This window comes from Mucilaginibacter sp. NFR10 (genome assembly GCF_900100445.1).
GTDB classification, from domain to species: Bacteria; Bacteroidota; Bacteroidia; order Sphingobacteriales; family Sphingobacteriaceae; genus Mucilaginibacter; species Mucilaginibacter rubeus.
Map to the genome: position 1 here is coordinate 402,725 of NZ_FMTV01000006.1, position 46,477 is coordinate 449,201.

General features: G+C 42.2%; 46 protein-coding genes and 1 tRNA gene (1 of these 47 only partly in view). 26 read left to right on the forward strand and 21 right to left on the reverse strand.

Translation table 11 applies throughout. The annotated features are described in order from the left end of the window. Together BLP33_RS20855 and BLP33_RS20860 are read right to left on the reverse strand one after the other, a co-directional pair. Positions 1–229, reverse strand: partial view of an ABC-F family ATP-binding cassette domain-containing protein gene (locus BLP33_RS20855; protein ID WP_090532744.1) — the beginning only. Its footprint begins 1,637 nt before the window's first position; the window shows 229 of its 1,866 coding nt (coding positions 1–229); it begins with the start codon at positions 227–229; its stop codon lies beyond the left edge, outside the window. After that, complete coding sequence (locus tag BLP33_RS20860; protein WP_090532746.1) at positions 226–882, reverse strand: NAD(P)H-binding protein; 657 nt, start codon at positions 880–882, stop codon at positions 226–228. The genes BLP33_RS20855 and BLP33_RS20860 overlap by 4 nt, the downstream gene beginning before the upstream one ends. An 83-nt stretch (positions 883–965) precedes the next feature. Between BLP33_RS20860 and BLP33_RS20865 the strand changes: the two genes are divergently transcribed. The 5 genes from BLP33_RS20865 to BLP33_RS20885 all read left to right on the forward strand — a co-directional run bounded on the left by BLP33_RS20865 (position 966) and on the right by BLP33_RS20885 (position 6,250). Then, a complete protein-coding gene (locus BLP33_RS20865; protein WP_090532748.1) occupies positions 966–1,676 on the forward strand; it encodes a pirin family protein in 711 nt (236 codons plus the stop codon). Between the two features lie 98 nt (positions 1,677–1,774). Then, the gene (locus tag BLP33_RS20870; protein ID WP_090532750.1) at positions 1,775–2,554 is read left to right on the forward strand and encodes an MlaE family ABC transporter permease; all 780 of its coding nucleotides are present in this window, start codon (positions 1,775–1,777) and stop codon (positions 2,552–2,554) included. A gap of 1 nt (position 2,555) precedes the next feature. Next, entirely contained in the window at positions 2,556–3,347 is a 792-nt protein-coding gene (locus BLP33_RS20875; RefSeq protein WP_090532752.1) for an ABC transporter ATP-binding protein, read from the forward strand. After that, positions 3,344–4,174 carry an MlaD family protein gene (locus BLP33_RS20880; protein ID WP_090532754.1) on the forward strand — a complete coding sequence of 277 codons (831 nt, stop codon included), beginning with the start codon at positions 3,344–3,346 and terminating at the stop codon, positions 4,172–4,174. Before BLP33_RS20875 ends, BLP33_RS20880 begins: the two co-directional genes overlap by 4 nt. Positions 4,175–4,324: 150 nt before the next feature. Next, positions 4,325–6,250, forward strand: coding sequence for a glycosyltransferase family 39 protein (locus BLP33_RS20885; RefSeq protein ID WP_090532756.1), 1,926 nt, complete (start codon positions 4,325–4,327; stop codon positions 6,248–6,250). Positions 6,251–6,444: 194 nt separating this feature from the next. On the opposite strand, the gene BLP33_RS20890 is transcribed toward BLP33_RS20885, so the two are convergent. The 4 genes from BLP33_RS20890 to BLP33_RS20905 form a co-directional block, all read right to left on the reverse strand. After that, a complete protein-coding gene (locus tag BLP33_RS20890; protein ID WP_090532757.1) occupies positions 6,445–7,338 on the reverse strand; it encodes a hypothetical protein in 894 nt (297 codons plus the stop codon). 64 nt (positions 7,339–7,402) lie between these two features. Beyond that, positions 7,403–8,632, reverse strand: a complete 1,230-nt coding sequence (locus BLP33_RS20895; RefSeq protein WP_090532759.1) for a family 16 glycosylhydrolase — start codon at positions 8,630–8,632, stop codon at positions 7,403–7,405. A gap of 41 nt (positions 8,633–8,673) precedes the next feature. Then, the gene (locus tag BLP33_RS20900) at positions 8,674–10,551 is read right to left on the reverse strand and encodes a glycoside hydrolase family 30 beta sandwich domain-containing protein (RefSeq protein WP_090532761.1); all 1,878 of its coding nucleotides are present in this window, start codon (positions 10,549–10,551) and stop codon (positions 8,674–8,676) included. 627 nt (positions 10,552–11,178) lie between these two features. After that, entirely contained in the window at positions 11,179–13,431 is a 2,253-nt protein-coding gene (locus BLP33_RS20905) for a biosynthetic peptidoglycan transglycosylase (protein ID WP_090532763.1), read from the reverse strand. Positions 13,432–13,546: 115 nt separating this feature from the next. On the opposite strand from BLP33_RS20905, the gene BLP33_RS20910 reads away from it, so the two are divergent. The 3 genes from BLP33_RS20910 to BLP33_RS20920 all read left to right on the forward strand — a co-directional run bounded on the left by BLP33_RS20910 (position 13,547) and on the right by BLP33_RS20920 (position 15,698). Continuing rightward, entirely contained in the window at positions 13,547–14,635 is a 1,089-nt protein-coding gene (locus tag BLP33_RS20910) for an Mrp/NBP35 family ATP-binding protein (protein ID WP_090532765.1), read from the forward strand. Between the two features lie 31 nt (positions 14,636–14,666). Further along, on the forward strand, positions 14,667–14,945 hold the full coding sequence (locus tag BLP33_RS20915; RefSeq protein WP_090532767.1) for a NifU family protein: 279 nt from the start codon (positions 14,667–14,669) through the stop codon (positions 14,943–14,945). A gap of 120 nt (positions 14,946–15,065) precedes the next feature. Continuing rightward, positions 15,066–15,698 (forward strand): hypothetical protein, encoded by a 633-nt coding sequence (locus BLP33_RS20920; protein ID WP_090532768.1) that lies wholly within the window; start codon positions 15,066–15,068, stop codon positions 15,696–15,698. A gap of 166 nt (positions 15,699–15,864) precedes the next feature. Here the strand turns inward: BLP33_RS20920 and BLP33_RS20925 are convergent, their stop codons facing one another. Genes BLP33_RS20925 through modA form a run of 3 tightly spaced genes read right to left on the reverse strand, consistent with a single transcriptional unit; the run spans position 15,865 to position 17,951 of the window. Further along, positions 15,865–16,491, reverse strand: a complete 627-nt coding sequence (locus BLP33_RS20925; protein WP_090532770.1) for an ATP-binding cassette domain-containing protein — start codon at positions 16,489–16,491, stop codon at positions 15,865–15,867. Continuing rightward, complete coding sequence (gene modB, locus BLP33_RS20930; protein ID WP_090532772.1) at positions 16,488–17,159, reverse strand: molybdate ABC transporter permease subunit; 672 nt, start codon at positions 17,157–17,159, stop codon at positions 16,488–16,490. The genes BLP33_RS20925 and modB overlap by 4 nt, the downstream gene beginning before the upstream one ends. 15 nt (positions 17,160–17,174) lie before the next feature. After that, positions 17,175–17,951, reverse strand: a complete 777-nt coding sequence (modA, locus tag BLP33_RS20935; RefSeq protein ID WP_090532774.1) for a molybdate ABC transporter substrate-binding protein — start codon at positions 17,949–17,951, stop codon at positions 17,175–17,177. A 522-nt stretch (positions 17,952–18,473) separates the two neighbouring features. On the opposite strand from modA, the gene BLP33_RS20940 reads away from it, so the two are divergent. Then, positions 18,474–20,375 carry a 7TM diverse intracellular signaling domain-containing protein gene (locus BLP33_RS20940; protein ID WP_217633200.1) on the forward strand — a complete coding sequence of 634 codons (1,902 nt, stop codon included), beginning with the start codon at positions 18,474–18,476 and terminating at the stop codon, positions 20,373–20,375. Positions 20,376–20,538: 163 nt separating this feature from the next. Next, positions 20,539–21,168: an NAD(P)H-dependent oxidoreductase gene (locus tag BLP33_RS20945; RefSeq protein ID WP_090532874.1), complete on the forward strand. Its 630-nt coding sequence runs from the start codon at positions 20,539–20,541 to the stop codon at positions 21,166–21,168. A 116-nt stretch (positions 21,169–21,284) separates the two neighbouring features. Here the strand turns inward: BLP33_RS20945 and BLP33_RS20950 are convergent, their stop codons facing one another. Next, a complete protein-coding gene (locus tag BLP33_RS20950; protein WP_090532776.1) occupies positions 21,285–22,295 on the reverse strand; it encodes a LacI family DNA-binding transcriptional regulator in 1,011 nt (336 codons plus the stop codon). Between the two features lie 208 nt (positions 22,296–22,503). Between BLP33_RS20950 and BLP33_RS20955 the strand changes: the two genes are divergently transcribed. Continuing rightward, positions 22,504–22,869, forward strand: coding sequence for a response regulator (locus BLP33_RS20955; protein ID WP_090532778.1), 366 nt, complete (start codon positions 22,504–22,506; stop codon positions 22,867–22,869). 120 nt (positions 22,870–22,989) lie between these two features. Beyond that, positions 22,990–23,220 (forward strand): hypothetical protein, encoded by a 231-nt coding sequence (locus BLP33_RS20960; protein WP_090532876.1) that lies wholly within the window; start codon positions 22,990–22,992, stop codon positions 23,218–23,220. A 5-nt stretch (positions 23,221–23,225) separates the two neighbouring features. Here BLP33_RS20960 and BLP33_RS20965 read toward each other — a convergent pair whose 3' ends face one another. The 4 genes from BLP33_RS20965 to BLP33_RS20980 all read right to left on the reverse strand — a co-directional run bounded on the left by BLP33_RS20965 (position 23,226) and on the right by BLP33_RS20980 (position 26,283). Continuing rightward, the gene (locus BLP33_RS20965; RefSeq protein ID WP_090532780.1) at positions 23,226–23,510 is read right to left on the reverse strand and encodes a hypothetical protein; all 285 of its coding nucleotides are present in this window, start codon (positions 23,508–23,510) and stop codon (positions 23,226–23,228) included. Between the two features lie 89 nt (positions 23,511–23,599). Next, the gene (locus BLP33_RS20970) at positions 23,600–24,334 is read right to left on the reverse strand and encodes a heavy metal translocating P-type ATPase (RefSeq protein WP_090532782.1); all 735 of its coding nucleotides are present in this window, start codon (positions 24,332–24,334) and stop codon (positions 23,600–23,602) included. A gap of 304 nt (positions 24,335–24,638) precedes the next feature. Then, on the reverse strand, positions 24,639–25,199 hold the full coding sequence (locus BLP33_RS20975; RefSeq protein ID WP_090532784.1) for an AraC family transcriptional regulator: 561 nt from the start codon (positions 25,197–25,199) through the stop codon (positions 24,639–24,641). 13 nt (positions 25,200–25,212) lie between these two features. Further along, entirely contained in the window at positions 25,213–26,283 is a 1,071-nt protein-coding gene (locus BLP33_RS20980; protein WP_090532786.1) for a serine hydrolase domain-containing protein, read from the reverse strand. Positions 26,284–26,499: 216 nt separating this feature from the next. Here BLP33_RS20980 and BLP33_RS20985 point away from each other — a divergent pair, with 216 nt between their 5' ends. Further along, the gene (locus BLP33_RS20985) at positions 26,500–27,462 is read left to right on the forward strand and encodes a heme-binding domain-containing protein (protein WP_090532877.1); all 963 of its coding nucleotides are present in this window, start codon (positions 26,500–26,502) and stop codon (positions 27,460–27,462) included. A gap of 4 nt (positions 27,463–27,466) precedes the next feature. Continuing rightward, positions 27,467–27,943 carry a hypothetical protein gene (locus BLP33_RS20990; RefSeq protein WP_090532788.1) on the forward strand — a complete coding sequence of 159 codons (477 nt, stop codon included), beginning with the start codon at positions 27,467–27,469 and terminating at the stop codon, positions 27,941–27,943. A gap of 164 nt (positions 27,944–28,107) precedes the next feature. Here BLP33_RS20990 and BLP33_RS20995 read toward each other — a convergent pair whose 3' ends face one another. After that, on the reverse strand, positions 28,108–29,601 hold the full coding sequence (locus tag BLP33_RS20995; RefSeq protein WP_090532790.1) for a nicotinate-nucleotide adenylyltransferase: 1,494 nt from the start codon (positions 29,599–29,601) through the stop codon (positions 28,108–28,110). Positions 29,602–29,876: 275 nt separating this feature from the next. Here BLP33_RS20995 and BLP33_RS21000 point away from each other — a divergent pair, with 275 nt between their 5' ends. From BLP33_RS21000 to BLP33_RS21020, 5 genes are all read left to right on the forward strand, one after another. After that, on the forward strand, positions 29,877–30,197 hold the full coding sequence (locus BLP33_RS21000) for an ArsR/SmtB family transcription factor (protein ID WP_090532792.1): 321 nt from the start codon (positions 29,877–29,879) through the stop codon (positions 30,195–30,197). Position 30,198: 1 nt separating this feature from the next. Next, positions 30,199–30,678, forward strand: a complete 480-nt coding sequence (locus BLP33_RS21005) for an SRPBCC family protein (RefSeq protein ID WP_090532794.1) — start codon at positions 30,199–30,201, stop codon at positions 30,676–30,678. Then, entirely contained in the window at positions 30,675–31,064 is a 390-nt protein-coding gene (locus BLP33_RS21010) for a DoxX family protein (protein ID WP_217633201.1), read from the forward strand. The genes BLP33_RS21005 and BLP33_RS21010 overlap by 4 nt, the downstream gene beginning before the upstream one ends. Continuing rightward, positions 31,065–31,655, forward strand: a complete 591-nt coding sequence (locus BLP33_RS21015; protein ID WP_090532797.1) for a YdeI/OmpD-associated family protein — start codon at positions 31,065–31,067, stop codon at positions 31,653–31,655. Between the two features lie 191 nt (positions 31,656–31,846). Then, positions 31,847–32,398 carry a DUF4256 domain-containing protein gene (locus BLP33_RS21020; protein WP_090532800.1) on the forward strand — a complete coding sequence of 184 codons (552 nt, stop codon included), beginning with the start codon at positions 31,847–31,849 and terminating at the stop codon, positions 32,396–32,398. A gap of 49 nt (positions 32,399–32,447) precedes the next feature. On the opposite strand, the gene BLP33_RS21025 is transcribed toward BLP33_RS21020, so the two are convergent. Beyond that, positions 32,448–32,891 (reverse strand): hypothetical protein, encoded by a 444-nt coding sequence (locus BLP33_RS21025; protein WP_090532802.1) that lies wholly within the window; start codon positions 32,889–32,891, stop codon positions 32,448–32,450. 335 nt (positions 32,892–33,226) lie between these two features. Here BLP33_RS21025 and BLP33_RS21030 point away from each other — a divergent pair, with 335 nt between their 5' ends. Further along, on the forward strand, positions 33,227–34,315 hold the full coding sequence (locus tag BLP33_RS21030) for an acyltransferase family protein (protein WP_090532804.1): 1,089 nt from the start codon (positions 33,227–33,229) through the stop codon (positions 34,313–34,315). Positions 34,316–34,806: 491 nt separating this feature from the next. Here BLP33_RS21030 and BLP33_RS21035 read toward each other — a convergent pair whose 3' ends face one another. Both BLP33_RS21035 and BLP33_RS21040 read right to left on the reverse strand, forming a co-directional pair. Beyond that, positions 34,807–36,063, reverse strand: a complete 1,257-nt coding sequence (locus BLP33_RS21035) for a TonB-dependent receptor domain-containing protein (RefSeq protein ID WP_090532806.1) — start codon at positions 36,061–36,063, stop codon at positions 34,807–34,809. Beyond that, positions 36,039–37,229, reverse strand: a complete 1,191-nt coding sequence (locus tag BLP33_RS21040; RefSeq protein WP_090532808.1) for a TonB-dependent receptor — start codon at positions 37,227–37,229, stop codon at positions 36,039–36,041. Before BLP33_RS21040 ends, BLP33_RS21035 begins: the two co-directional genes overlap by 25 nt. 429 nt (positions 37,230–37,658) lie before the next feature. On the opposite strand from BLP33_RS21040, the gene BLP33_RS21045 reads away from it, so the two are divergent. Next, positions 37,659–38,351, forward strand: coding sequence for an FISUMP domain-containing protein (locus BLP33_RS21045; RefSeq protein WP_175490075.1), 693 nt, complete (start codon positions 37,659–37,661; stop codon positions 38,349–38,351). Positions 38,352–38,605: 254 nt separating this feature from the next. On the opposite strand, the gene BLP33_RS21050 is transcribed toward BLP33_RS21045, so the two are convergent. Together BLP33_RS21050 and BLP33_RS21060 are read right to left on the reverse strand one after the other, a co-directional pair. Further along, positions 38,606–38,679: transfer RNA gene (locus tag BLP33_RS21050), tRNA-Pro, on the reverse strand. A 688-nt stretch (positions 38,680–39,367) separates the two neighbouring features. Further along, positions 39,368–40,081, reverse strand: a complete 714-nt coding sequence (locus tag BLP33_RS21060) for a hypothetical protein (protein ID WP_090532815.1) — start codon at positions 40,079–40,081, stop codon at positions 39,368–39,370. A 488-nt stretch (positions 40,082–40,569) separates the two neighbouring features. Between BLP33_RS21060 and BLP33_RS21065 the strand changes: the two genes are divergently transcribed. The 5 genes from BLP33_RS21065 (at position 40,570) to BLP33_RS21085 (ending at position 45,945) form a co-directional block, all read left to right on the forward strand. Next, positions 40,570–41,007 (forward strand): hypothetical protein, encoded by a 438-nt coding sequence (locus BLP33_RS21065; protein ID WP_090532817.1) that lies wholly within the window; start codon positions 40,570–40,572, stop codon positions 41,005–41,007. A gap of 201 nt (positions 41,008–41,208) precedes the next feature. Then, positions 41,209–44,538, forward strand: a complete 3,330-nt coding sequence (locus tag BLP33_RS21070; RefSeq protein ID WP_090532818.1) for a DUF4175 family protein — start codon at positions 41,209–41,211, stop codon at positions 44,536–44,538. A 1-nt stretch (position 44,539) separates the two neighbouring features. After that, a complete protein-coding gene (locus BLP33_RS21075; protein WP_090532819.1) occupies positions 44,540–44,962 on the forward strand; it encodes an ATP-binding protein in 423 nt (140 codons plus the stop codon). Further along, positions 44,962–45,387, forward strand: coding sequence for an rRNA maturation RNase YbeY (ybeY, locus tag BLP33_RS21080; protein WP_090532822.1), 426 nt, complete (start codon positions 44,962–44,964; stop codon positions 45,385–45,387). The genes BLP33_RS21075 and ybeY overlap by 1 nt, the downstream gene beginning before the upstream one ends. Before the next feature lie 42 nt (positions 45,388–45,429). Continuing rightward, complete coding sequence (locus BLP33_RS21085) at positions 45,430–45,945, forward strand: glutathione peroxidase (RefSeq protein ID WP_090532824.1); 516 nt, start codon at positions 45,430–45,432, stop codon at positions 45,943–45,945. Between the two features lie 224 nt (positions 45,946–46,169). Here BLP33_RS21085 and BLP33_RS21090 read toward each other — a convergent pair. After that, positions 46,170–46,477, reverse strand: a 308-nt coding sequence (locus tag BLP33_RS21090; RefSeq protein WP_254780208.1) for a sensor histidine kinase, incomplete at its 5' end; no start/stop codon positions are given.

Consider the following 46,477-nt stretch of genomic DNA (forward strand, 5'->3'; position numbering starts at 1 on the left):
TTGGGTCCTGCTCCAGGTAACCCATATTAAGGTCGCGGGCTTGCACTACTTTGCCTTCGGTAGGTTTTATGGTACCTCCCAATATTTTTAGAAGGGTAGATTTGCCGGCACCATTAACGCCTACAAGCGCAACCTTACGGCCACGGTTAATACCTATGGTTACATTTTTAAATAACCAGTTGTCATGAAATTGATGGCCAAGGTTCTCGGCAGAAAGATAAGTACTCACGATAGTTGTTTTATTTTATCCGACTCGTATATAAATACACCAGTCGTTTGTTTTGTTGATTGTAGATACATGGCCATAGCAACGGTTGAGGCATCAATGCTTTGGTATTTTTTCCAGCTTCCAAAAAGCAATGGATTTATAACTTTCATTAAGCCGTTTAAAAACTTTTCCATTGGTCGGCTTTCCTGCCTGTCGCCGGCTAGAAAAGATGGCCTGTAAATATGAATAGCGGGGATACCCGTAGCTGTGATATCAGCTTCAGTTTCCCCTTTAGTTTTGGTATAGAAGTTAATACCATTTATATCGGCTCCAATGGAGGATACCAAATGATATTGTTCAAGCCCATTTTGCTTAGCCAATTGTGCCAGTAATAACGGATAATCATGATCTATCTTACGATAGACAGCTAAATCAGGCGTTTTCTTTTTAGTTGATCCTAAACAGCAGAACAAAGCGTACCCATTCAGCTCGTTTTTGTATGTCTCGGGCTGTTCAAAGTCAATAACAAGCTGCTTTAATTTATGATGTTGAAGGGGTAATTTTTTTCTTACCAGGATCAACACTTCATCATAATAGGCTTGTTCCAATAAAATTTGCAGGAGATGACTGCCAATAAGTCCGCTTGAGCCTGCAATAACAGCTTTTTTTGCCATTACTTATTGATTTTTCGCAAAAATACGCATAATTAAATTGTGGAATAAACATTGTGTGTTTAAACATATAATTAAATAGTAACATGAAAACAATATTTTATCCCGAATCAGAACGGGGACATAACGATATAGGCTGGTTAAAAGCAAACTTCTCATTCAGCTTTGCATCATATTATAATCCCGAAAAAATGAATTTCGGAGCGCTGCGCGTTTTGAATGATGATATTATTGCTGCGGGCCGCGGTTTTGGAAGCCATCCGCATGATAATATGGAAATTATCACCATTCCTTTAAAAGGAGGGTTACAACATAAAGATAGTATGGGCAATGCCGGGGTAGTTAATGCGGGTGAGGTACAGGTAATGTCGGCAGGTACCGGTGTATACCACTCAGAGTATAATGCCTCGCATACAGAGGAAGCAAATACCCTGCAGATCTGGCTTTTTCCTAAAGCAAGAAATATCCAGCCCCGTTACGATCAGATGAGTTTTAAAGACCGTTTTAAATTGAATGAGCTCACTACGCTGATCTCGCCGGAAAAAAGCGAAAACACCCTTTGGATAAACCAGGATGCCACATTTTCGCTGGGTGAGTTTGAGGCAGGGCAAACAATAAATTATGATATTAAAACAAAAGGCAATGGCGCTTACATTTTTGTGTTGGATGGAGCGGCTAAAATAAACAGCCAGGTTTTAAACAAAAAAGATGCGCTGGGCGTTTATGATACAAGTTCACTTACAATTATAACCGAAGAGCCCTCCCGTTTCCTGATCATTGATGTACCGATGTCATAATCAGTATTTAGCCTGAATCCATAAAGTGAATATTATTGAAAGTTCAAAAACAATTGAGCATTGCTTTGTTGTTGTTTACAATTATTTAAGATTCACTGATGGAAGCACAGCAGGAACTAAGCGGATGGAGAAAATGGCTGGAAGGCATAGGCGACTATGTGGTGTTCTTCTCACGTTTTTTCCGCAATATATTTACCGGCGGCTTTGAATGGTCGGAGTTTGTAAGGCAATGCTATGAAATAGGCTACCGGTCTATGATGCTGGTGGGCATTACCTCCTTTATTATGGGCCTGGTGCTTATTTTGCAGCTCAGACCGTCGCTGGTAGATCTCGGCGCCGAAAGCATGTTGCCTAAAACCCTTTCGGTAGCCCTTGTGCGCGAAATTGGGCCTGTTATTACGGCTATTATCTGTGCCGGCAAAATAGCATCGAGTATTGGCGCCGAGCTGGGCAGTATGAAAGTTACCGAACAGATTGATGCTATGGAAGTATCAGGTGCAAACCCCGTCCAATACCTGGTAGTAACGCGCATACTGGCAACCAGCTTTATGATTCCGCTATTAACCGTTATAGGCGATGCTATTGGGCTTTTTGGTGGTTTCCTGGCGCTCAACTTCACCGATAGCATTAGTTTTTCCCTCTATTTCAATAAATGTATAGCCTCGCTCGATTTTTCGGATCTGCTGCCTGCAGTTGCCAAAACGGTGCTTTTTGGGTTTGCGGTTGGTTTTGTGGGATGTTATAAAGGTTATCACTCTGATAAAGGCACTGAAAGTGTAGGCATAGCTGCAAACTCGGCCGTGGTAACTGCCTCGTTGTGGATTTTTATTATTGATGCGATAGCCGTTCAGATCACCAGTTTGTTATTTTATAAATGAGATGAAAGAAACAAACCAACATACTGAAGACGAAAAGGAACTATCAGCTCAAAAAAAAGAAGTGGTGATCCGCGCTAAGGGGATCAAAAAATCCTTTGGTAAAAAGCAGGTGCTTAAGGATATCAGTTTTGACTTAAAAAAGGGTGAAAATATCGTTGTACTGGGGAAATCAGGGCAGGGAAAATCGGTTACTATTCAGTGCGTTGTAGGTATGTTACAGCCCGATGGCGGCAGCCTGGAAGTATTTGGTGAAGATATTACCACGATGGACGATGATGAGCTTAAACAGCTTAGGATAAAGATAGGCTTCCTTTTTCAGGGCGGTGCCTTGTATGATTCCATGACGGTAAGGGATAACCTGGAGTTTCCGCTTACCAGGGTATTGAAGCTCAAAGACCAGAAAGAAATTAATAAAAAGGTTGAAGGTGTACTGGATGCAGTTGGTTTGCTCGATGCCATAGATAAAATGCCGTCAGATCTGTCGGGCGGGATGCGGAAAAGGGTAGGACTGGCCCGTACACTGATCGTTAACCCCGAAATTATGTTGTATGACGAGCCCACTACCGGGCTTGATCCCATAACATCCCGCGAGATCAGTGAACTGATTAACCGGCTGCAACGGAAGTATGAAATATCATCTGTCATCATTACCCACGACATGGAATGTGCCCGCATTACGGCCGACCGGATCCTGGTAATGGATGATGGTAAATATATAGCCGAGGGCTCGTACAAAGAGCTCGAAAAATCAGACAACGAAATGGTCAGATCATTTTTTAACGTATCAGCATGAAAACCACATCATCTCAAAAAATAAAAATAGGCCTGTTCACCTTTTTAGGATTGGCAGTGCTGTTGGTAGCTATTTTTTTAATAGGTAACCAAAAAAGCCTGTTCAATTCTACCTTTCATGTTTATGGACGGTTTAAAAATGTGAGCGGCCTGCAGGTAGGTAATAATGTACGCTTCGCGGGTATTAATGTGGGAGTGGTACAATCTATTAATATCGTGACCGATAGCTCGGTACGGGTGGACCTTACACTGAATAAAAGCGTTAAAAAGTTTATAAAAAAAGATTCGAAGCTGAGCATAGGCAGTGATGGTTTGATGGGGGATAAGCTGGTGGTAATTGCACCCGGCGGTATTGTTAGCCACGAGGAGATTGAAGATGGCGGCCGTTTAAGTTCGATAAACCCGGTCGACGTAGACAAGATCATTAATAAACTTACCCGCGTGGCCGATAACGCCGAATCATTAACCGAAAATTTAACCGGCATAGTCGCCAAGATTAATAATGGGCAGGGCAGTATTGGCCGCCTGTTGAACAGCGACAAAATGGCGCGCGACCTGGAAGGCACTGTTAAACAGGCCCGTACTACTATCAAAACAGTCCATACTACAACCAATACGCTTAATGAGGACCTTACCGCGGCCCAGCATAACTTTTTGTTAAGAGGTTTCTTTAACAAGAAGAAGAAGCGTGAACAACAAAGGCAGGACAGCATTAAAAAAGCCCAGGAGAAGATTAAAGAGGATAAGGAAAAAGCAGCGAAAGAAGCCCAAAAGCAAAAGGAAAAAGCAGCTAAGGAAGCTGCTGATAAGCAGAAGGATAATAATTGATGATTTGCCAGGTAGTTAAGTTAAAAGCATTTTAATTGGCACCGAGCAGTTTTCAAAGGTTATATTTTTCAAAGGCATTCGTTAATTTAAAAACCTATTATTGTTGCAGAATAATAAGCCGGGTACAACCCGGTAGTTAATTACAATGCTATGCCTGTATTACTCCTTTTTGCCGGTTTTATATTGATATTTTTTAGCCTGGGTATTTATTATAAACCAGGCAATAGCAGAAAAGAGATCCTACTGACCAGTATAATATTGTTTTCTGTGTTAATAGTATTCATTACCGAATTGTTAAGTAGCCTGCACCGGTTAAACTTTTTAGGCATATTAATTTCATGGGGCTTGTTTGGTGTTATCAATGCAGTTTATTTGTATTTGAATAAAAACAGGTTGTTTAGTTTCATCAATAATATAAAGCTTGACACAGGTAAAAAACTAAAAACATTAACTAAACTTCAACTTACGTTAATGGCTGGGATTGCGCTTATACTGATATTGATTTTTATCCAGGGCATAATATATCCTCCAAATAATTGGGATTCCATGACTTATCACCTCGCAAGGATCACCAGTTGGGTAAGTCATCAATCGGTAGATCATTATGCAACTGATATTACACGCCAGCTTTATCAGCCCCCCTTTGCCGAATATGTAATAATGCATATCAATTTGCTATCGGGGGGAGATTATCTTTCAAATGCTGTGCAGTTTTTTTATTTTTTATTTGTGGTGTTAGCTATAGTACTAATCATTGAAAAACTTGGCCTTGGGCGCGAATATAAAATAGCCGGAATATTGTTAACCTGCACTGTTCCTGAAGTTATTTTGCAGGCTTCAAGTACCCAAAATGATGTTGTGATATCGCTATTCGTAATATCAGCTTTGTATTTTGCCATAGAGGCTGCAAAAACCTGTAAATTCAAACATTTTATTTTTTTTGGTTTTTTAATCGGCTTAAGTGTTTTTACTAAAGGCACCGGTTATTTATACCTTACCCCGATTATTCTCTTCGCAATTATTACCGTTGTAATAAATTTTAGTAAAACATTTAAATACAATTACTTGTGGTTTTCGCTTGTTGCTGTAATGTGCTTTTTGTCGGTAAATGCAGGGCATTATAGCCGCAATTATAAGTTGTGGGGCAATATATTAGGCCTTGATAAACAGGAATCAAAAGAGTATTCGAACCAAAAAATGAACGCCGGGTTCTTTTTATCAAACTGCATAAAAAATGCGGGTTTACATTTATGCCTGATGTATGTTGGTGACGTTGCACAAGTATCAGATAGTGTTATTTATAAATTCCATCGTATAGTAGGTATTGATATCAATGATCCTGCCGTTAATTATCGTAATAATAAATTCAGCACAAAAAGCCCGGTTACCAACGAGGATACTGCACCTAATATGCTTCATTTTATTTTTTCGTTTGCCGCCTTTATGATGTTAGTGATTCAAGGGGTTTTCAGTAAGGGAAAAAAGATGAACCAATATGTTATATGGTTAATGGCGATAATTATGCTCCAGGTTTCGTTGTTCTGCTTATATTTAAAATGGCAGCCCTGGCATTCAAGACTTCATATTCCGTTTTTCCTGCTCTCGATACCGTTAATTTGTTCTGCTCTGAACAAATTCAGGTTATTTAAGAAATTATTTAATGGTATAGTCCCCCTATTTTTGGTGTATGCGTTGTTGGTTGTGCTTCATAACAGTCTCAGGCCTTATACCAATATTATAAACCAACCTCGTTACCAGCAGTACTTTGTAAACAAACCCGAATCATACAAGGAATATAATGCAGTATATCAATCTATTAAAAACTCAAACTACAGTAATATAGGCATTAACCTGGGGATAGATGACTGGCAATACCCTTTGTTTAAAGACTGTTTTAGCAGGCCAATAAACCCCATCTATGTTAACGTAGCTAATGTGTCAAATAAGCTGTATGTCACACCCGAAAAACTTGATTGTATAGTTTCTACTATTATTAATAAGCCTTATATGGATTTTAATGGAAGACGCTTCTACAACCAATCGGTAAAGAATAAAATTGTTTTTTTATATAAATAACTTTAGATCAGTTTGTTGTATTTTAAATATACAGATGATGCCAGCTTATAATGGGCCTTATTTCTGTCGGCATTTAAGCTATCTTCAAAAATACTGCTTTATAAGCACCTGATAATAAGAATGAGAGAATAGTGTTTAATTAGCGCGCGTCCGAGTTTGTCATGGCCCCAGTGTGCCACGTGGAACCTTTTCACCTACAACGAAATAATAACTCCTCCAAATACCCTAAAGCCATTTCTATACGCACCGTTCATCTGTGTTTTATCCACCTCGCCGCTGTTGAGATAAAGCTCATCAGTGCCATTACCTGTTTGCCAGTGCAGGTATCCACCACCAGCCTGGATAGCTATATGATATGTGATGGCATAAACCAGAGCTCCGTTGGTATTTAAGCCATATCCGTTGGCATGGTGACGGTAGCTAACCGGGTGCTGAAAAGTGGTGATGAGGTTCCAGTTGCCCCGGGCATTATAACCTACCTGGTTGTAGGTGATATCGGCATTAACCTTCAGCTTTTCAGTAAGTTTTAAAGATGCAAGGGCTTTAATGAATACGCCTTTCCATTTAGTTTGGTAGCTGCTGTTCAAGTTCGGAAAGCGGTTACCATTACCATATAAATAAAGGGACTGCCGGTTATCGCTGTATCCTGCGTAAGGTATAAAGCTAAATTGTTCATTATCAACTAATTTGTAACCTGCACCAAGCGCCCAACCCTGTGTGCTCCCCTTGCCAGCATCAAATGTTTCATTATAGGTATTACCGGTACGGTTATCGGTGCTATAGTCCGAATCATTTACCGAGCCCGAGGTGATAAACTGCCGGGCGTAATCTGCATAAATGTTAAATCGTTGATATACATTATATTGTAAAGAAGCAGCAATGCTTTGCCCGCTCAGCTTTGTCCATTTCAGTTCCGAAAAAACATTGGGGCTTTGACCATTGCTATTGCCGGCTATCGACCAGTGAAAATTCTCTTTCTGATAGCCATCGGTAAGATTAAACTCCAATTTGTTTCTGCCCGATTGGGCATATAATGTACGCAGGCCTATTATTAACCACAGAAAGCAAAAGCCGGTAAATTTTTTCATGGCAGGTTTATATAGCAAGTAAGCCTGCCCTTTTAAAAAGGCAGGCTAAATATATCATTTTAAATTATTGGTTTACGCCAAAAGCTTCCCAGCCCGATGCCGTTGCACGGTTACAGGTCATAGGTTGCGTACCATTTTCGCTGGAGATAAACTTGCCGTTGTTGCCCCTGAATGTAATTTTACCATCGGTGGTAGGCACCCAGTCAAATTTTTCCCAGTCGCCTATAGTAGTACGGTTACAGGTAATGGCTTGTGTACCGTTTTCGCTTGATACGTATTTACCCATCGCCTGAAGAGCAACTTTACCGCCCCCGGCATCAACTACAGTAAATTGCTCCCATGCTGATGCAGTAGCACGGTTACAATTCATGGCTTGTGTGCCATTTTCGCTGCTAACATATTGGTTATTAAAACCTTTTAAAGTGATAGTTTGACCAATAGGAGGGTTTGTACTGCTGCCCGACAGGTCATAAACCCGTACATAATCAATCACCATGTTGCAAGGTAAGGCGCCATCGTTAATGGTATTACCGGGCAAATCGCCGCCGATGGCCAGGTTAAGGATAATAAAGAACGGATTATGAAATGCGCCGGTATTGTTGATATTATTGGCAATATTACCGGTTACATACAGCGTATTGTCCACATACCAGCGAATAGAATTGGTATCCCACTCAACCGCGTAGGTATGGAAACCTGTTGGCGTTGTGGTGGTACTGCCGCCATATTGTACGTGGCCGCCGTTGTTGTACCAGTGCATAGTGCCCAAGATGGTATTGGAGGTGTTTACCTGCTCCATAATGTCAATTTCGCCGCATTGCGGCCAGTTTACAGTACCGATGTTTGCGCCCAGCATCCAGAAGGCGGGCCATGTACCTTGTACTGCCGGCAGCTTAATGCTTGCCTCAATACGACCATAGGTAGGCTGGAATTTACCGGCTGTAGTCAATTTGGCCGATGTATAAGGCTGGCCTCCAACGGATTGCTTGCGGGCAGTAATGATAAGGAAACCGCCTGATACCGTGGCGTTTGCCGACTGGTAATATTCTTTTTCATTATTGACATTGGGGTTGCCGTTATCAATATTCCAGTTGTTGGTGTTAACGCTGGTGCCGTTAAACTCATCGCTCCATACCAGTGTGCCTGCCCTTGGCGTGGTTGTTGATCCTGCCGTTTCATCGGCTGTTTTAATGGTAGGTGAGGTTTTGTTCAGGTCCTTGCTGCAGGACGAAATTAAAAGCATTAATGCCGATGCAGTAGCGGCACTCTTCGCAAAATTTAAAAGTTGTTTCATAATGATAGTATTGGTGAATAATTAATTGGTTTTGCAGGTAATTACTGGTTTACACCAAAAGCCTCCCAGCCTGACGCCGTTGCACGGGTGCAGGTCATGGGTTGTGTACCGTTCTCGCTGGATATAAATTTGCCGTTATTGCCGCGGAGGGTAACCTTGCCATCGGTTGTGGGGATCCAGTCAAATTTTTCCCAGTCGCCAAAAGTTGTGCGGTTGCAGGTTATGGCCTGTGTCCCGTTTTCTGAGGATACGTATTTATTCATGGCCATCAAGGCTATTTTGCCTCCACCGGCATCAACCACGGTAAATTGTTCCCATGCTGAGGCGGTAGACCGGTTGCAATTCATGGCCTGCGTGCCGTTTTCGCTGCTTACGTACAGGTTATTAAAGCCTTTAAGGGTGATGACTGAACCTATGGGCGGGCCTGATGCTGAACTTTGGGTGCCGGTCCATTTAAAGGTTGCTACAGCGCCGGCGGCTAACGTGTAAGTAAAAGATTCCGCGCCCCATTTAACTTTAAAGCTTACGCTTGATGAGCCATTATTAAGGGCGATGAGTACTTTGCTGCCGTCAGAATTTTTGAAGGCCACGTTTTGGATACTGCCCGATAAATTGGAAGAAATCCGCACAGCGCCCGGGCGTACAAACCGCGATGCATGACCGATAATGTAATAACCAACATTTCGGGTAATAGAAGTACCGCTAACAGTGATACCTCCCAAACAGGTACTGCAGCCGCCCGGTGTATGCGGATTGTTGTTTGGGTCGGAGGCCAGGTTCCATTCCAAAACATTGCGGCTCCAGTTGCGGGTAGCACCAATAATGAGCGTGTTAACATGCCATGACAGATCGCCGCCAAAATTGCTTGGTGCGCCAACCCATTGCTCGGTGAAATAAACGTTTTTGTTGGGATAGGCGTTGTGTACATCAGTTAGTGAGCTGATATTGCCCGCATACAGGTGAAACGCTGATCCGTCAACATAGGGATTGGCACCGCCATCAGCTAACACGGTTTCGGGATAATCAATCCTGTCGGTGTTGTGGTCATAGGCAATGATCTTGGTTTGAAAGCCTGCCGCCCTGATTTGCGGGCCGAGGTTGTTTTTAATAAAATTGGCCTGCTCATCCGGCTGCATTACCATACTTGGGTTGTTGTATGGGTTAAGCGGTTCATTTTGAGGGGTAATGGCATCAATGGTAATTCCCTGGGCCTGCATGGCCTGCAGGTATTTTACAAAATAGCGGGCATAGGCGTCATAATAACCTGCTGCTGTATTGAGGCTGCCGCCGGTATAGCCGTTATTGCCGGTGGTGTTTACCTTCATCCAGGTAGGGGCTGTCCATGGGGTAGCTATAATTTTGATAGATGGGTTTATGGCGATGATCTTTTTCAGGATCGGTAGCAGGTCCTGGTTTTCGGCGCTGATACTGAAGTTGTTCATGTTAAAATCGCCGGCGGTTTGGTTGTAGGTGAAATCGCTTGAGCTAAGATCGGAGGCACCGATGCTGATCCGGATATAGCTGATCCCGATCTGGCCGTTAGCTGTGCCGAAAAGCTCGTTAAGCACATTGGTTTGGTTGGCGCCAAGGCCGTTAAGTAGTCCGGCACTGCCCCCGGTTAAAGTAAAGCCGAAACCGTCTATTCCCTGGTAGGTTTGGTTTTCGTCTACTGTAATAGTTGTTGCATTAGTACCGGCATCGGCACTAAAATTAAAGCTGGCTTGTGCCTGTAAAAGCTTTGATTGATCGGCAGTAGTAACCCAGGCATTCACTACTTCGTTAGCGGCCCGTGCTACGGTGCCGCTTGTTTTTTGATTGGGTGCTTCGTTGTTGTTCACATTCTTTTTACAAGAGTAAAAAGCAGCGGTGGAGAGCAGGGTGAGGACTGCGAACCGCTTTAACTGGTAATTGATTTTCATTGAGTTGTTTATTTAGTTGATTGATATTCAAAAAAATATCACATAAGCCCCTATGCAACAATTCAATATTTGTAACAATATTTAACTGTTGCTTAAGAATATCAAAGCATTGGTCAGGGTAAATACGCCCGACCGTTACTGTTTTCCATGAAGCAGGTTTATGCGTAGCTTAAAATTGGCATTACAAATCTACAGTAATTTAAACGGATCAATCAAGAAAAATGTTCATAATTAATTGATTTATAGTGTATTATGTATAATTTAATACGCTTGCATCACAGTGTTAAAAAGGGCAAAAATTAGTTTAAATAGCCTGTGCAACGTTTCTGTTGCGATGAGATTTTTTTTGTGATACGCTTACTTCGCAATTAATTTTAAGTAAAAAAGAGAGGGAAGGGTAGCCTCAGACTATATATGCGCGGATATATTTAGATATGAATTAATCTGCAAACCTTTTAGGACTGTACCGTTGCTGGTTGAGGTATCATATTAATTTAACTTTTTCCAGAAAGCGCAAGTCATCGTCCCTCATGCCAGCCGCACAAGACTTGCTTCAAAAAGGGGAAGACGCAAAAACGGACATTCTGCTTGGCAGAATGTCCGTTTTTGCGTCTCGTTTACGCTCACTTATGGCATCTTATCTTTCAATTCTTTTTCCTTTTCCCGTTCTTCGTCCTTCAGCCGCCGTTTTTCCTGCCGTACTTCTTTTCGTGTCCGGCCGCCGGTGGTGTCCACAGCGTCAATCTTGAGTTTATATTCGGCTTTCAGTGCTTCTATCTGAGCTTTGAGCTGCTCCTTTATCGTTTGTTCTTTTTGTTTCAATTTTTCCTCGGCTTTTTCTTCGGTGGTATCTTTTTTACCAAAAAGGCGCTGGAAAAAGTTAGGCCTTTTTACAGGCTCTTCAACAACTGGTAAAATACCATCGTCATCTGCTCCGCCTTGTTTCATAAGGCTATCGGCAGTAGCAGTATCAACAGGGGCAATCTGACGGCGCAGGCCTTCCCTTAACCGCACTTCGTAAAATCCGTAAGCATTGGTATCCCGGGCGGTATAACCCTTCATAGCCATCAGTTTACCAATCAGGTTAAAGTAGCCATGCAGTCCCGGTCGTAAGGTGCCATCAGGCTGAAAGGCGTATAAACCGCCTTTAGGATAGGGGACAATGCTGGCCAGGTAAATGCTTTCTCCCAAACTAAGCTCAGACGGCGATTTGCCAAAGTAATAATGCGAGGCCTCGCCAATACCGTAAATGTTACGGCCCCATTCAATAATGTTAAAGTAAACCTCCAGCATCCTGTCTTTGGTCATGATGCGGTTATTTTCAATAAGCCATACAATCAGGATCTCTTCTATTTTGCGCGACAGGGTTTTCTCCCGGCTCAGGTAGGCGTTTTTAACCAGCTGCTGTGATATACCACTGCCGCCGCGTTTATATTTCTTTGTTTTAAAATCGGTAGCTATTGATTTACGGATGGCCTCCATTACAAAGCCATGATTGGTGTAAAAAGATGGATCTTCAGCTGTCATTACCGCGTTTCTCAAATTGGGTGAGATCTGCTGCAGCGGCGTAAACTCCGGGTTTTCGGGGCCTATCAGGTGCGGGGCCATTGGTTTGCCCTTTTCATATGGTGTATATACAAAGGGGCTGTTAAGCTTGGTTAAATCGGTACGTCCAAACTTCAGGATCCGGAAGTTATCTTTATCCATGCCCGAGTCAAATATCAAATCGTCGGGCTTTGAAGAATCCATGTAAAAATTCATGTGGTAATTCAGCTTGCCGGCAACCTGGATCCCGTCAAGGGCATCAAACATCCCCGTAGGAAACGAATCGAAAATATCAGCCGCATTAAGCCAGCCGGTATTGAGCTTAAGCTCATAAATTTTTACCGGATTAAGTGTGTACTTAACGTATGGGTGCGCCGTTAATTTTTTAATATGGATAAGCGAAGTACTATCAATAGATATATAATTAGTGCCTACTTTAACATCGGCATCAATAGCAGCCGCGGGTAATACAATATCAGTAGACGAAATGCCCGGATGGCGAATTAGCAGGTTTTTAACCGACCATGAACCCGAGATCCTGGTTTCACCGCTGCTGTGGTCTTCCTCGGTCAGTTTTGTTTGCAGCGTATCAAAATTAAGCTTCAGGTTAAATTTCTTTTCTATGATAGGCAGCTCTACTTTTTTGCCATCGGCATAAAGCATTACGTCGATATCCTTGTCCGATGGATGCATTTTGCCGGCGAAATGCCAGGTGGCTTCCCCGTCATTAACCTTTATGGTTGAGCTCAGTTGCCCGTCTTTGATTAGGGCTGTTTGCGCTAAAAGTTTAAGTTGATCGCTGTCGCTCTTAAAACTGATCCTGAAATTATGGAGCGATAAGTTATCCGGGATCTTATAAAGCAGCTGGTTGATCAGGTTATCGGCAAGGTGGCTCAAATCGGCTTTGGTATCGGTGGCTGTTGAGTCCTTTTTCTTTTTGAAAAGAAAATCGAAATTCTTGACCCCGTTTTTATTAACAAGGCTAATGAAGCCATCCTGCAATACCACATCTGATAGTTTTACCTCACCAAGCACCAGGGGCATTATCCGTACACTTACCACAAAATTTTTGATGTTCAGCAAACTATCGCGGCCATCCGGTACGATACTGATATCCGAGAATGAAACGGTGCTGAGGCCCGTAAACTTTGCCGATCCTATTTTTACATCTAAATTATAATCCCTCTTTGCTTTTAATTTAGCTTTGTCAATGGCTTTTTCGAGCAGGGCTCCACGTTTTGAGTAGGCAACATATCCGCCGATAAGCAGAATAAGAATTAAGGGAACGAGAATGTATGCAGCTATGCGTATATATTTAGGATTAAGGCGCTTCATTTGTTAATTTTATCCAAAACTAAACTAAATCTTATCCCCTGCAAACGGTTGTTTTTGCAAATTGTTTCCTGATAAACTTAATCAACCACCTGTTTTCATAAATTTGCCTCATATTATGACAATTACTAAAGAACAAGTTTTACAGGCACTGGGCAACGTTGAAGAGCCGGATCTGAAAAAAGACCTGGTAACGCTTAACATGATCCAGGATATTCATATTGATGGCAACAACGTTAGCTTCTCGGTGATCCTGACTACGCCGGCCTGCCCGCTTAAAGCCATGATTGAGAATGCCTGCCGTAATGCTATCCTGCATTTTGTAAGCAAAGAGGCCGTTATCAATATCAACATGACCTCGCGCGTAACCACTCAAAAAAACACCGGGGTTCCGGGTGTAAAAAATATTATTGCTGTTGCTTCTGGCAAAGGCGGGGTTGGTAAATCAACGGTAGCGGCAAACCTTGCCTTGGGTCTGGCAAAATCGGGCGCAAAGGTGGGGATGATCGATGCCGATATTTACGGTCCTTCGGTACCCATTATGTTTGGACTGGAAGGCGCACGCCCAATGGCCAGCCAGGTTGATGGCAAAACCCGAATTGAGCCGATTGAAAAATACGGCATTAAATTGCTGTCGATAGGTTTCTTTACCGATCCTAATCAACCGGTGCCATGGCGCGGGCCGATGGTATCTACCGCCGTAAAACAACTGTTCAATGATGCCGACTGGGGCGAGCTGGATTACCTGGTGATCGACCTGCCTCCGGGTACCGGCGATATCCACATTACAGTAACGCAAAGCTTCCCGGTAACGGGTGCTGTAATTGTTACCACGCCGCAAAATGTTGCGCTTGCCGATGCGAAGAAAGGTATTGGTATGTTTATGATGCCAGCTATTAATGTGCCTATATTGGGGGTGGTTGAAAACATGTCGTACTTTACACCTGCCGAACTGCCCGAAAACAAGTATTACATATTTGGTAAAGGAGGGGGCCAAAAACTGGCGGCACAGCTTGATGTTCCGTTCCTGGGCGAGATCCCGCTGATTAAAGGCATCAGTGATTCGGGTGATGCCGGCAAGCCGACAGTGCTTGAAGAAGATGGCCCGATGACCGCTGCTTTTGTGAAAATGGCCGAGCGTGTTGCCCAGCAGGTGGCCATATCAAATGCCAAAGCATTGAGTGCAGAAAATATTGTAAATAATTAATAACTTTACATAACGTTATAAATTAATAAAAATGAGTTTATTAAATCAGGTTGAAGCAGCTTTAGATACTATCCGTCCGTATTTGGAGGCTGATGGGGGGAATGTTTCTGTTGAGGAGATAACTCCTGAAAATGTCGTTAAATTAAAGCTGTTGGGTTCATGCGGATCATGCCCAATGAGTATCATGACCCTTAAAGCAGGTATTGAACAGGCTATTAAAAAAGCTGTGCCCGAAATTACCGCCATTGAGGCCATAAACCTAACGGACATTGATGACCCCAATGCCGTGCTTCCCGAAAATTTAAGGTAGTTGTTAAGATTTGTTAAATCCCCGGTTCAATTGGGGGATATGACTTATTTTTGATGAAGTTTAAAAACTATTTTGGCGCTCGCAGCGTAATATATGTTGAGCTAAGTAGTTAATGGTTTTATGAAATATTTATTTGGTTTACTGCTGTTATTTGTTTCAATGGGCGCTTTTGCACAAAGCAAAGACCGCCCCGTTGTGCAGTTTACCGGTATTACACATAATGCCGACAGCGTAAAGATCACGATCCCTTATGTAACCATTACCAATACTTCGGCACATAACGTTATCAACGTATCAAATTATAAGGGATACTTTTCATTTGTAGTACATGAGCGCGATACCCTCCGCTTCACCTGCGTTGGTTATGCCCCGGTTACTGTAGTTATCCCATCCAATCTGCCAAACGAAAGTTATACTACCCAGGTATCCCTGAAAGCGCAGATCATCAACCTGCCTACATTTCACGTGTTTCCATGGGCCACTACCGATGAGTTTAAAAAAGATTTCCTGGCTATAAAGCTTGCTGATGACGATTTGGAGATTGCCCGCAAAAATATCAGCAAGGCAACCCTATCGGCCCTGTACAATACTTTGCCCCGCGATGCCCAGGAAATACAATCGGCCAATGCGCAGGCTATGCACACCAGCATCCTGAATTCGCACTCGCTTACACCCAATCCACTATTAAATCCGCTGGCATGGGGTAGCCTCATCAAGTCGATATCTGATGGGGATAAGAGTAGTAGTAAATAATCATTAAGATTTTGGTTGTTAATCCTACAACTTGCGCTTATCTGTGATGAGTGCTTAAAATGGGCTTACGTTTGTAAAGTAAGCGCCGGAAATGGCGTTGCAAACGCCAAACCACATTAAGTACTCGTTAAAAACGAGCGCAAGTCGAAAAATATTTATAAGAGATTTAAACCTCATCATCAAAATCCATCACTTCCCCTTCAAAATCTTCCAGCTCCTGCAAATTATGACTTACTACAATAGTAGTAATCCCTAATTGCTTAAGTAAAAGCTTAAGTTCAGCAATCAGCAAAGTTTTCATCTTGCTATCCAGTGCCGAAAACGGTTCATCCATTAAAAGCAGCTTTGGTTTGGTAGCCAATGCCCTCAAAATCGCCAGCCGCTGTTGTTGCCCGCCGGATAAGTGATCGGGCTTGTGGGTGGTAAAGTTATCCAGTTGTCCCAATTGCAGCAGGCGCTTTATCCAGCCGGTATCATTGCTGGCATACTCCAGGTGTTGCTGCACCGTCATGTTTGGGAACAGGGCGTAGTTTTGAAATACGAAGCCGATATGCCTTTTTTGCGGCGATAAGTTGATCGGTTGGTCATCATCAAACCAGGTAATTCCGTCCGCTATGATCTTCCCTTTTCGGGGCGATGACAGACCGGCTATCATTTTAAGCAATGTAGTTTTTCCGGACCCCGAAGGCCCCCAAATTTTGGTAATGCTCCCGGAAACAAACTGCCGTTTTATCTTCAGCAATTGCCCGCCATGATAGGCTTTCAGTTTTATTTCAATATCTACGCTGATCATGCTAAAGGACCTTTCGCCTGGTATTTATTGAATATAAAAACAGCTATCACCAAAACGAACGTAATGGAGAATAAAATCAACGAATAATTATTGGCCGAGGCATAGTCCATCTTCTCTACCGAATCGTACACCGCAATAGAAGCTACACGGGTAACACCGGGGATATTGCCGCCAATCATCAGCACAACACCAAACTCGCCCAGCGTATGGGCAAAGGTTAAAACCGCGGCGGTTACTAATGATGGTTTGATATTGGGCAGCAGCACATACCTGAACGTTTGCCATTCGGTTTTACCCAATGTGTATGACGCTTCGGCTAATGAAACCGGCAATTGCTGCAGAGCAGATTTTACCGGCCCCACCATAAAAGGCATACTGTAAATTACCGAAGCCAGGACCAAGCCCGGAAAGGAAAAAACCAGTTGTACATCAAAAGTATCGTGCAGCCATTTCCCTAAACCATGCTGCGGACTAAAAGCCAGCAGTAGATAAAAGCCCAGTACCGATGGCGGCAACACCAAAGGCATAGTAATAATTGCCTCGAAAATGATCTTGATAAACGATCTTCCCCTTGAAAGCCACCAGGCAAATGGCAACCCGATAAGCAGTAGCAAAAGCGTGGTGATGCCTGCTAATTTTAATGTGAGCCATATGGGCGATAGGTCCATCGATAAAAATACAAATTATTGCACCCTATAACCATACGCTTTAAAAATACTTTTAGCCGCCGGGCTTAAAATGTACCGGTAAAATTTTCCGGCCGCAGGATTAGTCGCTCCGTGTTTCAGGATCACGATGCCCTGCAGTATGGGGTCGTAAGTTTTGGGATCGACGACCGTATAAAACAGCGGTGTTTTATCTCCCAGTTCCTTTACCAGCGATTGTGTAGTGAAACCGATATCGGCCACGCCTGTGGTAATGTAAGTATTTACCTGAGATATGCTTTCTCCATAAACGGCCTTCGATTTAGCATCATCCAAAATCCCCTTATCCCTGAGCGATTGCTCGGCGGCTTTACCATAAGGCGCTATAGCCGGATTTGCTATGGCGATTTTTTTTATCCTTGCCGAAAGCAGCAGGCGTTCCCAGTTTTCAAAACCAATGTTTTGCGTACTGCAAATGATCAGGCTGCCCGAGGCATACACTACCGGTTTTTCCTTTGCAAAACCATTTTTAAAAAGCGTTTCGGGAAAGGTCATATCTGCCGATAAAAACACATCAAACGGAGCTCCATTACTGATCTGAGCTACCAGCTTACCCGATGAGCCTATAACAACATCAATAGTAATTCCTGTTTTTTGCTTAAAATCTTTTTGTAAAACCTCCATTACCGGCTGCAGGTTAGCAGCAGCCGCCACCCGGATATTTTGGGCGTTTACGGTTAAGCTTGCTGTAAATAGCAGGGCGAATAAAAAAAGAATGCTCTTTTTTAGCCCGGTATTGTAATGTTCGCTTTGCATCGGTTTTTATAGTTTTTAGCTTGCAGGCAACAGTTTTCGTTTTGGTAATGAAGCACATCGTGATTTTTGAAAAGCGATGTTTTGATGCCTAACACTACAAATATACGCTTGTTATAACCAATAGCGGTTCATATATTAGTCATGTTAAGTTATCTGATAAATCAAATTTTAACAATGATAAAACGGTCGGGCGCCGCGTGCGCCGGCTTTAAAAATACGCCTGATGAGAAATGCCAGCGTTGTTTTTTAGGCGTAGCCTTTTAATATGAAATAGATGGAAAAACCGCTTCGGACACTTTAGTAAATGGGCCTGTGACTATTTATATATAGTAATTCCCGGATATTAACAACAAATGGCTAAAAATTAACATTTTAAATCACTGTTTAATGTACTTTTAATAGGAATAGAAAAATAAAAATATTATAATTGTATCCGGCCTGACGCTAACCAAACAACCATTTTTTTCGCGCCTGTAGTGAAACCACCATTACAGGTGCGGAATACATCCATTTCCCAAGCCTATGTTTAAACTTTTACTGAGATTTTTTATCGGTATTATAATGTTTTGCTTATGCTTTTCAACAGGCATAGCTCAAACCACGGTTCAAATAAACGACAAAGTAAACCAGCACATTTTTGAATATAAGCAGATAGTATATTTTGAGGATACAACCGGAAAACTCAGCCTCGATGATATTCGCGACGCTTACTTAGCAGGCAAATTCGCAGTTAACCTGGAACCTACCCCGGTTACCCATCACAACAATTCGGCTTACTGGTACCGCATAAAAATTGGCAAGGCCAATGCCAGCAGCAACAACTGGATCCTGGAGTTTTTTGATCAAACTATCGACAGTATTACGGTTTATTCGCCCGTTAAAAATACTTACCGGGCAACGTCGCTTGGCAGTAGCCGCCCTTTTGCCGCGCGCTTTTACAAACACAAAAACTTTAGCTTTAATATCAACAGCAGCCAGGGGCCCGATGATGTTTATTATATCCGCATCCGTTCGGGGCATTCGGTTAACGTGATCATGGTGTTGCGCACCGTAAGCCGCTTTATTGGCTACGCGCTCGATGAATATTTTTTCTTTGGTGTTTTTTACGGCATGATCCTGGTTTTTGGCCTGTACAATTTCATGATGTTCATAGCCATGCGCCAGGTGCAATACCTGTATTACATCATATATAACTTAAGTATTGGCCTTTATGAAATGTGTGCCGATGGCATAGCTTACCAGTACATCTGGCCAAACTATCCCGGCTGGAACAATTATGCGTATGGTATCGCCCTGTTCTCGGCCAGTATTTTTGCCATCCTTTTTGCTCAAAGCCTGCTCAATTTAAAAGTTAATGCCCCGCGTTTAAATAAAGTGATCAAGTGGGTGATCATTTTCAGGTGCATTTATTTCCTGGCTTGCATTACCATTAATTTGGCCTGGTTTAACTACAAGATCATCGAGTTTTTGCCGCTGTGCATTTCTTTTTATGCGGGTTGTTATGTGCTGGTAAAAGGGTATAAACCCGCGCGGTTCTTTGTTATTGGGTACACTTTTTTACTTACCGGCTTTGTTATTAAAAGCTGTATAGCACTAAATGTCTGGTGGCTGCCTGTTACCGAGTTTGATTACTACAGCCTTAGTATTTGTTTTATTATGGAGATGCTGTTCATCTCTTTTGCTATAGGGGATAAAGTGCGGATCCTTAAAAAAGAAAAGGACGTTGCCCAGCAGGATATTATAGCCCAGATGAAGCAAAACGAAGAGCTGAAAGATACCCTGAACCGCAGCCTTGAAGCCCAGGTGCAGGAACGCACCCGCGAGCTGGTTGAAAAGTCATCAATGATAGCGGAACAAAATGAGGAGCTAAAATCAGTTAATGAGCTGCTGCAGCAACAGGCCGAAGAGATCTCGCGCATGAATGTACTCCTCGAAAAAGACAACATTATCCTGCATAATGATATTGAAAAAGTAACACACGATAGGGTAATGCTCACCGAAGTTGACTTTGAAGAGTTTAGCCGCATTTATCCCGACAGGGAAACCTGCTTCAAATTCCTGTCTGATCTGAAATGGGAGCATAGTTATGCCTGCCGCAAATGCAGCAATACACATTACGGCAGCGGGCACCTCCCTTACAGCCGCCGGTGTTCAAAATGTGGTTATGAGGAGTCGGTAATAGCTTATACCATACTGCAAAATACCCGGATCCCTATCAATAAAGCTTTTTATATGATCTTCCTGATGTATTCAACCAAGGGTAAGATCTCATCACATAAACTTTCCGAAATTCTTTCTATCCGTCAAAGCACTTGCTGGGCTTACAGCTCGCGCATAAAAAAAGTAATGGAGCAGCGTAAAAAAGAGATCAAAAACGCGGGAAATAAAGGGTGGAGTAAATTAGTGATCGACACGAATGCTTAACAGCAGGATAAAGTCAGGCGAAATCACCCAAAGTTATATGTAAGGAAGCTACAGGCATGACATCTATTTCCACTTGATTGGGGGAGTAATGATCTATTTACAATTGTGTGGCTAAACATATATGTTTAAACATCTATATTTGTTTCAACATTTTAAAATAATCATGTCATTAGTAGAAAAATTACAATGGAGATCGGCCGTTAAGAAATTCGATCCCAACAAAAAAATAAGCGCAGAACAGTTAGAGGCTTTAAAAACAGCCATTCAGTTAGCACCATCATCATTAGGCCTGCAATCATATAAGGTGATTGTTGTGCAGGATGCAGAAACAAGAAAGAAATTACGTGCCGTTGGGTACGACCAACCGCAGATTACCGATTCATCGGCTCTGTTTGTATTTGCTTCATTAACTAACCTTGATGAGGATTTTGGCAAAAAATTCATTGACCTTGTTGCTTCAACCCGCAGCATTGCCCGTGAAAGCCTTGCCGGTTATGAGCAAATGGTATTAGGCACCCTGGCCAGCCGTACCGATGAGCAAAAAGTTGAATGGTCACACAAACAGGCTTATATTGCTTTAGGGGTTTTATTGGCTGAAGCGGCAGAAATTGGGGTAGACGCGGGTCCAATGGAAGGTTTTGACGCTGCGAAATTCGACGAGATCCTGGGCTTGAAAGAAAAAGGCTTAACTACCTCGGTAATTGCCGCAGTAGGTTTCCGTGCCGAAGACGACGCTTACAGCAAAATGCTAAAAGTACGCAGGCCGCAAAGCGAGCTTTTTATTGAAGCGTAAGGTTTTATTGGCTCATAGATGATGGTTCATAGTTCATAGCAGCATGCAAGAAACAAGGGAATAGACTTTATTTCTATGGCTTTGTTTCTTGCATGCTATAAACCATCAACCATGATCTATGAACCCGACGACGACTTCCTGATGAACAGCTTTGATTTCAACACATGTTGCTTTTTAGGAGCCGAGCCGTTGTTTTCGAGCACATCGAATAATAAAGTTGCTGCCTTTACGCCCATTTCGTAAGCGGGTTGCGTTATGGTTGAAAGAGGGGGAGAAAGGAGCGGGGCTACCCTGAGGCTTGAAAAGCTAATCACTTTCAGATCGTTAGGTATCGAAATGCCAAGGTCATTACAAACGTAGTAGGTAGCAAAGGCCAAACGTTCAACCGAACTGAAAATACCATCAGGCTTGATTACCTGTAAGGCCTTTTTCAAAATCTTATAATTTTCCTTTTCATCGTTACTGCAATCAATAACCAGGGTATCATCAAACACGATCTTGTGCTTAGCCAGCGCATCCATATAACCCTGCATCCGCACTTTACCTATCGAAATACTTTTGTTAACCACCAGGTAAGCTATCTTTTTGCACCCGGTTTTAATAAGGTGTTCAGTTGCTGCAAAACTGGCGTCATAGTCGTTAGTAGTTACTTTGGCGGCCTCAATATCCTCATAAACGCGGTCGAAAAAAACAACAGGCACATGTTTTTTTTCCAGCTGGCGCAGATAGTTGTGGTCGCTGGCTTCGCCGGATACCGACATGATAATGCCATCGGCTTTGCCATTGTTAAGATAATTTACAAACGATACTTCCTTTTCAAAAACGTCGTCGGTGCGGTAAAGCAAAATGTAGAACCCTTTTTTACGGGCAACCTCTTCAATGCCGTTGATTGCCTGCGAAAAAAAGTCGTTAGCTATTTCGGGAACGATAACAGCCAGGGTTTTGGTCTTTTTATCGCGGAGGTTACTGGCATAATGGTTGGGCAAATAGTTATGTTGTTTGGCGTATGCTAAAATCCGCTCTTTGGTGTCTTTATTAATATCAGTATTTCCATTAAAGGCCCTCGAGATGGTTGATGTGGAGATATTGAGTTCCTTTGCCAGTTTTTTGATATTGATATTGTCCATTTTCGCTCGCTAAATCTATTTCCTATAGGCCAAATGTAATAAAACAGATCAATTGTGTTTAAACATTAAGGCCATAATTGTCAAAATATCATTACAAAAGATAGCTCTATCGGGAATAGCTCCCTGCCTGGACGACAAGAGGTTAACTGTAAGTTAATCAGTGGCATGCGGTTTGCATGACATAAGTACAAAAAGCAGGACCTGGTTTATGGCAAAACGAATTTTGATAGTTGATGATAGCGAGCTGATGATAGAGGTAATGACCTACATCCTGCTTGGTAAAGGTTACGAAGTAGCCTCGTCAACCCATGCCCATGAACTTTTCAGGACGATAAAAGCAAGCCACCCCGACCTGGTGATCCTGGATATTGTTAATAAAAGCATGGACGGCCGTGAGCTATGCCGGCTCATTAAATTGAACCGGGCCACTAAAAATCTTCGTGTAATTGTTTGTTCAGAAAATGAGGAAACCGAAGCACATGAACCGCAAAAAGGAGCGCCGGATGATGTTTTGCACAAGCCGTTTGGCATGAACAGCCTGATCCATAAGGTTCAGTTGCAGCTGGCGGCCTGATTAAATGTGCAAAATAATGATCTGTAAATTAACCTGTTAATGTAGAAATTTGTTATTGCCCGCCGCCTGTTGTTGCTTTTGTAACATGGGATACGTATGTTTACCGTAGAGAAGATAAAGATGGGATTGCCACTAAGAATAACTTTTAACGATACCGACCACGTGTATCAAATTAATACCTCGCCAATTACCCCAACCACCAGCGAACTTGAGATCCTGTTAAATGGCGAGAAAATAATCCTTCAAAAAGACGCCCGCCGTGTATGGGTACAAAAAGGTGAAGGCCCGGTAATTGACCCCGAATTTGCGCAGGCTTTGGGACGCTCGGTTGCTTTGCGGTTTAGGATGTAAGCAGGTTAATTAACGGCTGTCGCCGTTAATATCAAAAAACTCTCTCCCTTTAATTTTTTGAGCGAGAATAATATTGGGGTTTGGTTTTCTATTTCCAGGATCAATCCAGTAAAAAACTCGCCGGAACCTTTATCGCCAATTTCTACGCTTTTTATTTTGATGACCTCATCATTAAAGCAAACGAAGTCTCCGGCTGCAATTGTTCCCCGGATAATCTGGCCGGCGATAACTAATCCGCGACCAGTAATATTAAACCAATCCTGTAGAAGGAATTGTGCGGTGTTTTGCATGAGATTAAAGTAGGAAAAAAATGTCATTTCAACGAACAGGAAGAGGAAATCCGCTTCGGCTCTCTTTGAAATGACATTTGCCGGCTGCCTTACATCATTCCCAGCATCACAATTCCCATCAAAATCATCAGTCCATCTTCAATAATGGTTACTGTGCTCATGGGCAAATTAAACACCGCGCCGAGGCATGCACAACGGATCTGCCTTTTGCTGAAAACACTTTGCAGCACACCAATCAGGCTTATACTCATTACCGTAACCATAATGGCGTTAACCGTTACCGGTGCAATATTAAGCGCAAAGGCAAGGCCTAAACCCAGTTCAACAAAAACATAAACGTAACCCCATCCACGCCAGCGTTTGGCCACCACATCATACATGGCATAGCTATCGGCAAAGCCCGCAAGATCCAGCAGTTTAAAAAAGGAGAATACCAGGAAAAAGCCGCTCATGAAAACGCGCATGGCCGTAGTGATGTTAAATCCGCCTGTATAGCGTCCGGCAATTATTGCTGCTGCTAAAATATAACCAAAAATGAGCAGGATCGGCTTGTAGGTTTGCAGCCAGGTGCGGTTTTCAGCAGCATCTGTCGTGCTCATATGGTGATGATGTACCTCTTCTTCGCTAAGCTGGTATTTAGGATAAGCGGCAAGTGCCTGTTTAAGGTCGGCAGTCGGCACGTGCTTTTTCATCGTGATGTCGGCAGTACCTTCGGCTAAAGAGATCTCAACTTTTTCAATGTTGGGAACCTGCTGTAACAGGCCCTGCACTTTAGCCAGGCAGCCGGTGCAGGTCATGCCGGTGATATTATAGGTATGTGTCATGATAATTTGTATTTGCTGATACAAAATTACCATGGGCCTGCAGGGAAGCATTACGGTATTATGGGTATGATTTATAAGATTTACAGGTCGACACGAGTGCTACCCATGACAACAAAAAAAATGGGTGTCATACTGAGCCCGTCGAAGTATGGCGGGCAGGCCTCTGCGCACGAGTCTTCGACGGGCTCAGACTGACAGGTGCTCTTTGTCATCTAACCTTCAAAGGCCCCGGATTTAAATCACTCAGCAAGCCGGCCACAATTTGATCGGGTTACACGAACCATTGCAGAATAAAATTTGTGCTTTATATATCTTCCAGATTTGTGCGTTTGCTGCCCTGAAGGGCTTTAAAGGCAGATGGCGTCATCCCGGTTATCTGTTTAAACTGGCTGGATAGGTAGGCAACGCTGCTATAGCTTAATTGAAACGCGATTTCGGAAAGACTAAGTTCATTATAAACAAGGAGTTCCTTCACTTTTTCAATTCGCTGGGCTATGTAGTATTTTTCGATGGTTGAGCCTTCTACAGCCGAAAAAAGGTTGCTCAGGTACCCATAATCATAATTAAGTTTTGAAGTAAGCAGCGCCGAAAGCTTCAAGGGCGATTGTGTTTCGGCGTAGTGCACATGCTCAATGATGAGGGTTTTGATCTGTTCAATAATACGGCTTTTTTGATCGTCAATGAGTTCAAACCCAAGGGCATTTAACGATGTCTCCAATCGTTTAAGCTGAGCCGGGGTAGGGGCTTCTTTAATCTCCACCTCACCAAGATCAACGGAAACAGGCTGCAGCCCGGCTTTTTCCAGCTCGGTTTTCACCATCATTTTGCAGCGGCTGCAAACCATGTTTTTTATGTACAGCTTCATGGCTGCAAAACTACTATTTTACTGCTTCATCCACCAGTTGTTTCAGTTCGCGATAACGCTGTTGCCTGCCATCGCTTTTAATATAAAAAGTCATCATAAAGGCGGCGTACTTTTTATCCTTGTCTATCCACGGAAAGCTCCCAAACAACCCCGGGCTGCTTACGGTATGGGCATCAAACACCCACTCGCCATAACCGTAACCTAAACCTCCAGCCTCGGCAGGTGAATAGGCGATCTTAACGTCAGCGGTGATCCTGTTTTCCTGCATCTGGGCTATACTATTTTCGCTCAGGATACGCTTCCCGTTAAAAATGCCCCGGTTCATGATCATGGTCAAAAAGTTCAGGTAATCCTCGGAAGTACTGTACGCCCCGCCCGCGGGCAGGGCTACTTTGGCATTTCCAAAATCAGTATGCTGCATATTAAGCGGCCTGGCAATACGTTCGGCAAATAAGGTTTCAAAGTTTTTGCCGCTGATTTTTTCGATGATAGCCCCGGCAATTTGCAAGCCGGCATTGCTGTAGTGAAAAACCTTGCCGGGTGTACCTTCCATCGGTAAGGCTGCTATATCGGCTATTGCATCATCCATCGAGTTGTCCTGGCGCATATCTTCTAAACTTTCTTTTAATGGCGGCGTCTTGATCCCGGTTTGGTGCGACAGGCATTGACCAATGGTGATGCCCCCCTTGCCGTGTTGCGATAGTACAGGCAAGTATTTGCCAACTGTATCGGTCAATTTTAGCTTTCCCTCATCAACAAAGGTCATCACCAAAGCGGCACTAAGCCATTTGCTGCAGCTGGCAATAGCCACCTTTGAGGTGGACGTATAGTCATCCAGATCAGCCTTTTTGCCTTGTTTGCGGGCTATCATGCGGCCAACAAATTTTTGCCTCATGTTCATATCATTAACTGCGCGGTTATAAACTACCTTGCCATCTTTATAAACAATAAGCACCACCCGGCCACCCATTTCGGATGCGTGGTCATTTAGCCAGTTATCAACTTTGGTAAAATTGTATTGAGCACTGGCTTTAATAACGCTAAAGGAAATAAGCATTAGTAGTAAGATAGATCTTGCTTTCATTTTTGAGGGTGATTGATGCGTTCGTTTGACTGCTACGCTAATTTAAAGTTTATTCATACATGCTGATTATATTGATGGCGACACGCGCAAAAGCAGCGTGTTTTGTAGTCTCAACTTCCTTTTTTCCTTATTCAACGATTATTTGCACCCGCCTAACTAATTGTTACATTTATTATAAAGGATTGTAGTTTTCTTTGCATTGCAAACCGAATGGCTATGAAAACCAACAGAAAACCCTTGTATCAACGAAAAGCGTTCCTTATCATCCTGATTTTATTTGCAGGCTTTTTGTGCATCCAGTTTGTGCACCCGGATGTTCCTAACCCGCCGGTAACGGGCGACCTGGAAGCTCCGGCAGATGTTAAGGCTATCATTCAACGTGCCTGTTATGATTGCCATTCAAACAACACCAATTTACGCTGGTACGATAAAATAGTCCCCATTTACTGGGGAGTAGCATCCCATATCAAACAGGGCAGGGCCGACCTTAATTTTTCCGAATGGAATAAGCTTGCGCCGGCCGATCAGAAAGGCAAACTCTGGGAGTCGGTAAATCAAATAATAGCCGGAGCAATGCCTTTGCCAGCTTACACGGCAGTTCATACCAATGCTAAAGTATCGCCTGCAGACCTTGCCGTATTAAAAAACTACCTTGCAGGGATGGTGCACAACAAACCTGCTGATACTGCTGCTATAAATGCGGCTGATAAGCAATACCAACATTGGCAAAAAAACGAAACTGCCATCACCAAATTGCCGACAGCGGCCAACGGCATCTCTTACATCCCCGATTATAAAAACTGGCAGCCTATCAGTACTACTGAACGATTTGATAATAACACCCTTCGCGTAATCTTCGGTAATGATATTGCCGTGAAAGCGATCAAAGAAAACAAGATCCACCCCTGGCCAAACGGCGCCATATTTGCTAAAGTGGCCTGGGCGCAACTACAGGACAAGGACGGGACCACCCATACCGGCGAGTTTAAGCAGGTGGAGTACATGATAAAAGACGATAAAAAATATGCGTCTACCTATGGCTGGGGCTGGGCGAGGTTTAAGACCCCGAAGATGGTGCCGTACGGCGGTTCAAATGTCATGTTTACCACAGAATGTATGAATTGCCACAAGCCGATGGCTGCCGAAGATTTTGTATTTACCCAACCAATTAAACACTAACCCCATGAAAGCATTATATAGTTTATTTGCTGTATGCAGCTTAATGTTTGCGGCCTGCTCCGATAACAAACCGGTTGAATTATACAATACCAAAGCCGCGCTGCCATCATCCCCGAAATATAACCTCGATGGTTTGAAGGTAATTACCTCATTTGTTAATAAGACCAAAGGTACAGCCTCAACACTTTACGGGAATGACCTGGCTTTGAAATCGGCAATTGATGGAAACAAAACAGTTGGCGCTAATGAAGTATTTACATTAGTAACCTGGAAGCAACAGGATGACGATCATTGGTTTGGCGCGAAGATCCCTTCGGATGTTGAATCGGTTGAGGTAATCAAAACAATCGCTTCCGGAAATGGCACGATCATAAATTATCAACAACTCAATGGGAAATCCCTCGACTTAAAAACGGATACATCAGGCGAGGCCGAAAGGATTAAATATATTCTTGGGCAAAAGCCTTCTGTTTTGCCGTAGCAATAGAATGAGCTTTTTATGGTTTTGGGGCCGTGCGATTCCCCTCTTGAGAGGGGTGGAGGGGTGTGTTTCTGTTTTGATAAGTCTATCGCAAAGACACACCCCTGCTACCGCTCATCCCCTCGGCGCCCCATCTCAAGAGGGGATTTAAAAAGCTTTACGCTTTAAGCTATATCAATTTCAGTCCGATCACCATCTTGTGGAGGGGCCTCAAGTGTTTTTACCGGTTCTAACCCGGAGGCATATCCAAACAGGCGACGCTCTTTGATTATCGTAGCCACCTCGGGTGGCACAAACTCTTCCCAGCCATCGGCGCCCAGTTTTATCAGCTCAAGCACATTGTCGGTTTCAACGTTAAGGTTATTTTCGTTATAATGCCTGATGTCTTCTATCTTATTGTTGGCTATCAGGTAGCGGTACAAGTCAATCAGGTGTGGCGGCAGGTAAAAACGCAGGCAATTCCAGATCACACCATCGCGAAGGGTAGGGTATATAAACAATTTTACCTTACGACTGAACAACGTAGCGAACGATTCCAAAATGCCGCCCGGCAAATCTTTATAATGTTCTTCCGAGAAAATATACTCCAGGTTAGGGAAACCAAGTACCACGCCCATTTTAAGTTTGGTGATCTTTGAAAGATAGGCCACCAGTTTATAATACTCGTGAAAATTAGAGATCATCACCGTTTGGCCTAACGAACCGAGGATATCTACGCGGTCAAGAAAGTCCTTCTCGTCTATATCGGCATTGATATCGGCGTTACGTTCTTTCAGGGCCTGGAGGGTAAGCTCGGTAACAACAACAACGTTTTCCTTATCAACATCCGATTCCTGTAAAAACTGTTTAACACCGGTGTTCAGCATATCCATATGCACGTTGATAACCGGGCGGAAACGGCCGCGCACCATTACGATGTGCTTTTTGTATAAAACTTCGGATGGTTGCAGGTTTTTACCGTCGGGCCCAAACAGTGCCGCATCCGAAAAGCCGTATTTTACCAGGTGAAGGCTCATGAGCCGGTTATCAACTTTGGTAAAGTTTGGGCCTTCAAAGCGGATCATGTCTATCTGGATCCTGTCGCGCGAGAGGTTATCCATCAGCGAAAGCAGGAATACCGGTGGAATCTCATTATAATAAAAGCAGGCATACATCAGGTTTACACCCAATATCCCTACAGCCTGCTGCTGCAGGTTATTGTCATTATCCAGCAGCTTAACGTGGATCACCACATCATTGTACTGCCCGTTCGGCTCCAGCTGAAAGCGTACGCCCATCCAACCGTGGCCTTCATTTGTTTTATTGTAATTGAGGGCCGATATGGTATCCGCGAAAGCAAAAAAAGTTGAAGTATCGCCACGCTGCGTACCAAGGCGTTCAATGAGCAGCCCATATTCATGACCAAGCATGGCCATCAGCCGCGGTTCGCTTACATAACGGCGGGTTTGTTGTACCCCATAAATAGCATCTGAAAAAAGCATGTCATAGGCCGACATGGTTTTGGCTATGGTGCCGGATGATGCCCCGGCTTTAAAAAAGTTTGCTGCTACGTCCTGTCCTGCACCTATTTCGGCAAATGAGCCATAAATTTCGGGGTTAAGATTAATGGCCAGCGCTTTTTGTTTGGTCCCAATATCTTTATTGTGAATGGCATTCATACCCATTAAATTATTATAGTTTACTGCTACCAGTAGTATAACCTTGCTAAGAAGGTCTAAAATTACACTTTTTTAAGCGAAGGCGTGTTAAGAATGTATTACAAAATAAGCAATGGGCTCGTTTTATTACGTTCAGAAAATAAATTAATGTGCTTTTGACAGATATTCGGGCTTGATATTCAGGGCCATCAGATAAAGGTTCCAGAAAAAAAATAAACAAAAACACTTGCGTAGTTAAATGGCTACATTTATATTTGTAGTCAAATAGCTACACGATGAATTTAAGACGAGATGTATTTCAAGCCATAGCCGACCCAACCCGAAGGGCCATTCTTTTACTGGTTGCCACACAAGCGATGACCGCTGGTGTAATTGCATCAAACTTTGACACCGCCCGGCCTACCGTTTCCAAACACTTGCAAATACTTACCGAGTGCGAATTGCTTAAACAGGAGCAAAACGGCAGGGAGATCTATTATCATATTAATGCAGAAAAAATGAAAGATGTGGCCGACTTCATTGAACCGTTCCGCGCAATGTGGGAAGACAGGTTCAACAAATTAGAAACTATTATGAAAAATTATAAAGGCAAATAACATGGAACAAAAAACAAAAATAGATGCTGAAAACGGCAAACAGGATTTAACCATTACAAGAGTGTTTGACTTACCGGTGGAACTGCTTTTTAAAGCCTATATGGAGCCCGAAATTGTTGAGCAATGGATGGGAACAAAAGTGCTGAAGCTTGAAAATAAAAAGCACGGCAGCTGGCAATTTGAAACAAAAGACCCGCATGGTAACGTTGTTTTTAAAGCCAACGGAACAATTCATGAGTTTATCCCCGGGCAAAAGATCACCCGTACGTTTGAAATGGATAACGCGCCGTTTGATGTGCAACTCGAGTTCCTGGAGTTTGAAAAACTTACCGACGATACCAGCAGGCTCAATATGCATGTGGTTTACCGGACGCCCGAACTGAGGGACCGGATGCTGAAGTTGCCTTTTGCGTATGGCATAAACATGGCACACAACAGGTTACAGGAAGTATTAAACAAATTGATTAATACAGCATCATGAAACGGAATAAAATTATCTATTGGATTGCTACTATCTGGCTTGCTTTAGGGATGATATCAACAGGAACGGTACAACTATTAAAAGCGAAGGCCGGGGCAGGAGGGGCCGACAGCTTGGCGCATTTAGGCTATCCGGGTTATGTTTTAACTATATTGGGCATTTGGAAAGTTTTGGGCGTTATAGCAGTATTGATTCCTAAATTTCCGGTGGTAAAGGAATGGGCGTACGCGGGTTTTTTCTTTGCTATGTCGGGCGCAATTTTTTCGCATATTGCAGCTGGGAATGCTGTAGCTGAGATATTTCCCGCGCTGCTATTACTGGTACTTACTGTAATATCATGGTATTTCAGACCCGCCGAAAGAAAAGTAATTTCGGGAAACCAATAAATGAACGATATGAACCCCAAAGTTGATTTTTATTTTAATAAAGCCGGGAAGTGGCAGGAAGAAGTAGAGCAATTGAGATCAATTGTTCTTGATTGCGGATTGACCGAAGAATTAAAATGGGGCTGTCCCTGTTATACCTTTCGGGAAAGCAACATTGTTTTGATCCATGTATTTAAAGAATATTGCGCGCTTTTATTTTTCAAGGGAGCTTTATTAAGTGATACCCATAACATCCTTATTCAGCAAACCGAAAACGTACAAGCTGCGCGACAGATCAGGTTTACCAATGCCGAGGAAATAGCCGGGCAAAAAAGTATCCTGAAAGCCTATATTTATGAAGCCATTGAGGTGGAAAAGGCAGGACTAAAAGTAAATTTAAAGCAGACGGAAGATTTTGCCGTCGCTCACGAGTTTCAACAAAAATTAAATACCATACCCGCCCTTAAAACCGCATTTGAAGCATTAACACCCGGACGGCAAAAAGCGTATCTCCTTCATTTTTCCCAACCCAAACAAGCCTCAACCCGCGAGGCGAGAGTTGAAAAATGGATGCCGCAAATCCTTAACGGTAAAGGGTTGAATGATTTGTAGTACAGGCCGTTTTGAAGAAAAAAAGCGGAGGCCTGGCGATTCCCCTCTTGAGGGGGGGTAGGGGTGTGTTTCTGCTTTGAAAAGGCAATCGCATAAACACACCCCTGCCGCCACGCTGTCCTACGCGCCCCCTCTCAAGAGGGGAATTGAAAAATCACCTAAAAACCAATAAACCATAACCTGCAATAAATATGAAGCTATCACCAGAACTACAGAAAGAACTTATCGGCATACTGAAAACGCGTTTTGAAAAAAACATGAACCGCCACACCGGCATAGAATGGGCCTGGGTACAGGCAAAGCTGGAAGCCGACACCGAAAAACTATCGTCACTTAATGAAATGGAATTAACCGGCGGAGAACCCGATGTTGTTGCTTACGATAAAAATACGGGCGAATATATTTTTTTCGACTGTGCTGCGGAAAGCCCCAAAGGCCGCAGAAGTGTTTGCTACGATCATGAAGCGCTGGAAGCCAGAAAAGAACACAAGCCCGGAAACAGCGCTGTTGAAATGGCGAAGGATATGGGCATTGAACTTTTAAACGAAGAACAATACCGCGAATTGCAAAAGCTTGGAAAGTTTGATACCAAAACCTCAAGCTGGATCAAAACCCCTGCCAATATCAGGAAGCTCGGCGGGGCCATTTTTGCCGATTTCCGTTATGATACCATATTTATTTACCACAACGGTGCGGAGTCATATTATGCTGCCAGGGGGTTTAGAGGGGCGTTGAGGGTTTGAGTACATTAGCCATAATCGATACCGGCTGGATCTAAATGATTGGCCTTATCTATATCTTATATTTTAATCTTCCGGTGTTAAAATCAGAAGGGCGGGTAGGTGTAAATAAAGTAAAGTGCCGGGATTTAACATTTGGATTAAAAAGGTTTTCGCCCAGGCTTTTTACGTTGTGTTCTGTAAGCATATTGGGTTTGCCCTCCCATTGCCAGCAGCGCCGGTTTTTAAAATCAATATGAAAACTACCCAAATAATAGTTTTCAAAATTCTGCCCCAGGTTAAGTATGTAATCATCTGTTTTAAACAGGTGCCTCATCGGCTCAAGAGCCAAGGTTGCTTTATAAGCATCGTCATTTAAATCTTTATAAAAAGAAAGTTTCTCAATAGTTCCAGACTTAAGATTGGGCGGCTCTTTGGATTGCAATAAAAAAGGACTTATATAAATTTCTTGTTCCCCTGTTTCTGTTTCAATAGTGATAGTTGAAGAATTGAGCATTTAGTCAGATGTTAATAGTTCAATCCTAATATAACAGTTTTGATTAGTACAATCAATGCGATGCTGTTTACAATAACATTGCCGGCGACATGGCAAGGTTAATCGAAATTATTAAGGAGTTTTAGTTTGAAGGGTTAATGTGAATCGGTGCGAGATTTCCAGCACCCGGCACATTTTTTAATTAAAATTTACTTGGGCCAAACAAAATGGGAAACAAATTGTAGTATGCTGAAATTGAATTAAACTCTGAGGCATTTATTTAATTAAAACGCGGTTCTTGCTGACAGTTGGTTAAAAAGTTGTCTCGTTGTTCAGCTTAACATACTCTGCCTTATATGAAATTAAACCAACTTACTTTTACCAGGTTTCTTGCAGCGGTCGCTATTGTTATATACCACGCCAAGAGTGATATTTGGCCATTTAATTTGCCGGTTTTACATAATGTTTTCAGCAAGGCAAATGTTGGTGTGAGTTACTTTTTTATATTATCCGGATTTGTAATGATCATTGCCTATGGCCAGCAAAAAGCCGTTAAAGTTAAGCCGTGGAATTATTATTTGAACAGAATAGCCAGGATATATCCGGTATATCTTTTTGCGCTTATATTGGCAGCTGTCAGATTATTGATAATTGATACGCTACCTGTTAAGGAATTTATATTACAGCTGTTTGCCATTCAATCATGGTTCCCTGGTTATATCAGCAAGGTTAATGCCCCTGGCTGGTCATTATCCGTTGAGGCTTTGTTTTATGTAGCGTTTCCATTGCTTTTCAATTATTACTATAGTAAATTCTCGTTTAAGTCTGTCGCCATATTGGTTTCGTGTTTATGGCTTACAACCCAGGTGCTACTAAACTTTCTTTACCGGTCGCCATATTACGCAGCTCCGCCATCTACCATTCATGACCTATTATTCTATTTTCCATTAATGCATATTAATGAATTTATGATTGGCAATATTCTCGGCTTTGTTTATTTAAAGTCGGCAAAAAGGCAGGCGAACTATGACTTGCACATTACATTTATTGTTATTGCTTTATTAGTCGTATTATCCGTTAATAATTACTTAAGCTTTCATGATGGGTTAATGGCCGTATTGTTTGCTCCCCTCATTTTATTATTGGCCTTAAATAACGGAAAAATCACAAGGGTTTTCTCAAACAAATACTTGATACTGTTGGGCGAAGCAAGCTATAGTATGTACATCCTTCAACATCCAATAAAATCTTTCCTTAGCTTTTTCTTCAAAAAAATACGGGTTGTAAACCCCGAACTGCAATTTTATACCTTTTTGGTTGCGCTTATTTGTATTTCAATTGCCTGTTATTTTTTCATTGAAATTCCAGCAAAAGATTGGATAAAAGGCTGGAAAGACCGGAAGCGTTTAAAATTACAAGCAGTAGATGATTCTGTAAATTTCTAATTATCAATTACGGCATATAAGCATTTGTTAAATAAAAAAAAGCATATCCAATCAGTAAGACTACTGTGCAGGTATGCTTTTTTTGTTGTTTTCAAGTCGGGATGAGGAGACGATTACCCCGGCATTTATATCTATGATATTCAAGACGGGCGCCGTATAGGACACATATATTGTGCTTCGGCTTGATGGCCTTTGATGCTATTTATGCTATAGTTGATAATCAATGAACTTGTTATAAAACATAATGAATGTCTGTTACAAATAAAAGATTTTGTAGTTATGGCTCCCCGGAGATGCAATTGAACCTTACTTTTTATCCCGGCGGTGAGCTAAACTCGCTAAATTGGTGAATAGGGAAACAACAATGGCGCCCTGCCGGTCTAAACTATATGGTTCGCATTTTAGCAATCTTGCAAGCAGGCAGACGAACTATTAGTCGGCGGAAATAGGTTGAACAGCCATTGTGCAAAAACAGGATTGATATCCTGCTGTCAGAATTTAGCACCTAATGTAACATAACATGATCTTCCGTCGCCGGGTAATATACCATTGCCAAGGTAAACAAGCGTTTCTGTTCGGCGGGTAAAGTATTTATTATCTGTCAGGTTATTGATGCCGATCCTGATGTTGTACTTGTCGGAAAACGTATAGCCCAGGGCAAAATCGGCCACGTGATATCGTGGGACATAGCCTATATTGGGACTTGTTTTGGTAGCAGCTGTATTATTCGCATCCGACCATGATCCGCCAACATATGAATAATAAAAGGTAGCGGAGAGGTTATGTACAGAGCCATTTATGCCCGAGCGGCTAACAAATTGAGGAACGTCTTCCAACGTTTTTCCAGTCAGATTAACCACGCCTGTTTTGCCATTCAAATACCTGGCGTGATTATAAGCGTAAGAAGAAAATATGGAAAGATCATTGTTAGTGTCCTCGGTATTGAAATTAAGCAGGTGAACTTCAACAAAAGCTTCCACTCCCCTGGTGAGCGCATTGCCTGCATTGGTAGTGTAGGTGTACGGTTTTCCGTTGCCATCAGTCAGCGTTATATTTCCTATCCTGTTGTTATACTTCAGTTCAAATGCGCTTAGATCAAAAGTCAATATCTTTTTAACCTTTCCCCTAATGCCAATATCTGCATTATGGCCGCTCGCATCTTTCAAATTCGGGTCGATCACCGCTGTGCTCGATCCGATGATAAGATTTGCATAAAGAATAGGCCTGTATGCCTGCGAGTAATTGCCATAAATATTAATGCTTTCAGTGATCTTATACTGCGCACCGATTCCACCCAGCACGATGTTCCTGGAGGTTGAAAGCGATACGGGGTTAAAATTTTTATATACTTTATATTCCGTTCCGTTTAAAGTTGATTTGAGGTTATCATACCTGATGCCGGGGGTAACGGATAGCCTATCGGTGATGCGGAAAAGGTTTTCAAGAAACGCCCCGTAGTTTATTGTTTTAAAGAGCAGGGCGATACCGTAATTGCCGGTTTGGGTAAGGTCAAAATTAGTTCCTGTACTTCCTTCCCCGTTTTGTTTTCTGTTTGTAGCAGCGTTGGAATATTTTAAGCCGCCCGATAGGGCACTCTCATGGCCGAACAGATCGTATTTTTTTATCATTCTTGCATCAACAGTATAGCTGTTATAAAAGTCCCTGTTTATCTCTCTTGGCGCGTAGGAGCCTGTAGTTTTGCTGATGGTATCTGCATTGGTGGCTAAATTCGGGCTGGCAATAACCATGTTCCTTTGCCGAACAAAGTATAGGCTTTTATATTCAATAATGTTTTACTATTGATGGCGTAATTAAAAAGCAAAGCGGGCAGGTTGATTATCGGGTTAAAATAATTTCTGCTCCTGGTTGACTGGCGCGGATTGGCAGCGAACATCGCGTCGGTAAGCCCGCCAGCAAATTTCTGCATATAGTTTTCTCTTGAGTATTCAAGGCCAATATCCATTTTAGCTGTTGGCTTATAGTGCAAACTTGCATAAGCATTCAGGAAATTATAGTCGGAGTTAGGACGCCATCCATCGCTGCTACGGTAATTAAAGAAAGCATAATAAGTGAACTTGCCTTTTTTTCCACCTACCGAAACAAAGGAATTTGAGGTATTGAACGAGCCATACGTTTGTTCGGTTTCAATGCTTAACGACTTCGTGGTATCAGGTTGTTTAATTACATAATTGAGCATTCCTCCAAACTGAGGGCCATATTGAAGAGCGGCTGATCCCCTGATGAGCTCAATTTGCTGTACGGCTTCCAATGGCGGGTTATACATGGCCTCGGGATAACCATACAGATCGTTATTAACATTGTAGCCATTCTGGTTCACATTGAACTCCCATGATCTGTGCGGACTTAATCCTCTTGCCGCTACACTGGTTTGAGTGCCCGAACCATCCAACTCCCACGACGTGATACCCGGTACTTTTGCAAACACATCGCGGGCTTTATTTTGTGCGATATCTGCATTGACGCTGTCAACCAAAACAACTTCATTTTTTTTGCCCGAATAAATATTTGTTCCGCCGATCTCGGGTAACGCTTTGATGCTTCCTACGCCTCTTTCGCCTTGTACTTCAACAGCAGATATCTTAATAACGCCGGCCTGAAGCGTATAGGAAAATTCAGTAGTGTCATTGTTTTTTACGAGTATATGCTGTTTAACAGATTTATAGCCGATGTGCGAAATAATGACCAGGTAATTTCCGGCAGGAATATTATTGATGCTGTATTGGCCTTTATTATTTGTGGTGGCGCTGAAATTTGTTTTGTAAAGAATAATATTCACCAGCTCCAACGGGGCTTTTGAATTGTCGGTGATGCTACCTTTAATATTGCCGGTTGATTGGGAAAAAGCATGGGTAAGTAACGAGAAAAGGAGAAAGGTAAGGAAAGCTTTTTTCATAGAATGATCGTGTTTTTTGACATGTCGGTTTGTTTTCGACCATCGTTGTGTTTTTAAAAATATAACGCTAAGCTATAAAAAAGATCTTTTTTTTATTTAATAATATATGCCTGATTGAAATGTTTTCTATGGGGGTTGCAGATTATTAAAATTAATTCGGGGTTAAAAAAATGGAAGAATATAAGTTCGTATTCAATTACCTCCGGGGTAAGAGATCACCAATTGTTGATATTTACTGTTGAGAGGTAAACCGTAAACGCCCCTGTAAACACGATCGTAAACAAAATCAAAAAGTATATTCAATCAGTAAAAAACTGCTCAAATATGCTCTTTAACGTTGTGGTTAAGTCGGGATGGCGGGATTCGAACCCAAAAATGTGTCGTTTTGAATATCTAAGTTTTTGTTTAATTTTGGATAAAACCTTACCAATGAAACTCCTTCTGCTTTTGTTTTTATCTTTTTTACTGCTATTTGCCGCCTGTAAAAAAGATAGCACAACAAAAGAGGAAGCTTCAGGAGTGATCATATCAGGCACTGTGTATCCAACTGTTAAAATTGGGCAACAAGAATGGACGGCCGTCAACTATGACGGACAGGGAGGTATAGAGGGTACTTTTTATGTGCCCAATATCAATTATAAGAAATTTTATACTCAAGCCGATTTAGCGAACTTAAAACTGCCTTCTGGCTGGCGTATACCGACTGTTGCCGATTTTAATAAACTAATGAGCAATTTTACCAGCAAGAAAGATACTGAGGGCAATTTTGTAATGGATTACAATGAGGCCCTCGTGCTTAAATCTACGTCGGGATGGGAGGTGCGTGGGGCATCTGATAAACAGGGAACTAATACTTCTGGGTTTAATGCTTATCCGGCGGGATATTATGCCAGCCCATATAACGAAACCCCAGGAAACCTTGCGTTGTTTTTAACCTCCACTCCATTGCCGGCTGCAAAAGTTAATTTTCATGCCACTTATTATTCGTTTATTTTAAGCAGGCTGTATGGAACCACTTCCAGTGATGATTATACGCAATGTTTTGGTTGCTTTGTGGACGGCGGACATAACATCGACTCTCCCAAATCGGTGAGGTTTGTAAGAGATAATCAGGCTAAATAATTGCCTCTATGTTTTTAGCTAAATGCATAATCAAAGTGCCCCCCGCTGCCGCAAGGCTGTGCCTTGTGGCCAGCATGCAAAGTATTGAATATTGGAAATTGTGAATGAAATCATTATCAGGAGTTTTTATAACCCGTAAAGCTAACCTTGAGGACAGCGGTAAGGACGAAGCTTCAGGGCAATAAGAAATCAAAAGAGCATACCTCATCAGTAAAACTACCTTTGAGACATGCTCTTTAATGCTTGTGTTCAAGTCGGGATGGCGGGATTCGAACCCACGACCTCCAGCACCCCATGCTGGCGCGATACCGGGCTACGCTACATCCCGAAATAAATGTATGGCCGGGCTGCAAATATAATTGTTGCAGGGATATTTCAAAATGTAAATGAAGCCTATTTGCTCTTTCTGCCTGCAATGAACAGAGCGATACCTATGATTACAGTCGGAACCCAATATATAAATGAAAACTCTCCAAGTTTAGAAACGAGTGGGGTCAAGGCCTCTCCCTGATAGGTGAACATGCCAGCGCCACAGATTAACATCCCTATCCCTAAAAGAAAGATAAGTAGCCCTGCCATTCGAGTACGTGACATATTGGTTTATAATTGATTCTCAAATGTAATAAGTTAGTTTGCTATTTAACGATACAAACATTGCAACTCCCCAACGTATGCCTTAACCAGAGCTGTTGTTTCCAAAACAGCTATATCGTTATAAAATGAACTTTAAACCCCTGCCCGGGCGATTACTTAACGGGCTAATCCCTCCCAATAAACTGACAGGATCTTGTCAGTGTTCAATTTTTAAAAACCGGGTGTTCAATGTTTGAAAATGAAAATTTGTAACCCGTTGATTTCCAGCGCTTGTTTGTTCAAATCTCCTTTTAATGTATTTTAGACAAAATATAAGTGGCTGATAGCCAATGAGGTTCTTTTGCAAAAGAAAAGCAAGTGTTCACACTTTTAAAAATTGAACACTTGTAAATTTGGCAGGGAACGGAAGCTGTGAAGCACAATCACCTCTTCGCCACTGGCTCGGTATGCATAATTGAAAATTTCCCGGATAGTTTTAGGGGTGTTCCGTACTCGTTATAATAAACCCTGCCTGCTGCCTTTATTTCTTTCGACTGGCTGCCGTTTAATGGATGAACAAGACAGGTTATTGAAAAGTCGGCACCGGTGTTAAATGATTTTTCAACAGCATCCATAAGTGCGGCCTGGTGCCGGGGATCAACAATATGGATGGCCTCATTTAAAATGGGCTTTGTATTTTCCGGAAAGCCGAAGAGCTTTAAGCCATATTCGGAAAGCGTAATCTCTTTGCTGCTGAAATCCAGCGACCACTCCCAAAGGGTATGATCGTAGGCCATTGTTAATTCAATACTATCCAATATTTCTGATAACTGGCCATTAAGTCTTTCCGATTTCATGTACGAAAGCTCCAATTTTTCGCCCAGAGCCAAAAGCTCGTTTCTTAGTGTAGCTATTTCTTTATTTAAAGCGACGTTTGTTTTGAGCCCGGCGCTATCTGCCGTCGTCAGCGCAGACTCGTCTTTTTCGTCAGGTAAGTCCCCAACGGGCTGCAGCTTATAATTTTTCTTTCGACGGGTTAACAAAATGTTAATATAAAAAAGGCAAAGTATAGTGGCGTAAAATAAAATATTTTGCCAAACGCCACCTACACTAAAGTAGTCCAATATGGATTTATCGAGTTGGATAGGAATGGTCATGATAGGGCTGTGGCTAAATTAATGCAAGGTAATAATTAACTATACGCTTAACAATCCGTGAAAACACCCTTTTTTATGGTAATTTATATTGCGGCAATTAACCCGGGGTTAATTTAATGTAGAAATTTAAAATAAATAATCGTGCTTGTTATTTGTGGTCCAAATCCTACGTTTTCTCCCCGAAAGCCGAAATTTTTGCTCCACTATTTTAGGAGCGGGTTTTCTGCTGTTGCAGATATAATTTTTGGATAAAAAAACAGTTCTATATTTTAATGTAAACCTTTTAAATTGAATGGCGTGGCCCTTAAATCAGCGTTGTTTTTAAATCTGCAATTATGGCAGCGCAACGGCCGTATGTAAAAAAGCATTTTCCGGGTTATCACGATTATAATTGCTGTGTTAAATAATAATCGTATACCGTTTACGAACCCGGGTAGCCTTGTTATTTTATTGACTGCTATGTATCTTGTTAGCGCGCTTGATAAATTATGAACAGGTCATTTATATATAGTTTAAAAGTTTGGTTGCTGATGGTGATCATAGCGCCATTGCTCCACCTTGTGCTGTCATGGTTTATTATCGAGAACCCTGAAATAAGCCTTATTGCAGAGATCCAAAAAGACTATATCATTTTTGCAGATATGGTTCTGCTGCTTACTATTCCTTTCGCCTTTGTATTTTGGGTGGCAGTATATTCTTTATCAAAAAAGAGAGAGCCGTTTTATGTAAAACAGGTTTTAACCATAGCTATATTGATAATTACTATGCTCCCGTTTTTTGAATTACTTTTTGAGAAAAAGGTTTCGGCTGTATCTTCCATAGCTGTAATTATATTTCCATATTCAATTACGGGGATAGCCGGTATTTGGCTACATAAGCTGGAATCTCCAGATTTTGAGGAAGAAACAGTTGAGGAGCAGGAATAAGATTTTCCCAATTTTGCCTATTATCATTGTTTAAAACCATGTATTTCCCAATAAAGAGGGGGATTCAATTTTAATTGTCATAAACAATTAACATTTTATTATTATTGCTTTAATTTTTAACTTAAACCAACACGTGTTATATATAATACATGGCTTTTGCGTTTAATAAGGCGTGTTTATTTAACGTTTTCCACATATAGTATGGCCTCGACAGAAAATTATGAACTTTTGCTTGGCAAAATCAATACTTTTACCCGGAAGTATTATTTCAATAATTTTTTGCGCGGATTAATATTTTTAGGTGCCGGCCTTTTCTCAGCTTACGTAGTAATTACCTTAAGCGAATATTTCGGCAATTTCAGTATCCTGCTGCGTACCATTCTTTTTTACTTTTTTATCCTGCTTAATACAGTGCTTGTTTGCTGGCTGGTTTTGCCATCATTGCTGGCCTGGCTTAAGCTGGGTAAAACTTTAACACATGATGAAGCTGCCGAAATTATTGGCAGGCATTTTAACGATGTGCATGATAAACTGCTCAATACCCTGCAGTTAAAAAAGCTCGCTGCCGAAGATGAAAGCCACCGTGCACTCATCGAGGCCAGTATCGACCAAAAGATAGAGGCGCTTAAACCGGTAAGCTTTCCATCTGCTATCAACCTTAAAGAAAATACCAAATATTTAAAATGGGCGCTTGGTCCGCTGGGGGTAATTATCATTATTGCTTTAGCTGCGCCTTCTGTATTAACCGAAAGTACTAAAAGATTGATCCGGCATAACGAATATTTTGTTCCCGCTGCTCCGTTCAGGTTTATTGTATTGAACAAAACACTTTCAGTTGTGCAGGGGAGTGATTTAAAGCTCGACCTTAAACTGGAAGGCGATAAGCTGCCCGCAGATGTTTATGTTGAAACAGGGGAGAATACGTTTAAATTGGATAAAGATAACATCAGCCATTTTCATTACCAGTTCAGCAACCTGCAGCAAAATACCCGCTTTAAGTTTTCGGGCAATGGCTTTAGTTCGGCTGTTTACGAAATAAAGGTAAATCAAAAGCCGGCACTGTTACACTTTGACGTTGACCTAAATTATCCGGCCTACCTCCATAAAAAAAATGAAAGGCTGCTCAATGCCGGCGATTTGATTATTCCTGCCGGTACAACTGTGAACTGGCAATTGCATACCCAATATGCCAGTGCGCTCATGTTTGATATGAACGGACAAAGCCGTCCGGCAGTGCAAAGCAGTGCCGATTTGTTTGAACATCGTGAACGGGTATTGAAAAATTCGGTCTATAAGCTTTTACCGGTTAATGCCCAGGTGAACCAAAGTGATTCGGCTACATATCGTATCAACGTTGTTACTGATGAAGCGCCATCCATTACTATTGATGAAAAGCCGGATTCGGTAAGTATGAAAGCATTTTACTTTAACGGTAAAATCCAGGACGATCACGGTTTTTCATCGCTCACGTTTCATTATACCATCGAGGCTACAGGCAACAGCAAGGAAAGGGAATTTACCAAAAAAGTTAATGCAGATCTGTCCCAAACACAGGCCGACTTTTTTTACTACTGGAACCTCAAGGACATGGGCATTACTCCCGGCGATCATGTAAGTTACTTTTTTGAGGTTGCCGATAACGATGGCGTCGCCGGGCATAAAACAGCCCGTACAGCAAAACATACACTAAATGTCCCTGACAGCAAGGAGATTAACCAGCAGTTAAATGCCGGATCAAAGGCCATAAAAGAAAAAATGCAATCGGCTATTAAACTGGCCGGGCAGGTTGAGCGCGACGCGCAAAAGCTAAATCAAAACCTGCTGAACAAAAACACGCTCTCTTTCGATGAGAAAAAGCAGGTGGAAGACCTGATGCAAAAAAGGAAAGACCTGGAAGACATGGTGAAAGATATCCAGGCCGACAATAAAAAGAATTTATACAACCGGCAGGAAAACCAGCAGCAAACCGAAGAGATACGGGCTAAGCAAAAGCAAATTGAAGATTTGTTTAACAATGTACTTGATCAAAAAACAAAGGAGCTCCTTCAAAACCTGCAGCAAATGCTAAATGAGCAGCAAAAAGATGCTACCCGCGATGAACTATCCAAAATGCAGATGGATAATAAATCATTGAAAAAAGAACTTGACCGGGTGCTGGAACTTTATAAAAAGCTGGAATTTGAACAAAAGCTTAACCAAAACCTCGATCAGTTGAATAAGCTGGCCGACGAGCAGCAAAAACTATCTGATCAAACCAAACAGCCCGGTGCCGACCAGAAGAACCTGCAACAGCAACAGGATAAACTGAAGCAGGATTTTCAGGATGTGAAGAAAGGCTTCGATGAGTTGCAGAAGGTCAATGAGCAGTCCGAACGTAAATCAGATTATCAAAATCCAGAGAAGGAAACCAAAGATATTGAACAGCAGATGGATCAAAGCGCCGGCGATCTGCAAAAAAAAGATAATGCAAAGGCTTCAAAATCGCAGCAGCAGGCAGCAAAGCAGATGAAAGATCTCGCTGCCAAAATGCAAAAGGATAGCGACGAAGGCGAATCAAAAGAGAATGCCGTTGACGCACAGCAACTGAGAGAGTTGTTAAAGAGCTTAGTTAACAGCTCGTTTAACCAGGAAAAGCTGATGCAAACGCTTAAAAACACCAATCCTACAGATCCGTCATATGTTACGCTATCGCAAAATCAAAAGGATATAAAAGACAACTTGAAAACGGCCGAAGACAGCCTATATGCTATCAGCAGGAGGGTGCCGCAGATCCAGTCGACAGTTAATAAGGAGATTACCAGTATTAACGATCATATTGATCAGGCGCTCGAATTTTTGGGCGACAGGCGTACACTTGAAGCCAATCGTAATCAGCAATACGCCATGACATCCATGAACAACCTTGCCCTGATGCTAAGTGAAGCGCTTGAGCAAATGCAGAAAATGATGAACAAGGGTGGTAAAGGAGGCAAGGGCAAACAGCAGTCCATATCGCAACTGGCAAAAATGCAGCAGCAGCTTAATCAAAATATGCAAAAGGCCCGCGAACAGATGCAGCAACAAGGCAATCAGGGTAAAGGGCAACGGGGCAATAGCGGTAATATGAGCGAGCAGTTTGCTAAAATGGCACGTCAACAGCAGATGATACGGCAGGCTTTGCAACAAATTGACAGGGATGAAAATAAAGACGGGACAGGGGGATTGGGCAATTTGGATAAAATTTCGAAAGAAATGGAACAAACCGAACGTGATCTCGTAAACAGGAAGATAACAGATGACGCGCTAAAAAGGCAGCAGCAAATACAAACCCGGTTATTAGAGGCCGAAAAGGCCGAGCAGCAAAGAGATCAGGATCAGCAAAGGGAAAGCAATGCGGGTAAGGATTTGCCACCGGGATACATAAAGGCACTGCAGGGGTACCAACAACAAAAAGCAAAGCAGACGGAGCAGATCAGAACGGTATCTCCGGCACTTAATTTGTATTATAAACAAAAAATAAAATCTTACTTTGATCAACTTAATGCCAAATAATATGGAAGAGGCAAATGTTCAAACCAGCGAGCTATATACGTTGCAGCTGCCGTCAAAACCGGAGAGCATAACGTTGCTTGAGCAGCTGATAGAAGAAATTGCTGATAAATATCATGTTGAGGAAGATACTTTTGCCAACATGATGACTTGTCTTAACGAAGCGGTTATTAACGCCATTATGCATGGGAACAAGCAGGACGAGACTAAAAAGGTGATTGTTAATGCCGAGGTTGAATCCAAGCGTATTATCTGGACTGTTACCGATGAAGGCCCTGGCTTTGATTATAATAACCTTGCCGATCCTACAGCTCCCGAAAATCTCGAGAACCTGACGGGCCGCGGTGTGTTTATCATTAAACACCTTGCCGATCAGTGCATCTTTAACGCATCGGGGAATGAAATTGAACTTCACTTTAAGATCTGATGCCCGCGATTAATTTTTTTGAAGAAGACACTACTTTTAAACCGAAACAAAAAGCACAATTAAGGCAGTGGATAAAAGAGACGGTAATTGCCGAGGGCTTTAAGCTGAGGGAGCTTAATTACATTTTTTGCTCAGACGCCTATCTGCTGCAAATAAACCAGCAATACCTTGATCATGATACTTTTACTGATATCGTAACTTTTGATAATTCGGAAGTAGAGGGGGATATTGTTGGCGATATCTTTATTTCGATAGACCGCATCCGTGAAAATGGCGCCAAATTTAAAACAGGCGAAACCAATGAGTTGCACCGTGTTATTATTCACGGCGCGCTGCACTTGTTGGGCTATACGGATAAAAGTGTTGTTACAAAACAAAAAATGACACAAAAAGAAGATGAGTACTTAGCTAAAAGAAATTTTTAGCCTTACTTTTATAGTGGATTATAAAAATCAATTGTAAAAACCATGAAAACACTGGCACTCATCATCGCCTTATTATTTGCCACCGCGCCTTCTTCGGTATATGATTTTAAACTGAAAACTATTGATGGCAAAGATTTTAGCCTGGCTAAATACAAAGGCAAAAAAGTATTGATCGTAAATACAGCTTCAAAATGCGGCTTCACCAAGCAATACGCCGACCTGGAAAAATTATCTGAGCAATACAAAGGCAAGCTGGTTGTAGTAGGTTTTCCGGCCAATAACTTTGGCGGCCAGGAGCCGGGTACCAACCAGGATATCAAAAGCTTTTGCAAAGAAAACTTTAACGTAAAATTCCCTATGAGCGGTAAGGTTAGCGTTTTGGGCCTAGATATCGATCCGTTGTTCCAATACTTAACAACTGCTCCAAACCCTGATTTTACCGGCGACATCAAATGGAATTTCGAAAAATTTCTGATAGACGAAAACGGCAAACTGATCCACCGTTTCAGGTCGCAAACCACACCGCTGTCTGAGGATATTACTAAATATTTAAATTAAGATATAGCTTTTTAAGGCGTGTCGTACCGGCTTTAGTGCAGTGCACAAGATCGTTTTGAATAAAGTTAAAAGGGCAAACAACCAATTGGTTGTTTGCCCTTTTCTTTTAACGCGAGATTGATCTTAGAAAGGTGTTTATAATGTACAAGGGAGGAGGACTATAAGGTTGTTAAAGTTAAAGGGTTTTTATCCCGGCTTTCTTTATACCTATTATGGGGTATACGCTAAAGGTTTAGTTTAAGGCCGATGGATGTGCCTTTACCGTGGGCGGTATCAATTTTCAGTTCGGCGTTCAATCTTTTTGCCCGCGTGTGGATATTCCGGATGCCCATGGTTTCGTGCTTGCGCACATCGGGGTCAAATCCGCGCCCGTCATCACGGATGCTGATCTGCAGCCGGTTTTTGTAAAGATTGATTTCCAGAAAGGCGTTTTGTGCCTCCGAGTGTTTAACAATATTGTTTAATACTTCCTTAACAAGGAGGTATACCTGGCGCCTTTTTTCGCCGCTGATGGTAACCGGGGTTTCGCTGA

What these genes read in the sequence shown, in the direction of transcription:
- BLP33_RS21040 (WP_090532808.1), bottom strand. Translation starts at nt 37,229, where the DNA reads ATGAAAAAAGCTTTCCTTACCTTTCTCCTTTTCTCGTTACTTACCCAT.
- BLP33_RS20990 (WP_090532788.1), top strand. Translation starts at nt 27,467, where the DNA reads ATGAAAGCATTATATAGTTTATTTGCTGTATGCAGCTTAATGTTTGCG.
- BLP33_RS21010 (WP_217633201.1), top strand. Translation starts at nt 30,675, where the DNA reads ATGAAACGGAATAAAATTATCTATTGGATTGCTACTATCTGGCTTGCT.
- BLP33_RS20960 (WP_090532876.1), top strand. Translation starts at nt 22,990, where the DNA reads ATGGGATTGCCACTAAGAATAACTTTTAACGATACCGACCACGTGTAT.
- ybeY (WP_090532822.1), top strand. Translation starts at nt 44,962, where the DNA reads ATGCCCGCGATTAATTTTTTTGAAGAAGACACTACTTTTAAACCGAAA.
- BLP33_RS20950 (WP_090532776.1), bottom strand. Translation starts at nt 22,295, where the DNA reads ATGGACAATATCAATATCAAAAAACTGGCAAAGGAACTCAATATCTCC.
- BLP33_RS21030 (WP_090532804.1), top strand. Translation starts at nt 33,227, where the DNA reads ATGAAATTAAACCAACTTACTTTTACCAGGTTTCTTGCAGCGGTCGCT.
- BLP33_RS21045 (WP_175490075.1), top strand. Translation starts at nt 37,659, where the DNA reads ATGAAACTCCTTCTGCTTTTGTTTTTATCTTTTTTACTGCTATTTGCC.
- modB (WP_090532772.1), bottom strand. Translation starts at nt 17,159, where the DNA reads ATGGACCTATCGCCCATATGGCTCACATTAAAATTAGCAGGCATCACC.
- BLP33_RS20870 (WP_090532750.1), top strand. Translation starts at nt 1,775, where the DNA reads ATGGAAGCACAGCAGGAACTAAGCGGATGGAGAAAATGGCTGGAAGGC.
- BLP33_RS20925 (WP_090532770.1), bottom strand. Translation starts at nt 16,491, where the DNA reads ATGATCAGCGTAGATATTGAAATAAAACTGAAAGCCTATCATGGCGGG.
- BLP33_RS21035 (WP_090532806.1), bottom strand. Translation starts at nt 36,063, where the DNA reads ATGGTTATTGCCAGCCCGAATTTAGCCACCAATGCAGATACCATCAGC.
- modA (WP_090532774.1), bottom strand. Translation starts at nt 17,951, where the DNA reads ATGCAAAGCGAACATTACAATACCGGGCTAAAAAAGAGCATTCTTTTT.
- BLP33_RS20910 (WP_090532765.1), top strand. Translation starts at nt 13,547, where the DNA reads ATGACAATTACTAAAGAACAAGTTTTACAGGCACTGGGCAACGTTGAA.
- BLP33_RS20995 (WP_090532790.1), bottom strand. Translation starts at nt 29,601, where the DNA reads ATGAATGCCATTCACAATAAAGATATTGGGACCAAACAAAAAGCGCTG.
- BLP33_RS20920 (WP_090532768.1), top strand. Translation starts at nt 15,066, where the DNA reads ATGAAATATTTATTTGGTTTACTGCTGTTATTTGTTTCAATGGGCGCT.
- BLP33_RS20890 (WP_090532757.1), bottom strand. Translation starts at nt 7,338, where the DNA reads ATGAAAAAATTTACCGGCTTTTGCTTTCTGTGGTTAATAATAGGCCTG.
- BLP33_RS20875 (WP_090532752.1), top strand. Translation starts at nt 2,556, where the DNA reads ATGAAAGAAACAAACCAACATACTGAAGACGAAAAGGAACTATCAGCT.
- BLP33_RS21000 (WP_090532792.1), top strand. Translation starts at nt 29,877, where the DNA reads ATGAATTTAAGACGAGATGTATTTCAAGCCATAGCCGACCCAACCCGA.
- BLP33_RS20985 (WP_090532877.1), top strand. Translation starts at nt 26,500, where the DNA reads ATGAAAACCAACAGAAAACCCTTGTATCAACGAAAAGCGTTCCTTATC.
- BLP33_RS21015 (WP_090532797.1), top strand. Translation starts at nt 31,065, where the DNA reads ATGAACGATATGAACCCCAAAGTTGATTTTTATTTTAATAAAGCCGGG.
- BLP33_RS20980 (WP_090532786.1), bottom strand. Translation starts at nt 26,283, where the DNA reads ATGAAAGCAAGATCTATCTTACTACTAATGCTTATTTCCTTTAGCGTT.
- BLP33_RS20915 (WP_090532767.1), top strand. Translation starts at nt 14,667, where the DNA reads ATGAGTTTATTAAATCAGGTTGAAGCAGCTTTAGATACTATCCGTCCG.
- BLP33_RS20880 (WP_090532754.1), top strand. Translation starts at nt 3,344, where the DNA reads ATGAAAACCACATCATCTCAAAAAATAAAAATAGGCCTGTTCACCTTT.
- BLP33_RS20885 (WP_090532756.1), top strand. Translation starts at nt 4,325, where the DNA reads ATGCCTGTATTACTCCTTTTTGCCGGTTTTATATTGATATTTTTTAGC.
- BLP33_RS20970 (WP_090532782.1), bottom strand. Translation starts at nt 24,334, where the DNA reads ATGACACATACCTATAATATCACCGGCATGACCTGCACCGGCTGCCTG.
- BLP33_RS20895 (WP_090532759.1), bottom strand. Translation starts at nt 8,632, where the DNA reads ATGAAACAACTTTTAAATTTTGCGAAGAGTGCCGCTACTGCATCGGCA.
- BLP33_RS20865 (WP_090532748.1), top strand. Translation starts at nt 966, where the DNA reads ATGAAAACAATATTTTATCCCGAATCAGAACGGGGACATAACGATATA.
- BLP33_RS21060 (WP_090532815.1), bottom strand. Translation starts at nt 40,081, where the DNA reads ATGACCATTCCTATCCAACTCGATAAATCCATATTGGACTACTTTAGT.
- BLP33_RS21005 (WP_090532794.1), top strand. Translation starts at nt 30,199, where the DNA reads ATGGAACAAAAAACAAAAATAGATGCTGAAAACGGCAAACAGGATTTA.
- BLP33_RS21070 (WP_090532818.1), top strand. Translation starts at nt 41,209, where the DNA reads ATGGCCTCGACAGAAAATTATGAACTTTTGCTTGGCAAAATCAATACT.
- BLP33_RS20940 (WP_217633200.1), top strand. Translation starts at nt 18,474, where the DNA reads ATGTTTAAACTTTTACTGAGATTTTTTATCGGTATTATAATGTTTTGC.
- BLP33_RS20860 (WP_090532746.1), bottom strand. Translation starts at nt 882, where the DNA reads ATGGCAAAAAAAGCTGTTATTGCAGGCTCAAGCGGACTTATTGGCAGT.
- BLP33_RS20955 (WP_090532778.1), top strand. Translation starts at nt 22,504, where the DNA reads ATGGCAAAACGAATTTTGATAGTTGATGATAGCGAGCTGATGATAGAG.
- BLP33_RS20905 (WP_090532763.1), bottom strand. Translation starts at nt 13,431, where the DNA reads ATGAAGCGCCTTAATCCTAAATATATACGCATAGCTGCATACATTCTC.
- BLP33_RS21065 (WP_090532817.1), top strand. Translation starts at nt 40,570, where the DNA reads ATGAACAGGTCATTTATATATAGTTTAAAAGTTTGGTTGCTGATGGTG.
- BLP33_RS21025 (WP_090532802.1), bottom strand. Translation starts at nt 32,891, where the DNA reads ATGCTCAATTCTTCAACTATCACTATTGAAACAGAAACAGGGGAACAA.
- BLP33_RS20975 (WP_090532784.1), bottom strand. Translation starts at nt 25,199, where the DNA reads ATGAAGCTGTACATAAAAAACATGGTTTGCAGCCGCTGCAAAATGATG.
- BLP33_RS21085 (WP_090532824.1), top strand. Translation starts at nt 45,430, where the DNA reads ATGAAAACACTGGCACTCATCATCGCCTTATTATTTGCCACCGCGCCT.
- BLP33_RS20945 (WP_090532874.1), top strand. Translation starts at nt 20,539, where the DNA reads ATGTCATTAGTAGAAAAATTACAATGGAGATCGGCCGTTAAGAAATTC.
- BLP33_RS21020 (WP_090532800.1), top strand. Translation starts at nt 31,847, where the DNA reads ATGAAGCTATCACCAGAACTACAGAAAGAACTTATCGGCATACTGAAA.
- BLP33_RS21075 (WP_090532819.1), top strand. Translation starts at nt 44,540, where the DNA reads ATGGAAGAGGCAAATGTTCAAACCAGCGAGCTATATACGTTGCAGCTG.
- BLP33_RS20900 (WP_090532761.1), bottom strand. Translation starts at nt 10,551, where the DNA reads ATGAAAATCAATTACCAGTTAAAGCGGTTCGCAGTCCTCACCCTGCTC.
- BLP33_RS20965 (WP_090532780.1), bottom strand. Translation starts at nt 23,510, where the DNA reads ATGCAAAACACCGCACAATTCCTTCTACAGGATTGGTTTAATATTACT.